Origin of the sequence: Spirabiliibacterium falconis, assembly GCF_014885015.1 — a bacterium.
Taxonomy (GTDB): Bacteria; Pseudomonadota; Gammaproteobacteria; order Enterobacterales; family Pasteurellaceae; genus Spirabiliibacterium; species Spirabiliibacterium falconis.
Window position 1 is genome coordinate 115343 of sequence record NZ_JABMIJ010000006.1, and the last position, 57671, is coordinate 173013.

The following is a 57671-nucleotide window of genomic DNA, read 5'->3' on the forward strand; positions in this document are numbered from 1 at the left end:
AGCTGTTGGAACAGTCCATTTAGTTAAAGGAATTTTAAATAATTTAAAAATAAAATAACATATGCTGGCATAAATAATAATAATTAACAGTTCCATTAGATTTGACCTTTTGGTTGTACTGAATGTGTTTGTTCAAATTGCTTTATTTGGGCGGATAATTGTTCTACTTTTTGCTCAAGTTCTGCAATTTTGCTTTTATCTATTGCAATTTTTCGACTGTTTTCCTCACACTGTATGTGATTTTTTTTCAGATAATATTTGTCAGAATAGTTTCCCCAGCTTTCTTCTTTAGTCCACATCACCGCCCAAATCCAGAGAAATGGCCAAATAATATGGAGTGTAAATAAACTAACCCAGCCTGCGTAGTGAATAGCTTCTGCATGAGGGTGATTACGTTTTTTTGCAATATTATAGGGAATATCATGAATAGCAATGACACCATAGAAAATCATGACTACTGCGAAAATAAGGAAAAAAAGAGCTAGATAATCAAGAAACATAAATCACTCATTATTTATGAAGTTATAAAAGACTTTTATTTTAAATTAAAATTAATCTGTAACCTAGAATATATTTAAGACTCGTAGTAATTTTACAATACGAGTCTATTCAATTGAAAAAGAACTATAGATTATGTGGCCTTTTTCATAGATTTTACAAAATGGGCTAAATCAGTTAAGCATTGTTGATGTGAACTAAGATTATGTTCAATAATGTTGACAATAGCAGAACCTGAAATCGCACCTTGGCAACCGGCATGAATTGCATCTTTCACTTGGACTGGTGTGGCAATGCCAAAACCTTGCAAAATGGGCGGTGCATTATAACGTTTTAATTGCTCAATCAAGACGTGTAGATTACTGGCGTGTTGCTGATTTTCCGCACTGGTTACCCCTGCCCGCGAAACCAAATATGTGTAACCTTGGCTGTATTGTGCAACATCGGCAACGGTTTGCTCACTGGCATTAGGCGGGCAGATGAACACGGGTTGAATGCCAAATTTAACCGCACTTTGTATAAAAGGATCTGCTGCCATCAGTGGCACATCGGCGATCAGCACAGCATCTACGCCAGCTTCTTGGCAACGTTGATAGAAGTGATCAAGCCCTTGGGCATAAACCAAATTGGCACATAATAACAGGCTAATAGGCACGTTAGGGTAGCGGCTTCGCACCCGTGCGAGCAACTCAAAGCAGGCATCGGTGCTAAAACCTGCTGCCAATGCGCGGTTATTTGCCGCTTGAATAACTGGCCCGTCAAGTAGAGGATCAGAAAACGGAAAGCCCAACTCCAGCGCATCGGCACCGTTTTCCACCAGTGTGCAGATGATCTCAAACGAGCGTTCAAGGGTTGGATCACAGAGTGTAACAAACGGGACAAATGCACTTTGTTTTGCATTTTGAAGTTGGCTGAAAAGAGTATCGAAACGGCTCATAGAATAACTCCACGTTCAGTTAAAATGTTATGCACAGTGAAAATATCTTTATCGCCACGCCCCGAGAGATTAACAACTAAAATTTGTTCTTTATCAGGGGATTGCTTTATCATTTTTAATGCATACGCCAGTGCGTGGGCGGACTCGAGAGCAGGAATAATGCCTTCATGCTGTGTCAATTGTTGGAACGCATCGAGGGCTTCATCATCTGTAATGGCATAATATTCTGCCCGTTTGATCGCGTGTAGATGTGCATGTTGTGGTCCAACAGAGGGAAAATCTAGCCCCGCGGAAATAGAATAGGACTCATGCACTTGCCCATCAATACTTTGCATTAAAGGGGATTTCATCCCAAAATAAATGCCGACCGCACTTTTGTTTAGCGGTGCACCGTGCTTGCCACTTTCAAGTCCTTCGCCTGCAGGTTCAATGCCAATTAAGCGAACCGCACTTTCATCAATAAAATCGGCAAACATCCCAATGGCGTTCGAGCCACCACCCACGCAGGCGATCACACCATCAGGTAAGCGATGCTCACGCTCACGCAATTGTTGTTTGGTTTCTTCCCCGATCATTTTTTGAAATTCACGCACAATGGTTGGGAAAGGGTGGGGACCTGCCGCAGTACCAAGCAAATAGTGCGCTTTGTCATAATTGGCAGACCAATCACGCATTGCCTCACAACACGCATCTTTCAATGAGCACGAGCCTTTTTCAACAGGGATAACGGTCGCCCCCATCAAGCGCATGCGAAAAACATTGGGCGATTGGCGTTCAACATCTTTTGCGCCCATATAAATGCGGCATTTTAGCCCTAATAATGCACAGGCAATCGCTGTTGCCACGCCATGTTGCCCAGCACCCGTTTCGGCGATGATTTCTGTTTTTCCCATTCGTTTTGCCAACAAGGCCTGCCCTAATACTTGGTTTGTTTTATGAGCACCGCCATGTAATAGATCCTCACGTTTGAGATACAGTTTCGTTTTGGTGCCTTTCGTGAGATTGCGGCACAAGGTCAAGGGGGTAGGCCTTCCCGCGTAGTTATGTAATAAATCGGCAAACGCGTGTTGGAATTGTGGATCGTGTTTTGCGTCAATGAAGGCTTGTTCTAGTTCAAGCAGTACAGGCACCAAAATTTCAGGCACATACATACCACCAAATTCACCAAAATATGGGTTAAGTTTTGTCTGTTGCATAGCGTTCTCTTATCGAATGCACTGTAAAAGTGCGGTTACTTTTTTACAATCTTTCACGCCAGGGGATGTTTCGACCCCAGAATTAATATCTAAGCCAAGGCAGCCTATGTCGGCAGCACGCTGACCATTTTCAAGATTAATGCCGCCTGCGAGCATAATGCGCTGTTTTCCCTTTTCTGGCAGTAATGACCAGTCAAACGTGTGCCCTGTGCCACCTTGTTGCGTGCTGATTTGGCTATCGCACACAATGCGATCAATGTGGGGGGAATGATCGAGACAAAGTTGCGTGTCATCGGGCGAAATGGATACCGCTTTCCAGATTTGAATCGCATCAGGCAATTGGGCGCGTAGCTCAGCAATAAAAGTGCGGTCTTCATTGCCATGTAATTGTACCGCATAAAGTCCTAATTGGCTTGCTAGACGCACAATAAATTCAATGGATTGATTTTGGAACACACCAACATAACGCAGTGGCGCAGCAGTGGCAACCTCTTGTGCTTGGCGCAGGCTCAACGCACGGGGCGATTTTTCAGCAAAAATTAAGCCGCCATAAAGTGCGCCAGCGTCGAATGCACAGCGTGCGTCTTGTGGACGCGTTAAGCCGCACACTTTATTTTCGCCGAATATCACACTGCGAACCGCACTTTGGAGATCTTCGCTGCCCATCAGACTTGACCCGATTAAAAAGGCGTTCACATCACGTTGTAATTGGCGCACTTGTTGATGCGTGTAGATCCCTGATTCGCTCACAATGGTGCGGTCATCTGGAATTCTTGCTGCCAGTGGTGGTGTGCGAGTGAGATCGACGCTTAAATCATGCAAATCACGGTTGTTTATGCCAATCACTTTCGCATTCAACGCTAATGCACGTTCAAGCTCAGGTGCATTGGCTACTTCCGTTAACACACCCATGCCTAAGCGGTGTGCAAGGGTTGAAAGTGCGGTATAGCCTTCATCGCTGAGCACGGAGAGCATTAATAAAATGGCGTCCGCCTGAGAAAAACGGGCGAGATAGACTTGATACTCGCTGATCATAAAATCCTTACACAAAATCGGTTGTGGTGCGACAGACCGCACTTGTGCAATAAACGCAAAATCCCCTTGGAAGAAGTGCTCATCGGTCAACACAGAAATGGCATTGGCATAGTCTTTATACACGCGGGCAATTTCTGTGGGGTCAAAGTCTGCACGAATCAAGCCCTTAGATGGCGAAGCCTTTTTGCATTCTAAAATAAAGTGCGGTTGGGGTTTTGGCGTGAGTGCGGCATAAAAATCCCGATCGCTTGGCGTGAGCTGTGATTGAAATTCGCTCAACGGCTGACGTGCTTCGCGTGTAGTAATCCAGCGTTGTTTATCCGCCACAATTTTTTGCAAAATGGTAGCTTGCTGATGAAGGGCTGGGTTTAAATAGGTATTTGTCATTGTTTCGCTCCCTACGCAATGTTTCGCAGTTGCTGCAATGTGGCATACGCACTGCCACGAGCAAGGGTTTCAAGCACGGTTGCGGTTGTGGACTTGAGATCGTGATGCCCGAATAAACGCAGTAAAAGTGCGGTATTTGCCGCCACCGCATTGGCGTGATATGGCGAGCCAGTGCCTTGTAAAAGTGCGGTCAGCATGCGTGCATTTTCATCAGGCAAGCCACCTTTGAGGTGCTCTAACGGCTGAGGCGCAAGCCCAAAATCGGCAGGGGTGAGTGTGAAGTAGTCGATATGGCCGTTTTTCACTTCGGCTACTTGGGTTTCACCATGCAATGCGACTTCATCTAGCCCCGCACCATGCACGATGATGGTGTGTTCATGCTCCATTAAAAGTGCGGTTTGGGCATAGCGTTCTATCAACTCTGGCGTATAGACCCCGAGCAGTTGCCGCGCGGGTTTGGCAGGATTGATTAGTGGGCCTAAGATATTAAAAATCGTGCGGGTTTTCAGCGCGTTGCGTACAGGCATAGCGTGCTTGAAGCCTGTGTGATATTGCTGAGCGAATAAAAAGCACAGCCCAATCTCATCAAGTGCACTGCGGGCTTGATCGGGCGTCATATGGATATTTATGCCCAACGCACTTAATACATCGCTTGAGCCGCTTTTACTTGAAACACTGCGGTTGCCATGTTTCGCAATTTTCGCACCTAAATGTGCGCCAACAATAGCACTGGCGGTGGAGATATTAATGGTATCTGCACCGTCGCCACCTGTGCCCACAATATCAGCAAAAGGGTAGTCAGGGCGAGGGAAATCAAGTGCCGCATTTTGCAGGGCTTTTACCGCACCAGCAATTTCGTCATGACTTTCACCCCGCACGCGCATCGCAATGAGCACGCCAGCAAGTTGTTCGGGAGTGAGTTCACCATTGACTATGGCATTAAATAGCTGCTCGCTTTGTGTTCGGGTTAAGTGTTTTCCCGAGTAGAGCTGTTCTAACAGTGTGTACATAAATTCTCTCTAAAAATGATAATAAATACGCAAGTGCGTTTTGCTTATGGTGCTTATGGTTTGTTGTATCCAGATTGTAGCAACCAGTCGATACTTTGTTTTAACAACTGCCCACCTTGCACGGTTAAAATGGATTCAGGGTGGAACTGAAAGGCGCAAATAGGTAAAGTGCGGTGTCGAATGGCCATCGGCAAGCCCTCAAAATGGGCGTTGACCACAAAATCGGGGTGAATCTGTTTCCCAATCAGTGAGTGGTAGCGTGCCACGGGCATAGGCGACGGCAGATTGGCAAACATCGCTTGCCCATCGTGTTCGATATGTGACACTTTTCCATGCAAAATTTCTCCCGCACTCACTACTTGCCCGCCGAAGGCTTCAATTAACGCTTGGTGTCCTAAACAGATGCCTAAAATCGGTACACGCCCTGCCATAGCCTGAATCAGATCTAGCATAATGCCCGCCTCACGTGGCGCACCAGGGCCAGGTGAGAGTGCGATAAGGGTGTCTGGCTGAGAAAGTGCGGTCTGCTCAAGTAATTCCAACGAACAATCGTTACGATAAATTTTCACCTGATGCCCAAGGCTGCGAAATTGATCAACCAAATTATAGGTAAATGAATCAAAATTATCTAAAAAAACAATGGTTGCCATATTAATGTCCTTGTTCGTTGGTTTGTGCAATGGCCAGCAGTACTGCTTTGGCTTTGTGGCGCGTTTCGTCCGCTTCCATTTGTGGATCGGAATCTAATACTTCACCACAGCCCGCTTGTACATAAGCGATGTTGTTTTGCACAAAGGCACTTCGGATCACAATGCAGGTGTCAAAGTCGCCTTTCGAGGTGAGATAACCTACCGCACCACCATAACTGTGGCGACGCTGCTTTTCGACTTGATAGAGTAGTTGCATGGCTTTAATTTTCGGTGCGCCAGTCAGCGTTCCCATGTTCATACAGGCTTGATAGGCGTGCAGCGCATCAAATTCATCACGCAATGTGCCGACCACACGTGAGACAAGGTGCATAATGTGAGAATAACGATCCACCTGCATAAGCTCTGCCACACGGCGTGATCCACTATTACACACCCGTGCAATATCATTTCGGGCTAAATCCACGAGCATTAAATGTTCTGATAATTCTTTTTTATCTAGCCGTAGCTCCAGCTCTAAGCGTGCGTCTAATTCATGATCAATCTCGCCTTGTTCATTAAAGCCACGTGGGCGAGAGCCAGCAATAGGGTAAATTTCTAACTGACGTGTTGCTGGTGTAAATTTAAGCGCACTTTCAGGAGACGCACCGAATAGTGTAAAATCCGTATCTTGCAGATAAAACATATACGGGCTTGGGTTATTTTTTTTCAATTGGCGGTAACTGGCCAGTGCATTTGGGCAAGCAATGGAAAAACGTCGCGACGGGACAATTTGAAACACATCGCCAGCATAAATGTGGTCTTTGAGTTGACGAATAATCCCTTTAAATGCGAGATCTTCAATATTAACGTTCACCTCAGCTGATGCAGGTGTTATATTTAAATGTAACGTGATGTGTTGAAGTTTCGTTGCTATCTCGCTTCCTTGACGTTGTAAGGCTTCTTTTTGTGTTAGATTAAAGCAAAAACTTTGCAACGTGGTTGTTTGGTGTTGGTGATCAAAAATCAGTAATTGATCAGCAAGATAAAAGCAGTAATCAGGGCAGTGGATGCCATCATCTTCCAGCGTAATGCCGTCCATTGGCATAAATTGTGTGACCAGATCATAGGAAAATAGCCCGCCAAGATAAATAGCCTGTTCGGTTCCAGCGTAGCATTCTGTAATAAAGCGCAACGCAGAGAAAATAGAGGGGGCTTGTAATTTAGCATCTTCATCAAGATTAGTATCAGGCTTAGCAATGCGAATGGTCAGTTTGTCAGCAGCTTGTGTTAATATATGCACTGCACATTGAGAGGATATTTTGCCGGCTAAATGGGCTAAAACGGATTCGCCATTGGCATTTAATGCGGTGTAGCTAACGGTATCGTCAACACAGGTAATTTTAACCGCACTTTGCACAAATAATAAGCTGGTTAAGCTATTTTTGCTTTGAATTTCTGCAGATTCTAATAACAGTGTTGAACCTTGGTTTTGACACAATGCAGCAAATACTGCAGTGGGATCAGCACAATACGGCACGAGTTGTGTTTGTATCGAAAGTGTTGGCGTACTCATGAGTTACCTTTATCATTTCTTTTTTAGATTGAACTATTAAACTAGTACAAGAGTGCAAAGTCAAGTTTTTTCTATTCTAACCTTGAAATTGAGGTGATTGTCGCAAATATTAGAGATAAAAGCATTGGCTAGCATGAGGAATGCGGTATGATTAGCCAAACAAATTAAGGAGAGCCTATGTGGTCTGAGATTTTATTGAATTATGGCATTTTTATTTTAGAAGTCATTACACTGTTATTAATTGTGGTCGGCATTTTTGCCTTGATTGTGGCACTACGCCATAAAAATAACAATAGTCATGCTACATTGAAAATCACGAATTTAGCCGAGCAACAGCAGGAACACCAAGATAAATTGAGTGATTTTCGTCTAAGTGAGATCGCATTAAAACAAAAAGAAAAAGCACGCAAAGCCAAAGAAAAGGCAGAACAAAAAGCCCAAAAAGCGAAATATAAACACGATAATACCGCACTTCAGCCTAGCAAGCCATGCTTGTATGTGCTTAATTTTAAAGGCGATTTAGCCGCAAGTCAGGCTGAGGCATTAGCACAAAGTATTAACGCCGTGATTGCTTGCGCCAACACTGATGACGAAGTCTTATTGCGACTTGAAAGCCCTGGTGGTTTGGTGCACGCTTACGGCTACGCCAGTTCACAACTGAATCGCCTGAAACAACATGGCATTAAACTGACGGTCGCGGTAGATAAAGTGGCTGCCAGCGGTGGTTATATGATGGCGTGTGTGGCCGATAAAATTGTTGCTGCACCTTTTGCCGTGATTGGCTCTGTGGGTGTGGTGGCTCAGATTCCCAATATACATCGCTTGTTGAAAAAACATGATGTGGATGTAGAGGTCATGACGGCAGGTGAGTATAAACGCACGATGACAGTGCTTGGAGAAAATACCGACAAAGATCGTGAGAAATTCCAACAAGAACTGAATGAAACACATCAATTATTTAAGGATTTTGTGGTACAACACAGACCGCACTTAGCGATCGATAACGTTGCCACGGGAGAGCATTGGTTTGGTCAACAAGCCCTGACACTGGGCTTGGTGGATGAATTGGCTACCAGTGATGACATTATTTTAAATGCAATGAAAGAAAAAGATGTGCTTGAAGTGCGTTTTAACGAGAAGAAATCTTTACTACAAAAAATAGGTAAGCAGGCAGAAATGGGAACTGAAAGTGTGCTACACCGCTTATTAAACCGCACTTTGTCATAATTAATCTAAAATAAAGGCTGTGTGATACAGCCTTTTTTTATAACTAAAGTGCGGTTTTGTAACCGCACTGTGCTTATTCAAATAATTCACTATGCAATTTCACAACGATCTCGTTAGCGTGTTCGCTTGGCACGAGTAGACAGACGTTGTTAGTACTGGCACCGTAACCAATCATGCGAACGTTGTAAGGTTCAAGAGTGGTGAATAACCGTTTGGCAACACCAGAGGTTAAATGTAAGTCGTTACCGATGAGGGCGACCAAATCTAATCCTGAATCTACTTTGACGTGGCAGACTTCAGTCAACGCATCCATTAGCTCGCTGGAGAGCATAGACGCACCAGATGAAGCGGAACCTGTTTTATCTAATGTGACGGCAACACTGACTTCAGACGTGGTCACGGTATCCACAGAAATTTTATATTTCGCTAAAATAGCAAAAACATTCGCCAAAAAGCCTTGAGCGTGCAGCATACTTAAGCTCGTTAACGTTAATAAGGTCTGATCACGACGCAGTGCAATGGCACGGAATGTTGGGCGTGGTTGTGGATCACGTGTAACCCATGTGCCGCCTGCCTCAGGGGTTTTGCTTGAGCCAACATAAACAGGGATATTACTGCGCACAGCAGGCAAGAGGGTGGCAGGGTGAAGCACTTTGGCACCAAAAGTTGCCATTTCAGCCGCTTCGGCAAAACTCATGGTGTCGATTTTTTGTGCTTGTGGCACAATGCGTGGATCCGTTGTGTAGATGCCAGGAACATCCGTCCAGATTAATACATCTTTAGCATTTAGCATTTCGGCTAAAAGTGCGGCGGAATAATCACTACCTCCCCGTCCCAGCGTTGTGGTTTTCCCTAATTCATCGCGCCCAATAAACCCTTGTGTGATCACCAGTTCACCTTGATCGATCAACGGTTTTAGAATATTGTCGCAATTTTTTTGTGTTTTGACATCATCAGGAGCCGCTTTACCATAGTGGCTATTGGTGGCAACCAGTGTGCGGACATCAACCCAAGTGGCACGGGTATTTAGTTCCCGCAAAATTTCCACAAAGATTTTGGTTGACATCATCTCACCGTGGCTGATGAGTTCATCGGTTAATGCTGGAGAGGTGGCAAGACTGGCGGCTTCTGCAAGGTTTTTGACATTGGCTAAAAGGCGGTCAATTTCCACACAAATGGCACTGTTGTCGTTAATTTCATTTAAAATGGCATACTGAATTTGGTGTAATTGCTCAAATAAGGCTTCACGGCGTGGGTTATCACAGCCGTTGGCAAGTTCCACTAAAATATTGGTCACGCCAGCTGAGGCTGATAAGACCACCACACGGGTATTCGGGTCGTTAATCACAATGCGAGCACAGGCTTGCATTGCAGGGTAGTTGGCAACGCTGGTGCCGCCAAATTTTGCAACAGAGAGATGTGACATAAGTTTTCCTGTAAAGTTAAACGATAAAAAAGAGTAATAGATTGCGTAAACAGAAAGGAAAGTGCGGTTGGTCGACTTGAAGCACTCCATCACAGGGTGATGACAGCCCTAGGGATTCAGCCCTAGCAGCCGATAAATTGCAGTATCGGATACAATTTATCTCGGCAACGTTCCCCTGATTATTTCCGCCCGATGCGTTAAAAAATAACTGCCTGAACGCTGCGCCTCTTCTGTTCACTGGCAAATCGTGAACGCATATAGAAATAACGGTTTATGTGTTTTTTGTCAAGCAGAAAAGTGCGGTTATAAATAAAAACCGCACTTTTATAAGACAAAAAAGCCACTGCGAACAGTGGCTTTGAGGTTGTGTTTTGGTTGATTAGTTCAACTCTTTTCGTAATTGTTTGGTGACGTTTACCATCACTTCTAACGCTGCGTGGGTTTCTGGCCATGCACGTGTTTTCAAACCGCAGTCTGGATTCACCCATAAACGCTCGGCAGGGATAACATCAAGGGCTTTACGTAGCAGATGCTCGATTTCGCTGGCTTCTGGCACACGAGGGCTGTGAATGTCATACACACCTGGGCCGATGTCATTTGGATATTTAAAATCACCAAATGCGGTTAATAATTCCATATCTGAACGTGAGGTTTCAATCGTAATCACATCAGCATCCATTGACGCAATGGCTGGCAGAATATCGTTGAACTCAGAATAACACATATGTGTGTGAATTTGAGTTGAATCTTCAGCACCAAATGAGGTCAAGCGGAATGCTTCAGTTGCCCAGTTGAGATATTCATCCCAATCAGCACGCTTGAGTGGCAAGCCTTCGCGAATGGCTGGTTCGTCGATTTGAATCACTTTAATACCGGCTTTTTCGAGATCTAACACCTCATCATTGAGTGCTAAGCCAATTTGTTTACACACTTGTGAGCGTGGAATATCGTTACGCACAAACGACCATTGCAGCATGGTAACTGGGCCTGTGAGCATACCTTTCATAGGCTTTTTGGTTAAGCTTTGGGCATAAGTTGACCATGACACTGTCATCGGTTCAGGGCGTACCACATCACCGAAGATGATTGGTGGCTTAACGCAACGGCTGCCGTAGCTTTGCACCCAACCAAATTTGGTAAACGCATAGCCGTCTAGCAATTCACCGAAATATTCCACCATGTCATTACGTTCCGCTTCACCGTGCACCAACACGTCGAGATCTAATTTTTCTTGTTGTTCGACCACATAGGCGATCTCTTTTTTCATTGCTGTTTCGTAATCTTCAGCTGACAATGTGCCTTTTTTGAAGGCTGCCCGTGCTTGTCGAATTTCCGTGGTCTGTGGGAACGAACCAATGTTGGTGGTTGGCAATAATGGCAGGTTTAGCCACGCTTGTTGTAATTTAATACGCTGTGCAAATGGTGATTTGCGTTGATCCGCATTAGCTGGCAAATCTTTCAAGCGAGCTGCTACTTCAGGGCGGTGAATCGCTTTTGAGCTTGCACGCGCATCGGCGGCAGCTTGGCTGGCATCAAGATCTGCTTGTACGGAGCTGCGGCCTTCATTAAGTGCGGTTTTCAGCACACGCAACTCGTCCACTTTTTGCAAACAGAAAGCAAGCCATGAGTAGAGATCTTGGTCTAATTTGGTTTCAACGGACAAGTCATACGGCACATGCAACAATGAGCAGCTTGGCGCAATCCATAAACGATCACCCAATTGCGCTTTTAGCGGCTCAAGCACATCAAGCACCGCATTTAAGTTGGCACGCCAAATGTTACGTCCATCAATTACACCTGCTGAAAGCACTTTATCGTAATCTTTGAATGCGTCAATTTGCTCAGGTGCACGAACAAGATCAAGGTGCAAGCCATCCACGGGTAGGCTTTTCAGTAATGGCGCGTGTTCAGCAACGGAGCCGAAATAGGTCGCCAATAGGAGTTTAGCATCCACTTTGCTCAATTGGGCATAAGTGTCTTTGAACGCATCCAGCCAAGCTTGTGGCAAGTCAACGGCTAAAATTGGCTCATCGATTTGAATCCACTCACAGCCCGCGTTGGCAACCGCACTTAGGATTTCGGCATAAACAGGTAGGAGTTTTGGTAACAGAGACAAACGGTCAAAGGCCTCTTTGCCTTTCTCTTTACCTAAGAATAAAAACGAAATTGGGCCAACTAAAGTCGCTTTCGGCGTTAATCCTAAGGCTTTGGCTTCTTGCACTTGTTGCACATAGTGCGCAGGATTAGCTTTGAACTCGGTGTCTTTGTGGAATTCTGGCACGAGATAGTGATAGTTAGTATCAAACCATTTCGTCATTTCGATGGCAGGTTGTGCTTTGTTGCCGCGCGCCAATTGGAAAAATTGCTCTAATGTTAATGTTTGGCTATCAAAACCAAAACGTGCTGGAATGGCACCTGTTGCCACTTGTAGGTCTAAAATATGATCATAGAACGTAAAATCTGCGACAGCAACGTAATCTGCATTTGCTTGTGCTTGATGTTTCCAGTTTTTTTCACGTAAGGCTTTGGCAAGATCAAGTAAGTCTTGCTCACTTAATTCTTTACGCCAGTAACGCTCTTGTGCAAATTTTAATTCACGTTTTGCCCCCACACGCGGAAAGCCGCTTAAATGAAATGTTGTCATAGTGTTCTCCTATTTTTATTTTTTAATCTCAAATAGACGTCTAAATGTCTATCTGTGGTGCAGAATGCAAGATTTTAAGGTATTATGCAACATCATAATTTTCACATAACTATGAATTTAATTAATGAAGCCGATATTTTTAGAATTACGCCATTTGAAAACCTTAGTTGCATTAAAAGAAGCGGGTAGCGTTTCGCTTGCAGCGCAACGCGTTTATCTCACCCAATCTGCACTCTCTCATCAAATTAAGCAGTTGGAAGATCAATATGGATTAACGCTATTTGAACGTAAAACACAGCCCCTCCATTTTACGGCGGCAGGAGAACGGTTGATTAAATTGGCATATGATATTTTGCCTAAAATTGCCGAAGCAGAATTGGATATTGTTCGTGTGAAAGAAGGTGATGCAGGCGAATTGCGCATAGCGGTGGAGTGCCACACCTGCTTTGATTGGCTCATGCCTGCAATGGATGCTTTTCGTCAACATTGGCCTTTAGTTGAATTAGATATTGTCTCGGGCTTTCACACGGATGCCATTGGGCTTTTGCTAACCCACCGTGCCGATCTTGCTATTGTTGCTGAAGTGGAAAAAACACCCGGTATTGTGCATAGACCGCTCTTTGCTTATGAAATGGTAGGACTTTGTAGTAAAGATCATCCATTAGCCAGCAAAAATACATGGCAGGCAGAAGATTTTAGCGATCAAACCTTGATCACTTACTCCGTACCTGATGATATGCTTGATTTGGTACGCAAAGTCTTAAGTCCGAAAGGCATCCGCCCTGAGCGGCGAACCAGTGAACTAACGATAGCGATAATTCAATTAGTGGCAAGCCGCCGAGGTGTGGCAGCCTTACCGTATTGGGCAGTGTTGCCGTATCTTGAGCGTGGTTATGTGGTGGCACGTAAAATCACCCGCAAGGGATTGTACAGTCAGCTTTATGTTGCCATGCGAGAAACGGATGCTGAGCGAGCGTTTATGCAAGATTTTTATCACACGGTAAAAGCGAAAAGTTTTGCCAGTCTACCTGGGCTTGCACCATTAGATTAACAAGCAAAGTGCGGTCTGACCGCACTTTTTGTTTTAGCTGATTAACTCAATATTCTCCATCGCACGTTCAATATACTCTCCGCCAAAACGGTGGCTAAAATTGAGTAAATAATAGAGTTGGTAAATGGTTTGACGATAAGCATAACCCTGATCGATAGGATAAATGTCGTTGTAGCCTTGATAAAATGCATTCAAATCAGGCTCAAATAGTGCATTGAGAGCAAGATCACATTCCCGATCACCCCAATAACAAGCGGGATCAAATAGCACAATATCATCACCACAAAGGCCGAGATTTTTGGCATAGAATGCACCATGTAAAAGAGCGGGTTGTGGCTGATGTTTAGCGAGGTGAAAGCTGACCGCAGAAATAATATTTTCAAAATTGCCGAAATGAATGCCTTTTTCTTTACAGAGCTGCAATTGCCAGCCAATCCGATTTTCGGCAAAAAAGGTACTCCAGTTTTTACGCCATGCGTTGGGTTGATAAACAGGCCCAAGCCAAGTGTCGTAGTCAAAGCCGTAGCTATCAGTGGTATTAACGCTGTGTAGGCGTGCAAGTCGCTGACCAAGTTCGTATTGTTTAGAAGACGCAATAGGGGAAAGGGGGAGGTATTCCATCACAATAAAGCTGTTATTTTCGGAGCAACCTACGCCATAAACACGCGGCACACGCACGGTTTTCGTGGCGGCGAGGGCATCAAGCTGGTCAGCCTCAGCACGAAAAGTAGAGCGAAAAGTGCGGTCATTGGCTTTCACAAATACAGGCAAGGTGCCGTCGTCGATAACCCAAGCTTGATGTTGCTCGCCATCTTGCACGGCTTCTTTGGATTTGATTGAATAATATGCCCCGAGTTGATCAGCTAGAAGCTGAGAAATGGCTTTCCACATAGTTCACCCCCTTTGCATTATTCTAACGCTATTTTATCGCATTTAAGGTACAAAATGATGAATAAAAGCCCGCTTTTGTGTAGCAAACCGCACTTTTGTGATCCAGCTCGCAATAAAAGTGCGGTAAATGAAAAAAAGTGCTATACTACCGCCCTTAAATTTGTAAGGTGTGCCTAGACATTGTAGGTGTAGGCTGCGTTACAAAAGTTTATTGATGATTAACCGCACGTTGCCTTACGTAGGGGCGACCACTGTAAAAGGACATTTTATGCCAGTTATTACCTTACCCGATGGCTCAAAACGTGAGTTTGAGCATGCTGTTTCTGTTCTTGATGTTGCTGCGAGTATTGGCAGCGGACTTGCGAAAGCCTGTATTGCTGGGCGTGTGAATGGCGAGCGTAAAGATGCTTGCGATTTGATTACAGATGATAGCACATTGGAAATTATTACCGCCAAAGACGAAGATGGTTTAGAAATCATCCGCCACTCGTGCGCGCATTTGTTGGGTCATGCGATCAAGCAGCTTTTCCCTGATGTGAAAATGGCGATTGGGCCGACGATTGATAACGGCTTTTATTATGATGTGGATCTCGATCGCTCTTTGACGGCTGAAGACATCGACGCACTTGAAAAACGCATGCTGGAGCTGGCAAAAACCGACTACGATGTGGTGAAAGAAGTGGTTGACTGGCAAACAGCCTATGATACCTTCAAGGCACGTGGTGAGGAGTACAAATTGGCGATTTTAGATGAAAATATCTCAAAAGATGCCACGCCTGCGCTTTATCATCATCAAGAATACATTGATATGTGTCGCGGTCCACATGTACCGAACATGAAATTCTGCCACCATTTCAAACTGCAAAAAGTGGCAGGAGCCTATTGGCGGGGTAATTCTGACAACAAAATGTTGCAACGCATTTACGGCACCGCATGGGCGGATAAAAAACAACTTGCCGCCTATTTGCAACGCCTTGAAGAGGCGGCTAAACGCGATCACCGTAAAATAGGTAAAGCACTCGATCTCTATCATATGCAAGAAGAAGCACCGGGTATGGTGTTTTGGCACAACAACGGCTGGACCATTTTCCGCGAGCTGGAAACGTTCGTGCGCACTAAATTAAAACAATACGACTATCAAGAAGTGAAGGGTCCATTTATGATGGACCGCGTATTGTGGGAGCGCACCGGCCACTGGCAAAACTACGGTGATTTAATGTTCACCACCTCATCGGAAAACCGTGAATATGCCATCAAGCCGATGAACTGCCCAGGGCACGTGCAAATTTTCAACCAAGGACTGAAATCGTATCGTGATTTGCCATTGCGCATGGCGGAATTTGGTTCATGCCACCGCAACGAGCCGTCGGGCTCTCTGCACGGCTTGATGCGTGTGCGCGGTTTCACCCAAGATGATGCGCACATTTTCTGTACCGAAGCGCAAGTGGAAGGCGAAGTAACTTCGTGCATCAAAATGGTGTATGACATTTACAGCACCTTTGGCTTTAAAGACATCGACGTCAAGCTCTCCACTCGCCCAGAATCACGCATCGGCAGTGATGAAATGTGGGACAAAGCGGAGGCTGACCTTGCCGCCGCCCTCGAACACAATGGCTTGCGGTTTGAAATTCAAGAAGGCGAAGGCGCGTTCTACGGCCCTAAAATTGAATTCACGCTGCACGACTGCCTCGATCGCGAATGGCAATGCGGCACCATCCAGCTCGACTTTGCGCTACCTGGTCGCTTGAATGCCTCTTATGTGGCAGAAGACAATGAGCGCAGAACGCCGGTGATGATCCACCGTGCGATCTTAGGCTCTCTTGAGCGCTTTATCGGGATCATCACCGAAGAATATGCGGGCTTCTATCCAGCGTGGCTGGCACCAACCCAAGCGGTGGTGATGAATATCACCGACAGCCAATCGGATTATGTGCACCAAGTGGCGAAAAAATTATCTGACGCAGGTCTGCGGGTGAAAACGGATTTACGCAATGAAAAAATTGGCTTCAAAATCCGCGAACACACCTTACAACGTGTGCCATATATGCTCGTGTGCGGTGACAAAGAGATGGCAGAAGGCAAAATTGCCGTACGCACCCGCAAAGGTAAAGACCTCGGTGCTATCGCCGTGGACGATTTTGTGGAACAACTCAAACAACAAGTCCATAACCGCGAGCTTAAGCTCACTGGCGAAGAGTAATAAGAAAAAGCAAGCCGTGGGCTTGCTTTTTTATGTGATGGTGAAGGCTCGTTAATGTCGCTATGAGCCACTTAAAGTGCGGTCAGCGCTTGCAAATCACTTGAAGAGTGCGTATAATCAGCACGTTATGCTTTTTCTAAAAGCGGATCGCTGTTGTCTTGTGAAGGCAACAAGTATTTTACCAGTAAAGGAATGAGATTATTAAGACTGTGAAAAGAGTTCAAGCAAATCGCCCGAATCGTATTAATGAAGAAATCAAAGTGAAAGAAGTTCGTTTGATTGACGCCGAAGGCGAGCAAGTTGGGATTGTCGATATTCAAGAAGCGTTGGAAAAAGCGGAAGCAGCCGCGCTTGATTTAGTGGAAATCAGCCCGAATGCGGAGCCACCTGTGTGCCGCATTATGAACTACGGTAAGTTCCTCTACGAAAAAAGTAAAATTGCCAAAGAGCAAAAGAAAAAGCAAAAAGTTGTTCAGGTTAAGGAAATCAAATTCCGACCTGGTACAGACGAGGGTGACTATCAGGTAAAACTACGCAGCCTGACACGTTTCCTCGAAGATGGGGACAAAACCAAGATCACAATCCGCTTTCGCGGACGTGAAATGGCCCATCAACAAATCGGGGTCGATTTGCTTGAGCGTGTGAAAAACGATCTGGCAGATATCGCCGTGGTGGAGTCCGCTCCATCAAAATTGGAAGGCCGTCAAATGGTGATGGTGCTTGCCCCTAAGAAAAAGTAATGAGGCTTGCAAGTTAAGGGTGCGACCGCACTTTTACGCCTGATTATTTTGTTTGATTAACAATACAATGCGGAGTTATCCAAATTATGCCAAAAATTAAAACAGTACGCGGTGCTGCGAAGCGTTTCAAAAAAACAGCTTCTGGCGGTTTTAAGCGTAAACAATCTCACTTGCGTCATATTTTGACCAAGAAGTCAACTAAACGTAAACGTCATTTGCGCCATAAATCAATGGTTGCTAAATCCGATCAAGTATTAGTCGTTGCTTGTTTGCCGTACGTCTAGTTCATCTTAGTTAAAAATATTCAAGGAGATTCCCTATGGCCCGTGTAAAACGTGGTGTTATCGCCAGAGCTCGTCATAAGAAAGTTCTTAAGGCTGCTAAAGGTTATTATGGTGCGCGCTCACGCGTGTATCGCGTTGCTTTCCAAGCGGTTATCAAAGCAGGTCAATATGCTTATCGTGACCGTCGTCAACGCAAACGTCAATTCCGTCAATTGTGGATCGCGCGTATCAACGCAGCGGCTCGTCAAAACGGATTGTCTTACAGCCGTTTCATCAATGGTTTGAAAAAAGCCTCTGTTGAAATCGACCGTAAAATTTTGGCAGACATTGCTGTATTCGACAAAGTAGCATTTGCCGCTTTAGTTGAAAAAGCAAAATCTGCACTGTAACTTGATTTTCAAGTGATAAAAAGGAACGTTTGTCGTTCCTTTTTTTATGCCTCAAACCGCACTTTGCATCGTGGTGTTGTAATTGCAATTTTGTGCAAAGTTGCGCACAATAGAGTTTTGATTGAACCGCACTTTAAGTGCTTTTTATTTTAAGGAAATATCATGAAAAAATGGTTGATTATTGTTGTCATCGCGGTGATTGCTGGTTTCACATTGATGTCGAGCTACAACGGCTTGGTGCGCGCGGAAGAGCAAATTAACTCGGTGTGGGCGAATGTAGAAACTGAATATCAACGCCGCGCTGAATTAATTCCTAATATCGTTAAAACCGTTCAAGCCCAAGCGAATTTTGAACGCGAAACCCTCACCGCCGTGGTGGATGCCCGCTCAAAAGTCTCACAAACCAAAATTGACCTAGCTAACATGACCCAAGAGCAGTTAAACCAATTCCAACAAAATCAAGGCGAGGTTAGCTCTGCGTTGTCACGTTTGTTGGTCACTGTTGAGCGTTACCCAGAATTGCGCGCCAACGACGGCTTTTTAAACCTGCAAGCCCAGCTTGAAGGCACTGAAAACCGTATTAAGAAAGCGCGCAACGACTTCAACGCCGTAGCGAAAGAATATAATCAAAAAGTGCGCCAATTTCCAACCAAACTGGTGGCGATGCTGTTTGGCTTTAAAGATAAACCGTATTTCAAAGCGCAAGCGGGCTCTGAAAACGCACCTGTCGTCAACTTTAACTAAAAGTGCGGTTATATGCCTTTATTTGCAAAATCAGCCATTGATAGCCATGCGGTGGAAGCGGCAATCGCTGCGTTAGAAAAACGTTCATCGGCAGAGCTTAGGGTGTTTATCGAAAAAAATGCTAAGTTTAGTGATATGCTTGAACGTACCACACCTGTGGTGGCACGGGCCGAACAGATTTTCCAAGAGCTTGGTATGCAACAAACTGCTGCTCATAATGGCGTTTTGATTTATGTCGCACTCAACCAACGGCAATGTGCGGTGATTGGTGATCGCGGTATTGATTGTTATGTGCAAGCTGATTTTTGGCAGCAGTGTTGTGATGCCATTTCAATGCACGCCAGTATTGATCAATTAAGCCACGGCATTATTCATGCTATTGGTTTAATTGGTGATAAATTAGCAGTCCATTTTCCGTATCAAGATGATGACGTGAATGAGCTACCAAATGAGGTAATTATTCGATGAAATTATGGCACCGCACTTTGTTTATTTTCTTCACATTTGTTGCTTGTGTTGCGCACGCAGCATACGATTTTCCCAGTGTGCCAAAACCGTTTCGTTATGTGAATGATTACACGCATACGCTAACATCTACGCAAATGCAAACCTTAGAAAGTTATTTGCAAGATTACAGTCACAAAACTAGCTCGCAAATTACGGTGGTGATGCTCCCAAGTGTGGGAAACAATGACATTTCGGAATATGCCTTTGCATTAGGCGATTACTGGGGTGTGGGGCGTAAAAATTTGGACAATGGCGTGTTGATGCTGATTGCCAAAAATGATCGCAAAATCTTTATTGCGACAGGGCGTGGGTTAGAAGGTGCATTGCCTGATGCCTTGCTTTCGCAACTGATTCGCCATGAGATTACACCGCAGTTTAAGCAGGGTAATTATTTTCAAGGCATTGCTAACGGTTTACAAGCGATCATGAATGCCAGTGTAGGCGAATATGCGCCACAGCAAGCACAAGAGGATGACAATACGGTTGGTTGGATTATCGGTTTAGCCGTCCAACTCTTTATCTTTTTTGTGTTTATCCAGATCTTGCGTGGACACCGTAGCGTGTACGTTAGCCCGAGTAATGTGGAGAATGCTTTACGGCGTTCTCGCTCTCGTCATGACCGAGGCGGTTTTGGTGGCGGCTTCGGTGGCTTTGGCGGAGGTGGTGCTGGCGGCAGTTGGTAAAATAAAAAGTGCGGTTAAAACCGCACTTTTGTTTTTTTAAGGGAACTTGTTAGTTAGCTTTGCTGGTTTCTAACCGCTCAAAGCGTAGCACATAATTTTCAAGATAACGCAACAGCGCGGTGGCAATGGCGGTGATAATAAGATAAATCACGCCTGCGAGACCGTAGATCAATAAGGCATCGTATTGCGTACCGTAAAGTTGGCAGGCATAACCCATGATATCCATGATGGTGATCGTAGATGCTAGGGAAGTGCCTTTGAATACTAAAATAATTTCATTAGTATAAGACGGCAAGGCACGTTTAAGGGCAAACGGTACGAGAATACGTAAGGTTTGCCAGCGACTTAAGCCTAATGCGGCAGTACCTTCCCATTGGCTTTTCGGAATAGCTTTCACTGCACCATAAAAAAGTTGTGCAGAGTAGGCTGCTGAGTTGAGAGCCAAAGCAAGCATAGCACAGAACCACGCATCAGATAGTAAATGCCAAAATGGGCTATTAATCACCCACTGAAATTGCCCAGGACCAGCGTAAATTAGGAAAATCTGTACTAATAGCGGTGTACCAGTAAAAAGAGTGATGTAACCATTGACCAGCATTTTGAGCCAACGCAGATTAGAGCTCAAGATAAAGGTAAATATAATGGCAAGCAAAAAAGCAACGACCAGTGATACGAATGTAAGCAGTAAGCTGGTTGGAATGCCTTGTGCGATAGTGGTGAAATAGTCGCTGATCATACGCCCTCCCGCTCAAAACGTGTGAAACGCTGTTCAAGATGGCGAATGCCAATTTTGCTAACAATGGTAATGACTAAATATAAAATCGCTGCGAGTCCATACCATGTAAATGGCTGATGTGTATTCGCGTTATTGAGTTCTGCTTGGCGCATGATGTCACTAACGCCAATAAGAGAGACAAGTGCGGTATCTTTTAATAATACTAGCCATTGATTGCTCAGTCCTGGCAGTGCGTGTCGCCAAACTTGAGGCATAATAATATGGATAAATGCTTGTGCACGAGTCAGTCCCAGTGCGGCGGCAGATTCCCATTGCCCTAGTGCAATCGCCTGAATTGCGCCACGTAAGGATTGTGAAGCATAGGCAGCAAAAATAATGGCAAGGGCTATTACGCCACAGCCAAATGCACCAAATTCGACATAATCGCCTGTTATCATAAACAGCACTTGAGTTGAGCCGTAATAGATAAGAAATACCACTAAAATTTCAGGCAGACCACGAAAAAGGGTTAGCATCACTGAAGTGGCTATGCGTAGCCATTTGAATTTTGCTGTTTCTAGCACTACGAATAGAATAGAAAAAATTAAGCCGACTAATAGGGCACACAACGCCAACCCTATGGTCATTAGGGTGGCGTCTAGCATCAGCGAAAGGATGTTATCAAACATAATGCGAGATTATTTTCCAGTCATCCATTTATCGTAAATTTTTTGGTATTCACCATTGGCTTTGATTGCAGCCAAGCCTTTATTTAGTTCCTCTAAAAGTGCGGTATTGCTTTTATTTACTGCGATACCCATACCTGTACCGAAGAATTTCGGATCAGTAACTTTTTCACCAATGAACGCTAAATTGTCATCACTTTTCATCCAATCAGCAAGAACAGCGGTATCTCCAAAAATTAAGTCGATACGACCATTTTTTAAATCCAAAACCGCACTTTGCAGGGTAGTATAGGCGTTAGCTTTATATTGTTTATCATTTTCAGCGATATATTGCTGAAAGGTTGTCCCATTTTGTACGCCGACGGTTTTGGCACTTTCACGGGTAACTTTATCTTTTACACCAATAAAACTTGCTGAACTGTCGTAGTAAGGTTGTGAAAAACTGACTTGTTTAGCGCGATCATCTGTGATATCGATAGCCGAAATAGCTGCATCAAAACGTTTGAATTTTAACCCTGGAATTAAGCTGTCAAATGCTTGGTTTTGGAAAGAACAGTTGGCTTTGATTTCTGCACAAACAGCATTGGCAATATCAATATCAAAACCGACGATTTTGCCATTCGAATCAGTGGTTTCAAATGGTGGGTAGGTCGGTTCGGTTGCAAATGTAATATCAAGTGCGCTTGCGCTCATTGCGCTAGTAGCGAAAAGTGCGGTTACAAGAATATTTTTCATTGTTATCTCCTAAGTTGAATGTTGTGTTTAGTGGGATAAATAGTGTGCAAAAGCATCAGTTTTGGGGTTGGTAAAGCAGCTTGCATCGCCCATTTCAACGATATGCCCTTGTTCCATGTAAATGACTTTGGTTGCCACTTTCCGTGCCACAGCAACCTCATGAGTTACAATCACTTGCGTAATCCCCATGCCTTGCAATTCTTGAATAATTGATACAACTTGTGCAGTAATTGCAGGGTCGAGCGCAGCGGTAGGCTCATCGAATAGTAGAACTTGTGGTTTCATCATTAAAGCGCGAGCGATTGCCACACGCTGTTGCTGCCCGCCAGATAAATGTAAAGGGTAGCGATCAGCATGATCGTCAACACGCAAGCGTTTGAGTAAGCGTTGTGCACGTTCAACGGCATCAGCTTTACTCATTCCTAACACTTTCATTGGGGCTTCAATTAAATTTTGCATCACGGTGTAATGAGGCCAGAGATTATATTGCTGAAATACCATTCCCACATCAGTACGTAATTTACGGATTTTTTTCGGGTCAGTTTTAGCTAAACTTAAATCAAATTCATTGCCTGCAATGATAAGCCGTCCTGATGTTGGGATTTCAAGTAAATTGAGTGTACGGATCAAGGTGCTTTTTCCAGCACCGCTTGAGCCTAACAGCACAACAATATCACTACTTTTAGCGTCAAAATTAATATCAAAGAGGGCTTGCTTTTTGCCGTAGAAAAAATTGAGATTTTCGATGCGAATACTCATCGCGAATGCCTTTACTAATAAATGATGCTAAATAGTAATCACAAAAGTCATTTTATGCAAATAAATTTTCATAAAAAGGGTTAAAAATGGAATAAAAATTCATTTTATGGTATTTTAACTGAATGAATAGGCATTTGCTGTCTTTCTAGGTATAGGGCGTAATTCGCCCTATGTTTATTTTTCCATTTCAAATTCAATAAGCATCATTAAAATGTGAATAACTTTAATGTGAATTTCTTGAATGCGATCGGCATAACCAAAGTGCGGTACACGGATTTCCACATCAGCAAGCCCTGCCATTTTGCCCCCATCTTTGCCTGTTAAAGTGATCACTTTCATTCCTTTGGCTTTGGCGGCTTGAATGGCATTGAAAATATTGGTTGAATTGCCTGAGGTCGAAAGTCCAAACAGTACATCGCCTTTTTGACCAACAGCCTCAACATAGCGAGAGAATACATAATCATAGCCAAAATCATTGCTTACACAGCTTAAATGGCTGGGATCGGAAATCGCAATCGCTGGGTAGCCAGGGCGATTTTCACGGTAACGCCCAGTGAGCTCTTCAGCAAAATGCATAGCATCACAGTGCGATCCGCCGTTTCCACACGAAAGCACTTTTCCACCGTGTTTGAAACTGTCTGCCAGCAATTTGGCTGCACGTTCTATCTGTTCAATGTGTTTGTCGTCGTTTAAAAATGCGTTTAAAACATCGGCAGCTTGGGTTAATTCGGCTTTAATCTGATCAAAATACATATAATTCTCCTTTTGGAAAAACGTAATATGGTGCAGTGATACAATAACTTATTGCTTGAGTTTGTCCAGCAATTCTGTCACAAACTCAAGCCGCTCTTGTGCATTTTCCAGCGATAAAGTAAATCGGAATTTATGTGGACCATCAAAGCGATAGATGCCTTTATGTTGCCCAATTAACGCTAAAAATGGTTCTGGATCAAGTTCAACAGAGGGTTTAAATTCAATGTGTCCGCCTTGGGCGTAGGCTTCAATTTTTTGAATCCCCATAGGTTTAGCGTGCTGTCTAAGTTGTGCAATTTGCATGAGATTTTGGGCAGGTTGTGGCAGTGAACCAAAGCGATCGATCAATTCCACTTTCAATTCATTTAACGCTTGTGGCGAGTTTGCACTCGCAATGCGTTTGTAGAAGGAAAGGCGCATATTAACATCACCTAAATAATCATCAGGCAATAACGCTGGAATGCGTAAGTCAATTTCTACTTGCTGTGAAGTGAGTTCATCAAGGGTTGGCTCACGTCCATTTTTCAGTGCATCAACCGCACTTTCCAATAACTCCATATAAAGAGAAAAACCAATCGACTCAATTTGCCCACTTTGCTCAGCCCCTAAGAGTTCACCTGCGCCACGAATTTCTAAATCGTGTGTTGCAAGCACAAAACCTGCACCAAGGTTATCTAAATTTTCGAGTGCATCAAGTCGTTTGCGTGCATCGCTGGTCATGCGTTTAGGATGCGGAGTAAGCAAATAAGCATAGGCTTGGTGGTGAGAACGTCCAACACGCCCACGCAGTTGATGTAATTGTGCCAATCCAAATTTATCTGCACGCTCAATGATAATGGTGTTAGCTGTTGGTACGTCAATACCTGTTTCGATAATGGTAGAGCAGACAAGTAAGTTATACCGTTGATGGTAAAAATCACTCATCACACGTTCAAGATCACGCTCTCGCATTTGTCCATGCCCAATAACGATACGCGCTTCAGGAATTAACTCTGCAAGGGATTTTGCACAATTTTCAATGGTAGAAACATCGTTATGTAGATAATACACTTGTCCACCACGCAAAATTTCACGCAATACTGCCTCTCGAATGGTGAGCGGATCGCTTTGACGCACAAAGGTTTTAATGGTTAGCCGTCTTGCAGGTGGTGTTGAGATAATGGAGAGATCACGCATACCGCTCATCGCCATATTTAAAGTGCGGGGAATTGGTGTTGCTGTGAGCGTGAGAATGTCGACGTTAGCACGCAGTTGTTTGATTTTTTCTTTTTGACGCACGCCGAAACGGTGTTCTTCATCAACTACCAATAAGCCGAGTTGCTTAAATGTTACATCGGATTGCAATAATTTATGCGTGCCAATGAGAATATCAATTTTGCCTTCGGCTAAATCGGTTAAGATAGCTTTTTGCTCTTTAGCGGTTTTAAAGCGTGAAAGCACTTCTACATTTACGGGCAAATTCGCAAAGCGGTCATTAAAATTATCATAGTGCTGCTGTGCCAATAGGGTGGTTGGCACTAAAACAGCGACTTGGCGATTATTATTGACCGCCAAAAATGCAGCACGCATAGCCACTTCGGTTTTACCAAATCCGACATCCCCGCAGACTAAACGATCCATTGCTTTAGGTTGGCACATATCGCTGATTACGGCATTAATCGCCATGGCTTGATCGGCGGTTTCCTCAAAGGGGAATGTATCGCAAAATTGTTTAAATTCATCAGGGTTATACTCAAATGCGAAGCCCGTTTGTGTTTCTCGTTTGGCATATACATCTAATAGTTCTGCGGCAACATCACGGATTTTCTCTGCCGCACGATTTCGTGCTTTTACCCACGCATCACTACCCAGTTTATGCAGCGGAGCGTTTTCTTCATTGCCACCAACATAACGACTGAGTAAATGTAATGATGACACAGGCACATATAATTTTGCATCGTTGGCATATTCTAATAAGAGGTATTCCGCTAAAATGCCACCCGCTTTTAGCGTAGTTAATCCGCCGTAACGCCCAACACCGTGCTCTAAATGCACCACAGGCTGCCCAATTTTTAGCTCGGCTAAATGGCGAATCAGGGTATCAGGATTGATACTTTTTCGACTATCACGTTTGCGTTGTTGCACGCATTCGCCGAGTAAGTTGGTTTCGGTAATTAGGGCATAATAACCCGTGGCAATAAAACCGTTGTCCAGTTGCCCTATCACCAAATTGACCGCACTTTGGCATTCATTCACAGTGGCATAAAAGTGCGGTTTGAGTTTTAACGGTTTAAGTAAATCAAGCAACGTTTCACGTCGCCCTTCAGATTCCACAGAGAAAATAAGCTTGCCGTTAAATTGTTCGTGAAATTGGCGTAAGGCTTGTAGCGGTTCTTTATGTTGAGCTTGAATGGCAAGATTGGGCAATGGCTCTACGGCAAGGTTGTCTTGTTTGACTGATTTGCGCAGTTTGTCGTGGTGAAACGTGAGCAATGGATAGTGTTTTAAATGGCGGTTTACTTCATCAGGACGTAGCCATAATGCACTAGGTGCAAGAAGAGGGCGCATAGGGTCAATTTTACGGCTTTCAAAGCGTTGCTGTGCATCGCTGAAAAAACGCTCACTTTTTTCGCCACAGTTATGGTAATTGATAAATAATGTATTATCAGGTAGATAATCAAATAGTGTTGCCATCTGCTCGAAAAAGAGCGGTTGCCAATATTCAATCCCCGCAGCAAGAGTGCCTTTACTAATTTGTTGGTAAATATGTTCACTGTCGCGGCGAATGTCAAAATGTTCCCGAAATTGTGTGCGGAAAAGTTCAATCGCTTTGTCGTCTGTTGGAAACTCGTGCGCAGGTAGCAGATTAATTTGCTCAATTTTCTCAAGGCTGCGTTGTGAATCGACGTCAAATGTACGAATGGTGTCGATTTCATCATCAAAAAAGTCTAGCCGAAATGGCACCGCACTTCCCATTGGGAACAGATCTAACAGTGAGCCTCGAATGGCAAATTCCCCATGTTCTAGCACTTGTTCTACGGCACGGTACCCCGCACTTTCCAGTTTACGACGAAATTGTTCAATGTTGATTTTATCGTTTGGTTGAATTAAGAGAACATTATTTTGCAAAAAGTGCGGTGGGCATAGCCGTTGCATTAACGTATTGATTGGCAAAATAAAAATGCCATCATGGGCGTTTTGCAGAAAAAAGAGCGCACTTAAGCGTGCGGAAATAATGTCTTGGTGCGGTGAAAAACTGTCATAGGGTAAGGTTTCCCAGTCAGGGAAAAAGCACAGCGGTTTTGCGCTCAATGTGCGTAATTTTTTTTCGAGATTTAGGGCTGAACGCGTATCGGGTGTAACCACGACACACAAACCCGCATGTTGCTCTGCGATTTGTGTAATAGCAAGTATATCTGCATCACCAATATGGTTGCCTAAGCGTTTATGATCACCTGCTTGATTTGGCAGGGCAAGGGAAAATAATGCGTGCATAACGTTTGGATTAAAAAATAAAAACATAGTTTACCCAAGCACTTTAAGAAAAGCAAAGTACGGTTGTATTTATTCCGTTAAATCCAGCAACGCTGTGTTAGCGTGGCGAATAATTTGGTAAGAGGAATGCCAAGAAAGACAGCTATATTCTACACAATAAGTCTTGTGGGCTTTAATCGCAAGGCACGATTTTTATGGCTAAGCCGCCAGTTGCTGTTTCACGGTATTTGGCATTCATATCTTTGCCGGTTTCAAACATGGTTTCGATCACTTTATCTAGCGTTACCGAAGGACGGGTAGTGCGACGAAGTGCCATACGGCTGGCGTTGATTGCTTTGACCGCAGCAATGGCATTGCGTTCTATGCAAGGGACTTGCACTTGCCCGTTAACGGGATCACAGGTTAGCCCTAAATTGTGTTCCATGGCAATTTCCGCGGCAATACACACTTGCTCAGGACTGCCGCCTAAAATTTCAGTCAGTCCTGCGGCTGCCATAGAACAGGCCACGCCTACCTCACCTTGACACCCCACTTCTGCACCAGAGATTGAGGCATTCATTTTGTAGAGTGATCCGATAATACCACAGGTGAGTAAATAGCGTTCAATCAGTTCATCATTTACTGGGGATATAAATTGTTGGTAATAAGCAAATACCGCAGGCACAATGCCACATGCGCCATTGGTGGGTGCTGTAACCACGCGTCCGCCTGCTGCATTTTCTTCATTTACTGCAAGGGCAAACATATTGACCCAGTCAATAATCTTCATGGGATCATTGGAAAGCGTATTATTCGATTCTAGTAAGCGGCGAAGTGCGGTTGCACGTCGTGGTAGCTTTAATTTACCTGGTAAAATGCCTTCAGCGTGCATACCACGCTGCATACAGTCCCACATGGTTTGCCAAATATAGTGTAAATATTGTTTAACGTCTGATAGTGGGCGTAGCGCAGCCTCATTTTTGAGCATTAAGGTTGAGATCGCAAAGCCTTGCGTTTGGCAATGGGTGAGGATATCGTCAGCACTGTGGTAAGGATAGGGCACATCTTGAGGCGTATTATCAGCTTGATTGAAATGAGCCTCATCAACAATAAAACCACCGCCAATTGAATAATATGTTTGTGCATAGCATAACGTATCTTGCCGAAATGCTCGAAAGCGCATACCATTTTCGTGCAACGGTAAAAAAGTGGCGTGAAAGCGTAAATCTTGCTCAATGTTAAATGTAATGGTTTTGTGATGGGCAATCGGTAAGCGATGATCGCGTTTTAACGCTGCCATAAAGTGCGGTATTGCCTCAATATCAACGGTATCGGGCAAAGCCCCCGTCAGCCCCATAATAATGGCAATATCCGTGCTATGCCCAATGCCAGTAAAAGCCAATGAGCCGTAAACATCAACACAAATGCGGTCTATTTCAGATAGAAGATTTTGTGATAGTAATTCATCAAGAAATTGCTTGCCTGCTTTCATTGGGCCAACAGTGTGGGAGCTAGACGGTCCGATGCCGACCTTAAACATATCGAAAATACTGATCATAGTGTATCCAACTTAATTAGGTATTATTGTCTCCATCTCTGGATTTTTAGTCAGTTTGATGTGAGAAAAGTGCGGTATTGAGCCAGCAATTCAAGCAGATCATCGACACCGCAATATGCGATACTTTCGGCATGATAAAAGGCGAGATCGTCTGCTAACGTTGACGTGTGATCCTCACGTTCATCTTGCCAACAGTGATTAGCTTGAATACAGACATCACCTTGTTGCAGGGTCATTGTATATTCTGCACCAATAAGACGTGTTTCTTGCAATGACGTACGGTTTTGTTCTAATACATTAATGGTTGATTCGATCGCTGAGAGAGATTGCCCAAGTTCTGTATTCATCCAATGGGCAACCGCTTCGTGCTCAGTTGAACATTCTACAACGACAGTTTGGTTTTGATCACAATAAAATTGATAATCCATAACCTTGTTATGAGCTTAAATGCTAAATGATGAACCGCAACCACATGTTGTTGTCGCATTTGGATTATTCACAATAAAACGTGATCCTTCCAGACCTTCAGTATAATCTACAGTGCCGCCGATGAGATATTGCAAACTCATCGGGTCAACTACAAGCCCAACCCCATTTTTTTCGATAGTTAAATCGCCATCGTTGACTTTCTCATCAAATGTGAAGCCGTATTGAAAGCCACTGCAACCACCTCCGGTGATGTAAACACGCAGTTTTAGATTAGGATTTTCTTCATCGGCGATTAATGATTTAACCTTATTTGCCGCAGCGTCAGTAAATGTTAATGGAATTGCGTCGTTCATAGTCATTACTTCATTAAAAAAGGAATTTGCGGATTATACCACACTTTACCATAATCTGTTCAAGTGCATTTAATTTTGCGTTATACTTTTAAACGTGATTTATAAGCAAGGATCAGTATGGCTATTCCAATTCGTACAGAACAAGAACTCGAAAAAATTCGCATTGCGTGCCAACTGGCACAAGACGTATTGGTGATGATTGAACCGCATGTAAAAGCGGGCGTGAGCACAGGCGAGCTTGATAAACTTTGTCATGATTACATTTGTGATAAACAACAAGCAATCCCCGCGTGCTTAAACTATCATGGTTTCCCAAAATCGGTGTGTATTTCCATTAATGAAGTTGTGTGTCATGGCATTCCAAGTGAAGAACGCATCTTAAAAGATGGCGACATCGTCAATATTGACGTTACGGTGATTAAAGATGGCTATTTTGGCGATAATTCTAAAATGTATTTTGTTGGCGAGCCAACCATTAAAGGCAAACGCCTCTGTGAGGTTACCCAAGAGGCACTTTATAAAGCATTACACACCGTGCGAGCAGGTATTCGCTTAAATCAAATTGGCAAAGTTATTCAGCAATTTGTGGAAAGTAAAGGATATAGTGTAGTGCGTGAATATTGTGGCCATGGTGTCGGGAGTGAATTTCATTGCGAGCCGCAAGTCTTACATTATTACGCCGATGATGGTGGCGTGATTTTACAACCTGGTATGGTATTGACGATTGAGCCAATGGTGAATGCTGGACGCAAAGAAGTGCGGTTAATGGGCGATGGTTGGACAGTAAAAACGAAAGATCGCAGTCCATCTGCGCAATATGAGCACCAAATCGCTATTACCGACGACGGTTGTGAGATTTTGACCATTCGCGATGAAGAAATTGCCTCAGGGCGCATCGCTCGCATTATGCACAACGTATAATATGGTTACGGTTGGAGGCGTTAAAGCCGCGTTATCTACGCTGAAAGCGCAGGAAACGGAGCAATTAAAATATGCGCCGATAACCGCACTTTTGCATACTCGAACAGCATTTTTTGATCAGCTCATTGGTGATCTTTGGCAGCATTTGGGCTTTTCTGATCAGAGATTATGTGTAATGGCTGTGGGGGGATTTGGGCGGAAAGAAATGTTCCCCCATTCTGATTTGGATCTCTTATTACTCACGCAAACCGCACTTTGTGAGCAAGATCGTGCACGTTGGCAGCAGTTGGTGCAATTTCTATGGGATTGTGGCTTGAACGTTGGGCAGGCTGTGCGCACATTAAGGGAATGTGAGTGTGATGGCAAAGCCGACCTGAGCATTGCAACCACCTTTTTTGAAGCTCGCAGATTATGTGGCTCTCCACGCTTAGCGGAAGAACTTAACGCCTTGACACAACGCAGCGATTTCTGGACATTAGAGGCTTACTATAATGGGCGAATGGCAGAGCGTGAGCAGCGGTATCAGCGTTATCATAACACCAGTTATAATCTTGAGCCCGATGTAAAATACAGCCCAGGTGGCTTGCGGGATCTGCATTTATTAAGCTGGCTGACCCGTCGCCATAATGGCGATCAGAGTCTTGAGCAAATGTTGCAATCGGGCTTTATTTACCGCGAAGAATATGAATTATTACATCATGCACAACACTTTTTATTTAAAGTGCGGTTTGCGTTACATCTGTTATTAAAACGGGCTGATAATCGCTTATTATTTGCACATCAGTTGCGCGTATGTGAGCTTTTGGGTTTTGCACAGGCTGAAAATAATCGTGGGGTCGAAGCAATGATGCGTCACTATTTTCGCCATTCGCACGACGTTATGGTGCTTAGTCAAATGCTGTTGCAAGACTATTCTGAGCAATTTTTGCACCGCACTTTTACAGCAAACACGCAACGGCTTGATACGCATTTTCTTCTGCAAGATAACGCCATTAAGTTGCGTACGCCAACCTGTTTTGCTCAGTCACCTGACAGCATCATCACATTATTTCTGCATTTAACCACGCAGGAAAACCGATATATTCATGCCTCCACATTGCGCCAGTTACGTCGTACACTGTCACAACGCACGCAGTATTTAATCGAAAATCAAGCTGTTAGACAGGCCTTTGTTACGCTCCTCAACCAGCCGAATGCCATTGCAAGAGCATTGGTACCCATGCGTCAAGTTGGCGTGTTAAATGCCTATTTTAAGGCGTGGGATAACATTGAGGGATTGATGCAGTTTGATCTGTTTCATGCGTATACGGTGGATGAGCATACGCTGCGCGTTTTATTGAAACTGGAAGATTTTTTAACCCCAGAGGCTGAAGATAATCATCCACTTTGCGCAACGATTTTTCCCCATTTGCCTAATCGTGTGTTGCTCTATATTACCGCACTTTTTCACGATATTGCCAAAGGGCGAGGGGGCGATCATGCTGAGTTAGGTGCGATAGATGTCTATGATTTTGCCAAACAGCACTTTTTTAGTGAAAGCGATGCGGAAACGATGGCATGGCTGGTACAAAATCACTTGCTTATGTCAGTGACCGCACAACGACGTGATATTTACGATCCTGATGTCATCAATCAATTCGCACGCAAAGTTAAAACAAAAGTGCGGTTAGATTATCTGTTATGTTTGACGGTAGCCGATATTAGTGCGACGAATAATCAGCTGTGGAATAGCTGGAAACGCTCGCTTTTGCAAACCTTATATCAGTTCACGCTTAAGCAGTTAGCACAAGGGAGCGATGAGTTATTAGATGTATCAGAACAAGTGTTAAATCACCGTTTGCAGGCATTGGATTTATTATCTGATGCTATCCAAGCACAAACGTGCACACTGGCGCAAATTCATGCATTTTGGGCGCGTTGTCCGCAAGATTATTTTTTGCGGAATAATAGTGCGCAACTGGCGTGGCATATTCGTTTAATTACGCCTAAAAGCCAGCTTGTATGCAAAGTCAGCAACCGTTTCAGCAGCGGAGGCTCAGAGCTTTTTGTGTATTGCCCAGATCAGCCTTATGTGTTTAATAAAATTGCTCGCACGTTGGAAGCCAAAAAAGTTTCCATTCACGATGCCCAGATTATCACCAGTTCTGATGGGTATTGCTTAGACAGTTTTATTTTTACTGAGCATAATGGCGATCTTGCTCAATTTGAACGCAGGCGAGAGATTGAAAGTGCGGTCAAAGCAGCGTTAACAGGGGAGTATCAACCTTCTGTACCACGACAAAATCGGCAGCTTGAACACTTTTCTATTGCCACTCAAGTGCGGTTTTTACATCGTGATAAGGCTGATCAAACAGAAATTGAAATTTTCACATTAGATAAACCTGGGCTATTGGCACAGATTAGTGCCATTTTTAGCCAGCAGAATTTGAGCCTGATCAATGCGAAAATTATGACCATCGGTGAAAAAGCTGAAGACTTCTTTATTTTGCAAAACGCACAAGGCGTAGCACTAACACCAGAACAGTGTGAATGGCTTGAAACCGCACTTTATCACGCCTTAGACTAAAAACTACCAACGCTTAAATGGCTGGTGTCGTTACAACGTAACATTTTGAATGTGCCGTTAGCCTCAGGTGTAAGCTGCGTATAACGTACATGATTAATTGCGGTGTTTAATACCGAAAAACTTTGCGTAGGATCACGGTGCGTTTGCCAGCTTCCGCCTTGTAAACTATGGAGCAGCAAGCGTAAAGTATGCCCATGGGATACCAGCAAAATTGCACCATGTTGATGCTGATGAATAATCGTGTGCATGCAGCGTGTTACACGATGATAGAGTTGTTCAAAGGTTTCGCCACCATTAGTCGTGGCATGATAATGCATTGGATCCGTGCGCATTGCGTGAAATTCACTCAAGGCACTAAGCTGCGTGATGTGCTGCCCTTCCCAAGTGCCGAATGCCTGCTCATTTAATCCTGCCAATGTGATAATCGGCAAAGTGCGGTCGCCTATGATCAATTTTGCGGTATTGAAGGCTCGAGGCAATTCACTGCTGTATGCTGCAGTAAAGTCAATATCAGATAAGGCATCAGCGGTGGCTTTAGCACCTGCGATACCTGCCTTTGTTAATGGGGAATCGCCATGACCTTGCAGTAAGCCACGTTCATTCCATTCCGTTCGCCCGTGGCGAATAATATAAAAATCAAGCTGTTTGTACATCATTAAAGTAATGGGCTAAATAAAAAACAGATACGTTCGAGTAAGCGTTGATAAAGCGGGCGTTTTGCCCACTGTTGTTGTGCAAGAATGTGTGATTGGCTGATATAGTGCTGTTGTAAAGCATTAATCTCTTCTCCAAAGCGGAGGTCATCAACAATCATGGTCACTTCAAAATTCAGCATAAAACTGCGAGCATCCATATTAACGGTACCCACCAGTGCAAGGCGACGATCGATTAAAATGCTTTTCGTGTGTAACAATCCGCCATCAAATTGGTAAATATTCACGCCTGCACTTAATAATTCATCAAAAAAGGTACGACTTGCCCAATGCACCAAGAGCGAATTATTTTTTTTAGGCACAATTAAATTTACGCTAACACCGCGAATAGCGGCTGTGGCAAGACTGCTGGCAATAGTATGGCTGGGCACAAAATAAGGGGAGGTGATGGTAATGGATTCACGTGCAGAGCTGATTGCTAATAGCAATGATTGACTCATCATACTCTCTGAAAAGCCAGGACCTGACGGTAAAATTTGCACGCCATATGTGTCGCTTGGTTGTGTCGGCTTAAGTGGGCATTGTGGTAAAAGGGCAATCGCATTGCCTGTTTCCATTTGCCAATCAAGATTATGCACGCCTTGCAAAATTAACGCTACAGGTCCTTGCATGCGTACCATCATGTCCACCCATTGTCCTACATTGCTGTCAGTTTTAAAATAAAGGGGATCAACCATATTCATGCTCCCTGTATAAGCAATGTAATCGTCAATAACCACGATTTTACGGTGTTGACGCAAGTCTGCACGACGGAAAAACATGCGGATAAGATTGGCGTGTAACGCTTCTTCAATTTGAACTCCAGCACGACGCATTTGTCGGCAACGTTGGCTGTGCAAAAAAGCGTTACTTCCCACTGAATCAAGCAGTAATTGCACTTTCACGCCACGGGCAACCGCACTTTCAAGGGCTCGATTAATTTCTTCGACCCATCCTTGTTTTGCCCAGATGTAAAATGTCATTGAAATGCTATGCTGCGCCTGCTGAATATCGTTTAAGAGATGTTCAAAAATCGTCGGTGGTGTGCTGAGAATATGCAGTTCATTGCCCAACACGCAAGGAATACCTAACGCTTTTCGGCTTAACGCAAAGAGCGGTTTGAACCGTAAATGCTCGTGGCGTAATGTGAGATTAGAGCACTCATCAAAGCTATGAAACCATTCTTGATAACGTGGGGTAAGCCTTTTAAAGGCTTCCGCGCGTCGTCGCCCTAATTTAATTTCGCCTAAAATTAAATAGGCAATAATGCCAAAAATAGGAATGATAAAAATGATCAAAAACCAGGCTAATGTCACAGAAACAGCTTGCTTTTTAAAGGCTAAGCGTGCAGTAATGCCGATACCTAAAACCCAAATTAAGGCAGGAATAAAAAGGCTTAAAATTTGCGAAATAGAGCTATTCATACTATATTTTATCTTTTCAATTACGCACTGTGCGACAACGTATGACAACATCTTTTCATATTGTCTATCAACACCACGATTTCCTTGTATTGAACAAGCCTTCGGCATTGTCAGTACACAAAGACAACCAAGAATATGGGTTACTTGAGCAACTTGCTCAAGCCACCGGATATAAAAAATTGTGGCTCGTGCATCGCCTTGATAAAGCCACATCGGGCTTGCTGATTTTGGCAAAATCGGCACAAAGTGCGGCGACATTTCAGCAACTATTTGCCCAAAAAGCAATAACGAAGCATTATATCGCACTTGCACAGGGTAAACCAAAGAAAAAACAAGGCTTAATTGTGGGCGATATGCAAAAAGCACGCAATGGCAGTTGGCGGTTAAGTCTGGAGCGTAACAATCCCGCCATTACACGCTTTTATAGTGTTTCTGTTGCACCGCACTTGAGGCTCTATCATCTTTTGCCAAAAACAGGAAAAACGCACCAATTACGGGTGGCGATGAAAAGTTTAGGTGTGCCGATTTTAGGAGACGAACGTTACGGCGGCGAGTGTGCAGACCGCACTTATCTACATGCCTATTGTTTGCAATTTGAGTATAATGGGCAAAAAATTGAAGTGCGTTGCAATCCAACCTGCGGGCAATGGTTTAGCAATACACAAGTGCAGCAAGCCATTGCTGATTTGGCGATAACATAAACGAGGGAACTATGCGTTGGCGAGGAAGACGAGAAAGTCGCAATATTGATGACAGACGTGGACAAGGTGGTGGCTTTATCGGTGGGGGTAAAGGCGGCATTGTTGGGCTGATTATTGTATTGGTGGGGGCGTATTATGGTGTGGATCTTTCAGGGCTAGTAAGCGGTTTTGATAGTGAACAGCCACCGTCAGCCCAGTACACACCAACAGCACAAGAGCAAGAACTGGCACAGTTTTCAAAAGTTGTGCTGGCGGACACCGAAGATGTATGGGGTGGCTATTTTCGCCAATTAGGGCAACGTTATAGCCCGCCAACGATGGTGCTTTACACGCGCGCCACATCGACGGCATGCGGTACTGGGCAGGCAGCAATGGGGCCGTTTTATTGTCCAGAAGATCATCGTGTTTATCTGGATTTGTCATTTTATCAAGATATGCAACACAAATTGAAAGCGTCTGGCGATGCCGCATTTGCCTATGTGATTGCACACGAGGTCGGGCATCACGTACAAAATTTGCTTGGTATTTTACCTAAAGCGCATCAAGCGATGCAACGCAGTGCTAGCCAAGCGGCAGCAAATCAGATCTCGGTTAAACTGGAGTTACAAGCGGATTGCTTTGCAGGGGTATGGGGGCATTATGCCAACCAACAAGGCATTATGGAGCCTGGCGATTTAGAAGAGGCTATGAATGCTGCCCAAGCCGTAGGTGATGATCGCTTGCAAAAACAACATCAAGGTTATGTTGTGCCAGACAGTTTCACCCATGGCAGTGCTAAGCAGCGTATGTATTGGTTAAAACGCGGACTGGAACATGGCGATATTCGCCAATGTAATACATTTGATGAGTAAAAGTAAAAGTAAAAGTGCGGTTCAACCGCACTTTTTAATGATCTTCCGCCAAAAAGCCACCACTTTGATGTGCCCAAAGTTTGGCGTAAACACCATTTCTGGCGAGCAGTTCACTGTGCGTACCTTGCTCAATAATCTGACCTTGATCCATCACGATAAGCCTGTCCATTGCAGCAATGGTAGAAAGGCGATGGGCGATGGCAATAACCGTTTTACCTTGCATGAGTTTTTCCAGATTTTCTTGAATGGCAATTTCCACTTCGCTATCAAGTGCACTGGTTGCCTCATCCAGTAAGAGAATCGGCGCATCTTTCAGCATCACGCGTGCAATTGCAATGCGTTGGCGTTGCCCGCCTGAAAGTTTCACACCACGTTCACCGACATGGGCATCATAACCTGTACGCCCTTGCGCATCACTTAAATGTGGAATAAAACTGTCTGCAGCGGCTTTTTGGGCGGCTAGATACATCTCTTCGTCACTGGCTTCTGGGCGGCCATAGACAATATTTTCCCTCACAGAGCGGTGCAACAGTGAGGTATCTTGGGTGACTAAGCCAATTTGTGCGCGTAAACTTTCTTGAGTAACGGCGTTGATATTTTGCCCATCAATGAGAATTTCACCGCCATTGACATCATAAAAACGCAATAATAAATTGGTTAACGTTGATTTTCCTGCCCCTGAACGCCCCACTAACCCGACTTTTTCGCCAGGTTTGATGTGTAAATTGAAATGTGAAAGCAAGGTACGATGCGTGTCATAATGAAACGATACATCGTTGAACTGAATATCACCACCTGTTACCACGAGTGGTTGGGCATTAGGCGCATCCAGTACCGTGTGAGGCTTGCTTAAGGTCGAGATACCATCTTTGACTGTACCAAGATTTTCAAAGAGTCTTGCTGCTTCCCACATCATCCAATGTGAAAGCCCGCTGACGCGTAACGCCATCGCTGTTGCAGCAGCCACTACACCAACATTGACCGCACTTTGATACCATAACCAGATACCAATTGCAGCGGTGCTGGCTGCCAGCGATGTGTTTAAAATATGATTGCACACTTCAAGGCGACTGACTAAACGCATCTGAGCATGTACTGTGAGCATAAATGATTGCATTGAGGCTTTGGCATATTGCGATTCACGTCGGCCATGGGAAAAGAGTTTTACCGTAGCAATATTCGCATAAGCATCCGTTACACGCCCTGTCATCAACGAACGTGCGTCTGCTTGCTCGCTTGCCGTTTTGGCAAGGCGAGGGACAAAATAGATCATCATTATACCAAAGAGCACTAACCAGCTTATAAAAGGCACAATCAACCAGCCATCGAATTGCAGTAAAATGACCCCACTGGAAATAAAATATACGGCAACGTAAACCACCATATCTGCACAGACCATAACGGTATCACGCACGGCAAGTGCGGTTTGCATCACTTTAGCGGATACACGTCCTGCAAATTCATCTTGGTAAAAGGCTAAACTTTGCCCCAACATTAAACGGTGAAAATTCCAGCGTAAACGCATCGGAAACACGCCTTGCAATGTTTGAAAATGGATCATGCTGAGTAAACTTAACCAAATTGGGCTTAAAAGTAGCATAATGCCAATTGCCCAGAGGCTTGTGCTATGTTCACTTAAGAAAGTTGCTGGCGTTGATTGCCCCAACCAATCCACAAGTAGTCCCATAATTTTAAAGAGCATTGCCTCAAATATTCCCATCCCAATATTGAGGATAACTAATGCCAATAGCCACCAACGTAATCCGTTTAAGCCAGACCAAATAAAGGAAAATACGCCACTTTTGGGTGTTTGAGGCGCACTGTCAGGATAGGGATCAATACGATTTTCAAAAAAAGTAAAAATGCGATTAAACATTATTCAACTGCCTTAATGTGAATTTGATTTTGTGTTGTGTAATCTTCTTGCGCTTCTTCATCGATAAAAGGGGTAAAGTGCGGTTTATCAAAGGCAATGTCGCCTTCGCCTTCAAATTGAGTATCTTGTGTTAGTGTGGAGAACGGAAACACTGTGGTATCACACAGATGTGACAATGTCACATTTTGCATGGCTCTAAACATACTTTCAAGTCGCCTAGGGTGCGATTTGTCCCAACGTTGCAGCATTTCTTTCACAACTTGGCGTTGCAAATTAGGCTGTGAACCGCATAGATTGCACGGAATAATTGGAAATTGTTTAATCTCGGCATAGCGAATAATATCTTTTTCTTTGCAATATGCCAGCGGGCGAATAACGATATGCTTGCCATCATCACTTAATAATTTTGGCGGCATGCTTTCCATTTTTCCACCATAAAACATATTTAAAAAAAGTGTTTCTAGCATATCATCACGGTGATGCCCCAGTGCAATTTTCGTTGCCCCTAACTCTGTGGCTGTACGATACAAAATACCACGTCGCAGACGTGAACAAAGCGAACATGTGGTTTTACCCTCGGGGATTTTCTCTTTGACAATCCCGTAGGTATTTTCTTCTACGATGCGATATTCAACCCCAATGTCTTCTAGATAGCGTGGCAATACCTCTTCAGGAAATCCAGGTTGTTTTTGATCAAGATTCACGGCAATAATATCAAAATGAATCGGGGCATTAAGACGCAAATTCAGTAAAATATCAAGCAGGGTATAGCTGTCTTTACCACCAGAAAGGCAAACCATCACTTTGTCGCCATTTTCAATCATATTGAAATCAGCAATTGCATTGCCTACATTGCGACGCAGGCGTTTATGGAGTTTATTGGCATTGTAAGTTTGTTTTTGTTGTTGCTTGGAAGGCATAGTATTTTGCATAAAATAGCCCAAAAGATAAAAATTGCGCATAGGATACTGACTAATCCGCTTTTTGGCTAGTCTTTCCCTTGTTTTTGTCTAGTTTTTACCGCCAAAAGCTCTTATAATTTGAGGTTTAAATGATGTTTACTCCGACGATGAGATGATGGCTTTTGTTAACCGCACTTTGGTTTTTTGTGGCGTATTTTTTTGTCTTCCCCCTGTTTATGCCCAGTATTGTCCAATCTATGCCTCTATTTCAGGCAAGCAGGAGTATGTTGGTGAAATTAAGCAGGGGCAGTCGCTTTTGAATAAAGGGGAAAGTGCGGATAAGCAGATAATTGCTTTTGGTAATGGGGTGGCATTTACCCCAAAACACTGCGTGGGAAGTGAGCAAAAAGTTAATCATGTGCAAAACGTGACGGATTATGTCATTACGCATAAAGTCACAACGGTTTATCAAATGCCTGATCTTGCATCGCCTCAACTTGCGTTGCTCAATGCAGGCTTGCGTTATCCCATTGTGGGAAAGGCACAAGGTGCGTTTTACCCGATCCAATTTGCAGGCAAGCGTGCATTTTTACATAAAAGTGCGGTTGAGCTGGATAACGGCATTCCCGTATTGACTTATCATCATTTGCTGAAAGAGCAAGAAAATACCCGCTTTCAGCATACATCTACAACAACATCGGTTAGGGCTTTTCGCCACCAGATGCACTTGCTCAAAGCATTAGGTTATCACACGATTTCTTTGTATGATTTGGAAGGCTATTTACATGCTACGAAAAACCTACCTGCAAAAGCAGTTGTCTTGACATTTGATGATGGTTTGGAGTCGGTACATCGTTATGCGTATCCGATTTTGCAACAATTACATATAAAGGCAACTATTTTTATCATTACTTCACGTTTGAAATATACGCCACAAAAATGGAATCCTGACCAGTTGCAATTTATTAATCGTCATGATTTGCGCAAAATGCAGTCAGTATTTGATGTGCAAAGCCATACTCATTTTTTACATCGCTACGCTAAATTACGTCCTGTTATTTTTCAGCGTAATTACCATAATATCTTTATGGATTTAAAGCGAGCACGCCAAATTTTGCACGGCTTTAATCCGCATGCAGATTTTTTAGCATATCCTTTTGGGGCTCATAATGAAACCGCTCGCCGTGCTGCGAAAGCAGCTGGAATTCGTATGGCGTTTACCACTAAAATAGGCAAAGTGCGGTTTGGTGATGACCCATACCAACTGAAACGGTTGTATCTTTTAAAAAATGATAGCGATGATTATATTATCGAAAAATTGGCACACTAATTTGGCGATTTTTGGCTGTTGTTGTGTGAAAATTAAGTTATAATCAAGAACTTTAAAGCATTTTAATTACTATTAATGCGAGTTAATTTTATGACAGAAACAGCGCAAACCATTCCTGAACTGGTTAACTGGGCAAAACAGCGTGAGTTCTCCCTGCAACTTTCCACCGAGCGTTTAGCATTTTTGCTCGCCATTGCGATTTATAATAATGAACGAATTGATGGTGAAATGATCGAACACGATTTAGTTGACCTATTTCGCTTGGTATCGCAACAGTTTGGACAAGCGGAAGAAAGTGTAATTCAACGTGCGAATAATGCCATTAATGATCTGGTTAAACAACGTTTTTTAAATCGGTTTAGTAGTGAGTTTACGGAAGGATTGTCCATTTATCGCTTAACGCCATTGGGGGTGGGGATATCGGATTATTATATTCGCCAGCGTGAGTTTTCAACATTACGTTTATCGGTGCAACTTTCCATTGTGGCCGATGAAATTCAACGTGCATCTAGCGCGGCGGAAGAGAATGGTGATGAATTGCACTGGCGACGGAATGTATATGCGCCATTGAAATACTCCGTGGCAGAGATTTTCGACAGTATTGATCTTTCACAGCGTATAATGGATGAAAATCAACATGGTATTAAAGAGCAAATTGCGCAGCTTTTAACGCAGGATTGGCAAACCGCACTTTCGAGTTGTGAGCAGTTGCTTGATGAAACATCGGGTAATTTACGCGAATTACAAGATACCTTAAGTGCGGCAGGTGATAAACTGCAAGCGCAATTATTACGCATTCAAGATTGTATCATTGGGCGTGAGGAGCTTGATTTTGTCGCTCAACTTGTCATTAATTTGCAGGCGAAATTAGATCGTATTATCAGTTGGGGGCAACAAGCGATTGATTTATGGATTGGTTATGATCGCCATGTGCATAAATTTATTCGTACCGCAATTGATATGGATAAAAATCGTGTATTTTCACGTCGTTTGCGTCAGTCCATTCACAATTATTTTGATGCGCCATGGTATTTATGGGTTACGCAGGCACAACGTTTGATCGATTTGCGTGACGAAGAGGTGGCATTAAGTGAGGAAGATGCACTTGGTGAATTGCCAACTGAGCTGGAATTTGAGTCGTTAAGTGATCTACATGAGCATATTGTGGAGCAGATGCAAACACTGTTAATTAGCTATCGAGAGAACGAAAAACCTATTGATTTGGGACAAATTCTGCGTGATCAGCTTGCCAAACAACCACTGTCTCGTCATTTTGATGTGGCGCGTATTATTGTTGATCAAGCGATCAAATTGGGTATGGCAAGTGATGACTTAAGTGCGGTTAAAACGCCGCAGTGGCAAAATATCAATAATTATGGTGCACAAGTGCAAGCACATGTGATCGACAAATATAAATAAGAAGGTTTGTAATGATGAATAGTGAAAACACCCAACAAGATGTAATGCCAGTGAAATTATCACAGGCAATTGCAAATCCTCTTTTTCCTGCAGTTGATAGCCAATTGCGCTCTGGTAAGCATATTAGCGTTGATGATTTAGATAATCACGCATTTTTAATGGATTTTCAATTTGAACTGGAACAATTTTACCGTCGATATAATGTTGAGCTGATTCGTGCACCAGAAGGCTTTTTTTATCTACGGCCTAAAGCTACAACACTTATTTCGCGCAGCGTTTTAACTGAGCTTGAGATGCTGGTTGGAAAAGTATTGTGTTATTTATATTTAAGCCCAGAACGTTTAGCGCAGCAAGGCATTTTTAGTCATGATGATGTATTTGATGAACTCGTAAATTTGGCTGATGAAACAAAATTATTAAAAGCCGTTAACCAGCGTTCGTCTGGCTCAGATTTAGACAAACAAAAATTGGCCGAACGCATGCGAGCTGCTTTAAATCGCTTAAAACGTCTTGGCATGATCACAACCGTTGGCGATCAATATAGCGGTAAATTTGTGATTTCAGAAGCGGTATTTCGTTTCGGAGCAGAAGTGCGGTCAGGTGATGATCCGTTTGAAGCGCAAGCCCGTTTACTGCGTGATGGTGAGATTGCAACACCAGCATCGCTTGAGCAATTAAAACAAAGTGAAAATGGCAGCGAGCTTGAAACGTCTGCAAGCAATGATGATCAGGTTGAGGACGAAGAATAATGGAACAGTTTGAGCAAAAAAGTGACAACGTAACCGATGAAATGGATCACATTCCATTTGCTGTTGAGCGTGATCTAAAACGGGGTAAATTCCGAGCCTTAACGTTGATTAATTGGAATGGTTTTTTTGCCCGCACTTTCGATCTTGACGCGCTGGTCACCACTTTATCAGGCGGCAATGGTGCGGGGAAATCGACAACAATGGCAGGTTTTGTTACCGCCTTAATTCCTGATTTAACCTTATTGCATTTTCGTAATACGACCGAAGCGGGAGCAAGTGGCGGATCGCGTGATAAAGGCTTGCATGGAAAGCTACGCCCTGGGGTGTGCTATGCCACTATTGATGCCCTTAATTCTCGTCAGCAACGCGTACTGGTCGGTGTGCGTCTGCAACAAATTGCAGGACGTGATAAAAAAGTGGATATCAAGCCATTTTCAGTGCAAGGGCTAAGTTTAGATGTGGATTTGACCGCACTTTTCACTCAGGCCGTGAATGATAAGCAAGCACGGGTGCTCAATTTACAAGAATTAAAAGCGCGTTGTGATGAGCAAGGTGTGCAATTTAAGCAATACAATTCCGTCACTGACTATCATTCCATGATGTTTGAATTCGGTTTACTGCCAAAACGTCTGCGCTCAGCGTCTGATCGGAGTAAGTTTTATAAACTGATCGAAGCTTCTCTTTATGGTGGGATTTCCAGTGCGATAACACGCTCATTACGTGATTATTTATTGCCCGAAAATTTAGGGGTTCGTAAGGCGTTTCAGGATATGGAAGCCGCACTGCGTGAAAATCGAATGACGCTAGAGGCGATTAAAGTTACCCAGTCTGATCGTGATTTGTTTAAACATTTAATCAATGAATCTACCGCATATGTGGCATCAGATTATATGCGAAATGCGAATGAACGCCGCACGAATATTGATATCGCTTTGAACTTCCGTCAAGGTCTCTTTAACGCAAAACGCGATCAACTTGCCGCTCAGCAGCGTGTGGTGGAGTATGCCCGCGAAGCACAAGAATTGGCACAGGCTCAAGAGCGATTAGAAATCGATCATCAAAGTGCGGTTGATCAACTTAATTTGGTGCAAAATGCGGTGCGGCATCAGGAAAAAATTAACCGCTATCAAGAAGAAGTGCAAAGTCTGCGAGAAAAACTAGAAGAGCAGCAAATGGTTGTGGAAACAGCGGCTGAAGCCGTAGAAGAAGCGCAATTACAACTTGAGCAAAGTGATAATGATGTAGAATCCGTGCGTAATCAATTAGCGGATTATCAAGAAGCACTCAATGCTCAACAAACAAAGGCCGTTCAATATCAGCAAGCGCAAAAAGCCATGGAACGGGCGCAAACGGTATGTGGTTTGCCAGAGTTATCCTTAAAAAATCTTGATCAATATATTGATGAATTTGATGCGCAAGTAGAGCAACTTACCGAAAATGTGTTAGCTCTAGAACAGCGTGTCTCGGTAGCCAGTGCAGGGCATAACCAATTTGAAAAAGCCTATGGCATTTTAACAGAAATTATTGGTGAGGTGACACGCCAAAATGCTTACGCACAGGCCAAAGCTTTGCTTGATGCCTATCCGCAACAAAGAGCCATGGCACAAAGTGCGGTTTCTATTCGTGGGCGTTTAAATGAATTAGAAAATAAATTAATGGCGCAGCAAAGTGCACAGCAAATGCTTGCACAATTTAATCAGCGTAGCCAAATGGATTTGCAAGATGCACAAGCGTTGGATAATTATTTATTAGAACAGCAAGATTTGGTTGATGAACTGACGAATCATCTGGCGGAAACGGGGGAAACTCGCTCAAGCTTGAAAGAGAAACGTGAGCAACTTACCGCACTTTATGCAGAGCAAGAGCGTAAAGCACCAGCATGGCTGACAGCACAGTCTGCACTTGAGCGGGTGAGAGAACAAAGTGGTGAAGCATTTGCAGATAGTCAAGATGTCATGAACTTTATGCAGTTGCAGCTCGAAAAAGAGCGGGAACTCACCTTTGAACGCGATCAATTACAAGCACATAAAACACAACTTGAGCAACAAATTAGCCGTCTCAGCCAGCCAGATGGTTCGGAAGATGCACGCTTAAACGCACTTGCTCAGCGTTTTGATGGCGTATTGCTATCTGAACTTTATGACGATGTAGCCCTAGAAGATGCACCGTATTTTTCTGCCCTTTATGGACCTGCACGCCATGCGATTGTGGTGCGCGATCTGGACGCGGTGAAAAAACAATTATCACATATTGACGACTGTCCAGATGATCTTTATTTGATTGAAGGTGACCCAGCGGCATTTGATGATAATGTTTTCAGTGCACAAGAGCTTGATGCTGGGGTTGTAGTGCAAGTTTCTGAACGTGAAGTGCGCTATTCGAAATTCCCTGAGGTTCCGCTCTTTGGACGTGCAGCAAGAGAAAAACGCCTAGAAGAATTGCAAGAAGAGTTGGTGGATATCAATGAACGTCATGCGCAATTAGCGTTTGATGTGCAAAAATGTCAGCGATTATATCAACATTTAAGCCAATTTGTGGGGTTACATCTCGCCTTGGCATTTATGCCTGATCCTGAAGCGCAAATGAAAACACTGAGTTCACAACGCGTTGAAATTGACCGTGAAATTGCGCAATTAAGCACACAAGAACAGCAAATTCGATCACAATTAAATGATGCCAAAGAGCAAGTGCGGTTACTCAATAAGCTGGCACCGCACTTTGCGTTATTGGATGATGATGAACTACGTGATCAGGTTGAAGAATACCGTGCCCAATTAATGGAAGCGGAAGATGACGTGCAATATGTACGGCAATATGGCGCATTATTAGCGCAATTACAACCGATTGCAAACAGCCTGCAAAGCGATCCACAACAGTTTGAACGTTTACAACACGATTATGAAACCACATTAGCACAACAAAAGCGGGCACAGCAGTGTTTATATGCGTTATCAGATGTGTTGCAGCGTAAAGCACATTTTGCCTATGCCGATCAATTAGACAGTGAAGGCTCCACACTCAATCAACAGTTGCGTGAACGCCTCGAGCAGCTACAAGCTCAACGCCAACAATGGCGTGAAAGTTTGCAGCAAAAACAAAAAACATATAGTGAATACAATCAAGTCAGTATTGCACTAAAAAGTTCTCTTGATGCACGCCAGCATATGTTACAAGAGTTGCTATCCGAAATGGATAAAATTGGCGGACATGCCGATGCACAAACTGAACAGCGTGCATTAAAGCGGCGTGATGAATTACATCAGCAATTGGCGCAACATCGTCAGCGACATAGCTATCTTGAAAAGCAGATCGCGTTATTAGAAGCAGAGGGCGAAAATCTCAACCGCACTATACGCAAATTTGAGCGTGATTATCGCACACAACGTGCATTGGTTGTTGGGGCAAAAATGAGCTGGTGCACAGTCTTGCGACTATCGCGTAATAGTGATGTGGAAAAACGCTTAAATAAACGTGAGTTAGCGTATATGAGTGCCGATGAACTGCGCTCAATGTCTGATAAAGCATTAGGTGCGTTGCGTACGGCAGTGGCTGATAATGAGTATCTACGTGATAGCCTACGTCAATCGGAAGATCCGCGTAAGCCAGAAAATAAAGTGCGGTTTTTCATTGATGTTTATCAACATCTACGGGAACGTATTCGCCAAGATATTATCAAAACTGACGATCCTATTGATGCTATTGAGCAGATGGAAGTTGAGCTATCGCGCCTAACGGAAGAATTAACAAATCGTGAGCGTAAACTGGCGATCAGTAGTGAAAGTGTTGCTAATATTATGCGCAAGACGATTCAACGTGAGCAAAATCGTATTCGTATGCTCAACCAAGGATTGCAGAATATCGCCTTTGGGCAAGTGAAAAGTGTACGTTTGGTTGTGAATATTCGCGATACACACGCCATTTTACTCAATGCGCTTTCAGGTGAGCAGGAGGAGTATCAAGACCTGTTTAATAACCAACAAATGACCTTCTCAGAGGCGTTGGCAAAACTCTACCAGCGAGTGAATCCGCACATTGATATGGGGCAGCGTAGCGCACAAACAGTTGGCGAAGAGCTATTAGATTATCGTAATTATCTTGAGCTTGAAGTAGAAGTATTCCGTGGTGCAGACGGCTGGTTGCGTGCAGAAAGTGGTGCGCTTTCAACAGGGGAAGCGATTGGTACAGGTATGTCGATTTTACTGATGGTGGTGCAAAGTTGGGAAGAAGAATCACGCCGTATTCGTGCCAAAGATATTTTGCCGTGTCGCTTACTATTCCTTGATGAGGCAGCACGTTTGGATGCTCGTTCGATTTCTACCTTATTCGAATTGTGTGAACGGCTAGATATGCAATTATTAATTGCTGCACCAGAAAATATCAGTCCAGAGAAGGGCACTACATACAAACTCACCCGTAAAGTGGCGAATAATCACGAATACGTACATGTTGTCGGCTTAAAAGGGTTTGGGGCTCGAGAAGAATAGTCTTATGTTGTTTTTATTAATTGCGATTGCGTGTAGTGTGGCAGTATCGGTTTTTTTAAAACTGGCGCGAGGCAAGGGCATTGACATTCGTCAAGCGATTGCCTTTAACTATTTAACCGCACTTTTACTCACATTTGTGTTGCTTAAGCCTGATTTATCTGCCGATCACGTGCAAGCAGTGATGAACCAAGGCGTAGGCTGGCTATTTTTAGCATTAGGTTTTTTACTGCCAAGTATTTTTTTAGTGCTATTTCGTGCGGTGGAACGCACTGGTATTGTGCGCACGGATGCTGCACAACGTCTGTCGCTTTTTTTGCCTATCGTTGCCGCCTTCACCTTGTTTGGCGAATCGATTTCAAGCACCCGTATTGTGAGTATTGTGCTTGCCTTTACCGCACTTTTTTGCCTTTTGTGGAAGCCTGACCAGCAATCCGATACCATAAAAAGCAAAAGTGCGGTCATGCTACTCATGGTTTGGCTTGGTTTTGGAAGTATTGATATTCTGCTAAAACAGGTATCCAAACTCGGCAGTGCCTTACCCTTGACCTTATTTATCATATTTGCGATTGCTGGATGCGTGATGTTTGCTTATCTACAAGCCCGTCAGTTATTAACAGGGCTACGTTGGCAAGGGAAAAGTATGCTCTCGGGCGTATTGCTTGGCGGACTAAACTTTATGAACATCTATTTCTACTTGCTTGCACACCGCGCATTTAGTCAAAATCCCACATTCGTGTTTGCGGGAATGAATGTGGGCGTGATTTGCTTAGGTTCACTGATCGGCTTGTGGTTGTTTAAAGAAAAGATGAGCCGCATAAATTTAGCAGGTGTTGGACTTGGCATCGTAGCAATTCTATGCTTGTTTTATCTTGATATGTGGTTGGCATAATGACAGAACATACTTTTTTCTTTTACGATTATGAAAGTTTTGGTGTCGATCCTGCACGTGATCGCCCTGCACAATTTGCGGGTATTCGCACAGACAGTGAACTCAATATCATTGGTGAGCCAGTCATGTTGTATTGCAAGCAAACCAATGATTATTTACCTCAGCCTGAAGCGGTTTTAATCACGGGCATTACGCCACAAAAATGCAATCAAGAGGGGCTAGATGAACCGCACTTTGCTGAACGAATCTTAGCTGAATTTAGCCAGTCAAATACTTGCGTGGTAGGCTATAATAATATTCGCTTTGATGATGAGATGACCCGCTATACTTTCTTTCGTAATTTTATTGATCCGTATGAATACAGTTGGAAAAATGGCAATTCCCGTTGGGATTTACTGGATTTAGTGCGTGCATGCTACGCATTACGACCAGAGGGCATTAATTGGGTATTTGATGATAACGGTTTACCTAGCTTTCGCCTTGAATTGCTCACCAAAGCTAACGGCATCGCCCATGAAAATGCGCATGATGCGATGTCTGACGTTTATGCCACCATTGCGATAGCAAAATTAATCAAAACAAAACAACCACGCTTTTTTGATTACTTTTTTAACTTAAGACATAAAAGTGCGGTGCGTGAACTGCTTGAGTTAAAAAACATGACCCCGCTGGTGCATGTATCAGGTATGTTTGGTGCTGCACGCAGTAACACCAGTATCATCGCACCACTGGCGGAAAGTCCACTTAATCCGAATATGATTATCTGTTGTGATCTTAGCGCAGACATCAGCGATTTACTCACATGTGATGCGGATACGTTACGCGAACGTCTTTATAGCAAAAAAGAGCAACTCAGCGAGCGGGGTATTTTAAGCGTGCCGCTTAAAGGGGTGCATATCAACAAATGTCCCATTATTGCGCCATTAAATACGCTATTACCTGAAACCGCAGAACGACTTGGATTAAATCGCACAGCGTGTTTGGAGAACTGGCAACGGCTCCGACAAGATACACAAATTCGTGACAAAGTGGCGGATATTTTTAATCTTGAACGTCATATTGAACCAGATATTAATGTAGAGACCGCACTTTATGCTGGTTTCTTCTCCCATGCAGATAAAAATAACCTCACTATTTTGCGAACGCTACAACCAGAACAACTGGCAACACACAACCTTGCTTTTATCGATGCACGCATTCCTGAGCTTCTATTTCATTATCGCGCTCGCCACCACTATGCAACATTAAATCGTGGTGAACAAATTAAATGGCAAAAATACCGCCAACAAAAACTCGCACAAGGCATTGATGACTACGCCCAACGCCTTGACGCGTTGTTGGAAGAATATGCGGATAACCGTGAAAAACTGCAATTATTACGCCACGTTTACGATTACGCTCAACGTATAACGCGGGATATTTAATTTTATCCAAAAGAAAGTGCGGTATAACCGCACTTTTTTATAACCCTTAGAAGCTCGCGTTGCGAGGGTAGCGAGGGAATGGGATAACATCGCGGATATTTTGTACGCCAGTGACATAGGCAATAAGGCGTTCAAATCCTAGACCGAAACCTGAGTGTGGCACGCTGCCGTAGCGGCGTAAATCGCGATACCACCAGTAATCTTCTGGATTTAAGCCCATTTCCAGCATCCGTTTGTCAAGCACGTCTAAGCGTTCTTCACGTTGTGAGCCGCCAATAATTTCACCAATACCAGGTGCGAGCACGTCCATAGCTGCAACGGTTTTGCCATCATCATTCAAACGCATATAAAATGCTTTAATGTCTTTCGGGTAGTTTTTCACCACCACAGGGGAGTTGAAATGTTCTTCTGCTAGATAGCGTTCATGCTCAGAGGATAAATCAATACCCCATTCCACGGGGAATTCAAATTTTTTACCTGATTTGAGTAACACATCGATGGCGTCGGTGTAGTCAATTTGAGCAAAATCGGAATTGATAAACGCCTGCAAGCGGTTGATGGCGTCTTTGTCCACACGTTGTTCAAAGAATTTTAAGTCGTCCATGCGCTCTTCTAACACAGCCTTAAATACATATTTGAGCATGTCTTCTGCTAATTTTGCGTTGTCGTTGAGATCCGCAAAGGCAACTTCAGGCTCAACCATCCAAAATTCGGCTAAGTGTCGGCTCGTATTCGAGTTTTCTGCACGGAAAGTTGGACCGAAGGTATAGATTTTGCTCAGTGCGCAAGCGTAAGTTTCGCCATTTAATTGCCCTGATACTGTTAAAAAGGCTTCTTTACCAAAAAAGTCTTGTTTGAAATCTACTAATCCATTATCCCCACGAGGGAGGTTTTCTAGATCGAGAGTGGAGACACGGAACATTTCGCCTGCGCCTTCGGTGTCGGAGGCGGTGATCAATGGCGTAGCAACCCAATAAAATCCCCGTTCGTGGAAAAAGCGGTGAATGGCTTGTGCAAGGCAGTGACGAACGCGAGCCACTGCGCCAATGAGGTTAGTGCGAGGGCGTAGATGTGCGACTTCGCGTAAGTATTCAACGCTGTGGCGTTTGGCGGCCATTGGATAAGTTTCAGGATCGTCCACAAAACCTGTTACAACAACATCCGTTGCTTTAATTTCAACAGCTTGCCCTTTGCCTTGTGATTCTACGATGTGGCCTGTGATAATTACAGCACAGCCTGTGGTAAGGTTAAGCACATCGTGTTCATAATTTGAAAGTGTGTTTTCGACCACGACTTGGATGGGATCAAAACATGAGCCGTCATACACTGCCACAAATGAAAATCCTGCTTTAGAGTCACGGCGTGTTCTTACCCAGCCACGAATCGTCACGGTTTCGCCCACGCCAACCGCACTTTGTAATATATCTTTAACTGATGCTATTTTAGCCATTGTTTCCTCAAAAAATCAGTGAAATTAATGGGTGTTAGTTTACTTATTCCCGCTGAAATTACAAATAAAATCTAGTCTAAGTGCGGTTTTTTCTTGCATAATTGCTGAACAGTTAACGTGCGGTTTCGTGAGTTCAGTAGCATTATTTAAAATGCTTTATTGTAATCCTAGACATTTGTCGGTATAACAATACAATTCAAGTTATGTTATGCAGGATAGGTTGTATGCCAAAGTCAAAAAATGAGTGTTATATTAGCCGCATTAATTTGCGCCATTTAGGAACGGTGTATCGTTTAATAGAACAATTTGAATTAATCTCTCGTATTGATTTATCTAAAATTTCAGGCTTTGCTCCTGCTAGCATTACAAATTTAACCAGAGAGCTGATCAAAGCCCATTTTATTGAAGAAAAAACCGTACAGAACACTATTGTGCGAGGGCGGCCTGCGGTTGGTATTTGCCTGTCACCGCACTATTGGCAATATTTAGCGATCACCTTAGCTGAAACGACGCTGGATATTAGCTTGTGTGAGCTTGACGGTACTGTAGTATGCCATCAACAGCAACACTATCAAGCAGAGCAAGACATTGAGCATGTTATTATTGAGGTAATTTCGTCATTTATCACACAGAATACTGAACGTGTTACCACGATATTGGCGTGTGCATTGTGTATTTTAGGGCGCGTAGATAAAGTGAAACAGGATGTTTATCTTGGCAATACCGTGCTGAATACAGATCTTCAAGAGCATTTACAAGCGAATTTTGATTTCCCTATTTTGGTTGCAGAACATTTTGCAATGTGGACGTTTGCTGAAAGCCACTTAGGCAATGCTATTCATTCAAATAATGTGATTTTTTTACAATTTGATGATGCGATTAATATCAGTGTACTCAGTGAAGGGAAGATGATTCGTAATGAAAAACAAAAACGCATGAATATTGATAAAGTGGCACTACCTAAAATCAGTGATTTAAGTGATAAAATCGCTCAAGATGTTCCCGAAATTGAACGGCATTATCTGTATAACCAAGTGAGCAATAAAGCCATTTATCAGTTGGTCGATCTTTTGTTGCCAAATGCGTTACCCAATGATGAAAGTAAAATTGCGTATCTATGTGAACAGGCACAACAGAATAACTCGCAAGCCATTCGTATTATTCATCATTTGGCAGACAGCGTATCTTACTTATTGATGTATTTAACCAATATTTTTGCCTCTGAAAAAATTATGATCAACACGCGACTTTTGGCCGTGAAAGAACTCTTTTTACAGCGTTTGGCATTAAAGTTACAAGATGCGTTACTTTCTGATGAGCAGCAAGTTGAAATTATCACCTCTAAATTTAGTTGGAATGATCCTGCAATTGCGTCATCTGCAGTGAAACAAGAACTGTATAGTGGTGATCTTTTCGAGCAAATTATCAAATAAAACGATTTTTTAGCAAAAACTTGTTTTGCCTCAAGAAATCGCGTTTCATTTTTGCCTAAAATCTTCCCTATACCATTGTATAGGGAAATATCATGAGTTGTTTTTTTGTAACAGGCACAGACAGTGGAGTTGGCAAAACCGTTGTTAGCCGTGCGATTATTCAAGCAATGCAACAAAAGCAATGTCAAATTGTTGGCTTTAAACCGATTGCTTGCAATAGTCACTCATTTAGTTATTTCAACCAAGCTCCTCAGCCAAGCGAACAAAACGCTGATGTGTTGATATTATTAGACAGTACGAAACAAAAGGTGTCTTATCAAGATATCAATAGTTATACTTTAAATGCAGGACAAGAGCCTGGTATCGTTGATTTGCTTAGCCAATGCCAATCTATTGATATAAATAAAATTAATCACGATCTTGATATATTGATGGAACGGTTTGAGTCCGTGTTAGTGGAGGGCAGTTTTGGTTGGAAAACCCCGATTACACAGCAACTGTTTTTTTCAGATTGGATCGTACAGCGTAAAATGCCTGTGGTGTTGGTTGTAGGCATCAAAGAAGGGTGTATTAATCACGCATTACTCACAGCAGAGGCCATCGCTAACAGTGGCGTAAATTTGCTGGGTTGGGTTGCAAATCGCATTAATCCAGGCATTAGCAATTATCCTGCCATTATTGAGCTTTTATTACAACATCTCAATGCACCATTACTGGGGCAGATTCCTTATTTACATCATCCAGAAAGCAAAGAACTTGCCCATTTTATGACCAATATTGACAGACTGATGTACTGCCGAACCGTACGTTAAAACGTAAAGTGCGGTCTAACCGCACTTTGAATATGATTTCATCATTTAATAATAAATCATCGTTATTATTGTGTCTTTTTTGATCAAGTGATATTGATAACTATTCCTATCTTTTGAAAGGATCGTTATAATCCGCCTCCCTTTAACAATAAAAATAATAAGGATATTTTAATAATGAAAAAAATGACAATTATATTACCATTGCTTGCCATGTCTGCAAGTGTTATGGCCAGTCCTTGGGAGTATACATTAGGCGGAGAGATTTACCGTGAAACCTATCGTGAGTATGTCAATGGAAGCGAACGGTTTATGCAACAGCGTGCCCATATGTATGGGCTTAGTGGCGCGATTAAATATGAAGTTACACCACATAGTGCTGTTATTCTTGAAGGACGCTATGTGAAAGGAAAAAGCCATTATGCTGGTGGTGAAGGACCGAGTGATGAAAATCCACAGGGGACACCTTATGGCTCAGTAACCATCCATGGTACACCACGTAATAGTTATGATATTCGCGGATTATATCAATACACGCTGTCATTTTATCAACGTGATTGGATGATTCAAACAGGGCTTGGGTATCGTATTTTAAATGATTTAAACAGCCGACTGGATAAAGAGGATTACGATCGCAAAAATCGTTTAATCTATGCCCATGTTGCGTTGAGTACGGACTTTGCGTTGCCACAGGGTATGATGCTAACCCCAAAAATTGGCTATAATCAACTTATTCGTGGGCGTCAATATTCGTATATTTCGCAAACAGCCGTGAATAAACAGCGCAATGGCAAAGGGCTTGAATTAGAGCTGGCATTAAGTAAATCCTTAGGTAAAGGAAAAATCTCGTTTGCACCGTTTTATCGTGGTTGGAAAGTATTTGATTCAAATAGTATTACGCAAGATACTGATGGTGAATTAGGCGTCATTGTCGAGCCGAAAAATATAACCCATGAAGTTGGGGTAAAACTTTCTTATATATTCTAATAAGTATCAAAGTGCGGTCTAACCGCACTTTTTATATCACCAGATGATATGAAAATCAGGATGCTCAGTTGATTTACTTACGAGCACTTTAGCAAATAAGGTCTCCATTTCGCCTTGATTATTTTCAAGCCCAATCCAGACTTCAGCAAAGGCATCAGGGTCAATTAATACACCAATTTCTTGTTCCCAATTCTCTGCTGTATCCATTATTTGTAAGCAACCCACCTTAGGAAATGCACGATTAAATTGTGCAATTTGTGCGTCAGATAAATTCTCTTCTGCCATTTCTAAAAAAATAGCGTAGGCACTGTCTAAAATCTCATCATCTGTTAGTGTCATTTTTACCTCAACATGCAAAGTGCGGTTCAACCGCACTTTTACTAGGTCAACCTGTATTGCGCATACCTGCGGCAATGCCCGTAATCGTAATCATCAATGCCTGATTAAGATTAGCATCTTGTTCGTCTTCAGGCACTTTACGAAGACGGTGGAGTAGCTCGACTTGGAGTAAATTCAACGGATCAGTATAAACATTTCGTAACGCAATGGATTGTGCAATCCAAGGTAAATCTGCCATTAATTGATCACGATGCGATAGGCTAAGTAGGGTTTGCACATCAGCTTGCAGTTGTAAGCGTAATTGCTCACCTAATTTCCACAATGATTTATCAACTAAACGTTGATCATAATATTCAGCCAGCCACAGATCAGATTTGCTGAACACCATTTCTAGCATACCGATACGGGTGGAGAAAAATGGCCATTTTTCGCACATTTCTTCAACTACCGCACTTTTACCTTGCGTTAATAATTGCTGAATCGATTGTGCCGCACCTAACCAAGCAGGTAACATCAAACGGTTTTGCATCCATGCAAAAATCCACGGAATTGCTCGTAGGCTTTCTACCCCGCCTTTCGGGTTACGTTTCGCTGGGCGAGAACCGAGTGGGAGGCGAGAGAGCTCTTGTTCTGGTGTGGCAGAACGGAAATAGGGGACGAAATCAGGTTGTTTACGCACCACATCACGATAGGCTTCACATGAAATGGCAGAAAGCTCATCCATGATATTGCGCCAGCTTTGTTGTGGTGATGGTGGAGGCAGAAGATTCGCTTCTAGGATTGCACTAGCATAGAGTTCTAGGCTATCAATTGCGACTTGTGGTAGTCCAAGTTTAAAGCGAATCATTTCACCTTGCTCAGTAACACGCAAGCCATTTTTCAGTGATTTTGGTGGTTGAGAGAGTAGAGCAGCATGTGCAGGTGCACCACCACGTCCGATTGTGCCGCCACGTCCGTGGAAAAGTGTTAGTTCAATGTGTAACCGTTCGCATAAATTGACTAGGGCTTCTTGGGCACGGTATTGTGCCCATGATGCTGCCATCATACCAGCATCTTTGGCTGAGTCAGAATAACCAATCATGACCATTTGTTGATTATTGATAAACCCACGATACCAGCCGACATTAAACAATTGTTCCATAACACTTTCTGCGTGATCGAGATCATCAAGTGTTTCAAATAATGGTGCGACAGGAATAGTTTTAGTGTTTCCTGCTTCTTTGAGTAATAAATGCACAGCCAGCACATCTGAGGCACTACGTGCCATTGAAATAACATAAGCAGAAATAACGCCGTCGTGCTGTTCTGCGACAACTTTGCATGTTTCTAGCACTTCACGAGTTTCTTCACTTGGCGTCCAATCAATCGGCACAAGTGGGCGACGCGAATTTAACTCACGAATTAAAAAGGCTTGTTTGTCTTCTTCAGACCATTGTGCATAATCGCCTAAGCCAATATAACGGGTAATTTCAGCAATGGCTTGTGTATGGCGAGTACTTTCTTGTCGAATATCCATTCGTGACAACGTCACGCCAAAACAACGTACACGTCGGAGCGTATCTAAAAGCAATCCGTTGGCAATAATCCTCATACCGCACTTATTAAGTGATCGATAAACATCATAAAGCGGCTCCCATAATTGCTCATTGCGCATGATAATATGTTCAGTCGTTGTACGAGGTTGTTTATCACTTAGAAGATCATTGAAATGGTTTTGAGTGAGCTTTAATTTGGTGCGTAACCCCTTGACGACATGACGATATGGTTCTTCATGCTCACCATATTTGGCGATAAACTCATCTGAGGCATCCACCATAGAAAGCTCATCACAGAGCAATTTAATGTCGTCGAGAAATAATTCAGCCGCTTTGGCACGTGCAAGGTTTAGCACTCGGCGGGTGATTTTACTTGTGACAAACGGATTGCCGTCGCGATCGCCGCCCATCCACGATGAAAAGCGTACAGGCGTAAAATCGACCGGCAAGCGATAGTCAAAAAATTCAACAGTGCTATCGTTTAGTTGGCGCAAGAAATTAGGTACGGCATACCATAGGCTATTTTCAATCACACTATAACCCCACTTGGCTTCTTCAAACGGGGTTGGGCGTTGGGTACGAATCTCATTAGTATGCCATGCTTCTGCAATTAAGCGTTTTAGGTGTCGTTCTATACTTTTTCTTTCTTTATCCGTGAGATCAGAATGCTCCAACTGGCTTAAACACTTATTAATTTCAACATGTTTGTGTGTTAATGAACGGCGAGTGACTTCTGTTGGATGTGCTGTTAATACTAATTCAATCAATAGGTTATCAATTGCGCTCAGGATATCTTCTTTTGCACGTTTTTGCTGTCTTAATTTTTCAAATAAACAGTTGATAGAGCGTTGGCTTGATTCTAAATCGTTATGATGGCGGGAAATGGATTGGTATTGTTCAGCGATATTGGTTAAGTTTAAAAAATGGCTAAATGCCCGCACCACAGGAATAAGTTGCTCGCTGGAAATATTGCCTAAAATCTCAAGTAATTGCTCACGTGCGTGGTTATTGCCTGCACGAGAATCTCGCGAAAGCACACGGATTTTCTCTATGAGCTCCAAAATTTCGCTGCCTTGTGCTTCGCTAATGGTGTCGCCGAGAAAACGTCCTAACATACTGATGTTGTTACGCATCTCACTGTACTGCTGCATAAAAAGTCCTTAGTTGTAAAGTAAAAAAGTTGTGTTTTGTGATAGATTTAACAAAAAACCAAGATTAAATCAATAATATTAATTAGATTTATATTATTTTTATCTCTATTTTGAAAATGTGATAATAAAAGTGCGGTTTTATTAGAGTATTTTTTAAAAAGAAATGCCCTTGTCAAAACAAGGGCAGGGTTATATTTAATCCACTTTGATAATCCAACCGTTAGGCGCAGGTTTATCACCAAACTGA

The 57671-nt window shown here is 43.3% G+C and carries 50 protein-coding genes and 1 riboswitch (2 of these 51 running past the window's edge); of the genes, 22 read left to right on the top strand and 28 right to left on the bottom strand.

The window, feature by feature from the left end; genetic code table 11:
* The 8 genes from HPC40_RS03155 to trpE all read right to left on the bottom strand — a co-directional run.
* Positions 1 to 96 carry the 5' portion of an HlyD family secretion protein gene (locus tag HPC40_RS03155; RefSeq protein ID WP_208118035.1) on the bottom strand. The gene continues 1038 nt to the left of window position 1, outside the view, so 96 of the gene's 1134 nt are visible here — the first part of the coding sequence; it begins with the start codon at positions 94 to 96; its stop codon lies beyond the left edge, outside the window.
* Positions 96 to 500, bottom strand: a complete 405-nt coding sequence (locus HPC40_RS09450) for a DUF3302 domain-containing protein (protein WP_208118036.1) — start codon at positions 498 to 500, stop codon at positions 96 to 98. Before HPC40_RS09450 ends, HPC40_RS03155 begins: the two co-directional genes overlap by 1 nt.
* Before the next feature lie 131 nt (positions 501 to 631).
* The gene (gene trpA / locus HPC40_RS03165) at positions 632 to 1435 is read right to left on the bottom strand and encodes a tryptophan synthase subunit alpha (RefSeq protein ID WP_208118037.1); all 804 of its coding nucleotides are present in this window, start codon (positions 1433 to 1435) and stop codon (positions 632 to 634) included.
* Complete coding sequence (gene trpB / locus HPC40_RS03170) at positions 1432 to 2631, bottom strand: tryptophan synthase subunit beta (RefSeq protein ID WP_208118038.1); 1200 nt, start codon at positions 2629 to 2631, stop codon at positions 1432 to 1434. The genes trpA and trpB overlap by 4 nt, the downstream gene beginning before the upstream one ends.
* Positions 2632 to 2640: 9 nt before the next feature.
* Positions 2641 to 4053: a bifunctional indole-3-glycerol-phosphate synthase TrpC/phosphoribosylanthranilate isomerase TrpF gene (trpCF, locus tag HPC40_RS03175; protein ID WP_208118039.1), complete on the bottom strand. Its 1413-nt coding sequence runs from the start codon at positions 4051 to 4053 to the stop codon at positions 2641 to 2643.
* Between the two features lie 11 nt (positions 4054 to 4064).
* Complete coding sequence (gene trpD, locus HPC40_RS03180) at positions 4065 to 5063, bottom strand: anthranilate phosphoribosyltransferase (RefSeq protein WP_208118040.1); 999 nt, start codon at positions 5061 to 5063, stop codon at positions 4065 to 4067.
* Between the two features lie 53 nt (positions 5064 to 5116).
* Positions 5117 to 5713 (bottom strand): aminodeoxychorismate/anthranilate synthase component II, encoded by a 597-nt coding sequence (locus tag HPC40_RS03185; RefSeq protein WP_208118041.1) that lies wholly within the window; start codon positions 5711 to 5713, stop codon positions 5117 to 5119.
* 1 nt (position 5714) lies between these two features.
* The gene (gene trpE / locus HPC40_RS03190) at positions 5715 to 7265 is read right to left on the bottom strand and encodes an anthranilate synthase component I (RefSeq protein ID WP_208118042.1); all 1551 of its coding nucleotides are present in this window, start codon (positions 7263 to 7265) and stop codon (positions 5715 to 5717) included.
* 177 nt (positions 7266 to 7442) lie between these two features.
* Between trpE and sohB the strand changes: the two genes are divergently transcribed.
* Positions 7443 to 8492: a protease SohB gene (gene sohB, locus HPC40_RS03195; RefSeq protein ID WP_208118043.1), complete on the top strand. Its 1050-nt coding sequence runs from the start codon at positions 7443 to 7445 to the stop codon at positions 8490 to 8492.
* Between the two features lie 73 nt (positions 8493 to 8565).
* Here sohB and lysC read toward each other — a convergent pair whose 3' ends face one another.
* Positions 8566 to 9918, bottom strand: coding sequence for a lysine-sensitive aspartokinase 3 (lysC, locus tag HPC40_RS03200; RefSeq protein ID WP_208118044.1), 1353 nt, complete (start codon positions 9916 to 9918; stop codon positions 8566 to 8568).
* Positions 9919 to 9989: 71 nt separating this feature from the next.
* A riboswitch (Lysine riboswitch) is annotated at positions 9990 to 10156 on the bottom strand.
* 141 nt (positions 10157 to 10297) lie between these two features.
* Positions 10298 to 12562, bottom strand: coding sequence for a 5-methyltetrahydropteroyltriglutamate--homocysteine S-methyltransferase (metE, locus tag HPC40_RS03205; protein ID WP_208118045.1), 2265 nt, complete (start codon positions 12560 to 12562; stop codon positions 10298 to 10300).
* A 124-nt stretch (positions 12563 to 12686) separates the two neighbouring features.
* On the opposite strand from metE, the gene HPC40_RS03210 reads away from it, so the two are divergent.
* The gene (locus HPC40_RS03210) at positions 12687 to 13613 is read left to right on the top strand and encodes a LysR family transcriptional regulator (protein ID WP_208118046.1); all 927 of its coding nucleotides are present in this window, start codon (positions 12687 to 12689) and stop codon (positions 13611 to 13613) included.
* Between the two features lie 33 nt (positions 13614 to 13646).
* On the opposite strand, the gene HPC40_RS03215 is transcribed toward HPC40_RS03210, so the two are convergent.
* On the bottom strand, positions 13647 to 14504 hold the full coding sequence (locus HPC40_RS03215; RefSeq protein ID WP_208118047.1) for a fructosamine kinase family protein: 858 nt from the start codon (positions 14502 to 14504) through the stop codon (positions 13647 to 13649).
* A gap of 268 nt (positions 14505 to 14772) precedes the next feature.
* On the opposite strand from HPC40_RS03215, the gene thrS reads away from it, so the two are divergent.
* From thrS to HPC40_RS03250, 7 genes are all read left to right on the top strand, one after another.
* On the top strand, positions 14773 to 16704 hold the full coding sequence (gene thrS, locus HPC40_RS03220; RefSeq protein WP_208118048.1) for a threonine--tRNA ligase: 1932 nt from the start codon (positions 14773 to 14775) through the stop codon (positions 16702 to 16704).
* A gap of 209 nt (positions 16705 to 16913) precedes the next feature.
* Positions 16914 to 17444, top strand: a complete 531-nt coding sequence (infC, locus tag HPC40_RS03225; protein ID WP_328805299.1) for a translation initiation factor IF-3 — start codon at positions 16914 to 16916, stop codon at positions 17442 to 17444.
* Positions 17445 to 17530: 86 nt separating this feature from the next.
* Positions 17531 to 17728, top strand: coding sequence for a 50S ribosomal protein L35 (rpmI, locus tag HPC40_RS03230; RefSeq protein WP_208118049.1), 198 nt, complete (start codon positions 17531 to 17533; stop codon positions 17726 to 17728).
* Between the two features lie 35 nt (positions 17729 to 17763).
* Positions 17764 to 18117, top strand: a complete 354-nt coding sequence (gene rplT / locus HPC40_RS03235) for a 50S ribosomal protein L20 (RefSeq protein ID WP_066108956.1) — start codon at positions 17764 to 17766, stop codon at positions 18115 to 18117.
* A gap of 162 nt (positions 18118 to 18279) precedes the next feature.
* On the top strand, positions 18280 to 18861 hold the full coding sequence (locus HPC40_RS03240) for a LemA family protein (protein ID WP_208118050.1): 582 nt from the start codon (positions 18280 to 18282) through the stop codon (positions 18859 to 18861).
* Positions 18862 to 18873: 12 nt separating this feature from the next.
* The gene (locus HPC40_RS03245; RefSeq protein WP_208118051.1) at positions 18874 to 19329 is read left to right on the top strand and encodes a TPM domain-containing protein; all 456 of its coding nucleotides are present in this window, start codon (positions 18874 to 18876) and stop codon (positions 19327 to 19329) included.
* A complete protein-coding gene (locus HPC40_RS03250; RefSeq protein WP_208118052.1) occupies positions 19326 to 20051 on the top strand; it encodes a TPM domain-containing protein in 726 nt (241 codons plus the stop codon). The genes HPC40_RS03245 and HPC40_RS03250 overlap by 4 nt, the downstream gene beginning before the upstream one ends.
* 49 nt (positions 20052 to 20100) lie before the next feature.
* On the opposite strand, the gene artM is transcribed toward HPC40_RS03250, so the two are convergent.
* The 9 genes from artM to erpA form a co-directional block, all read right to left on the bottom strand.
* Complete coding sequence (gene artM / locus HPC40_RS03255) at positions 20101 to 20787, bottom strand: arginine ABC transporter permease ArtM (protein WP_208118053.1); 687 nt, start codon at positions 20785 to 20787, stop codon at positions 20101 to 20103.
* Entirely contained in the window at positions 20784 to 21455 is a 672-nt protein-coding gene (artQ, locus tag HPC40_RS03260) for an arginine ABC transporter permease ArtQ (protein ID WP_208118054.1), read from the bottom strand. Before artQ ends, artM begins: the two co-directional genes overlap by 4 nt.
* 9 nt (positions 21456 to 21464) lie before the next feature.
* Entirely contained in the window at positions 21465 to 22187 is a 723-nt protein-coding gene (locus HPC40_RS03265) for an arginine ABC transporter substrate-binding protein (protein ID WP_208118055.1), read from the bottom strand.
* 27 nt (positions 22188 to 22214) lie between these two features.
* Positions 22215 to 22946 carry an arginine ABC transporter ATP-binding protein ArtP gene (gene artP, locus HPC40_RS03270; RefSeq protein WP_208118056.1) on the bottom strand — a complete coding sequence of 244 codons (732 nt, stop codon included), beginning with the start codon at positions 22944 to 22946 and terminating at the stop codon, positions 22215 to 22217.
* Between the two features lie 174 nt (positions 22947 to 23120).
* Positions 23121 to 23699, bottom strand: coding sequence for a D-sedoheptulose 7-phosphate isomerase (gene lpcA / locus HPC40_RS03275; RefSeq protein ID WP_208118057.1), 579 nt, complete (start codon positions 23697 to 23699; stop codon positions 23121 to 23123).
* Positions 23700 to 23747: 48 nt separating this feature from the next.
* On the bottom strand, positions 23748 to 27200 hold the full coding sequence (gene mfd / locus HPC40_RS03280) for a transcription-repair coupling factor (RefSeq protein ID WP_235972292.1): 3453 nt from the start codon (positions 27198 to 27200) through the stop codon (positions 23748 to 23750).
* A gap of 145 nt (positions 27201 to 27345) precedes the next feature.
* Positions 27346 to 28710, bottom strand: coding sequence for an L-serine ammonia-lyase (locus HPC40_RS03285; protein ID WP_208118058.1), 1365 nt, complete (start codon positions 28708 to 28710; stop codon positions 27346 to 27348).
* A 50-nt stretch (positions 28711 to 28760) separates the two neighbouring features.
* A complete protein-coding gene (locus HPC40_RS03290; RefSeq protein ID WP_208118059.1) occupies positions 28761 to 29138 on the bottom strand; it encodes a YacL family protein in 378 nt (125 codons plus the stop codon).
* Between the two features lie 15 nt (positions 29139 to 29153).
* Positions 29154 to 29498, bottom strand: a complete 345-nt coding sequence (erpA, locus tag HPC40_RS03295) for an iron-sulfur cluster insertion protein ErpA (RefSeq protein WP_208118060.1) — start codon at positions 29496 to 29498, stop codon at positions 29154 to 29156.
* Between the two features lie 111 nt (positions 29499 to 29609).
* Between erpA and map the strand changes: the two genes are divergently transcribed.
* Both map and glnD read left to right on the top strand, forming a co-directional pair.
* Complete coding sequence (map, locus tag HPC40_RS03300) at positions 29610 to 30413, top strand: type I methionyl aminopeptidase (protein ID WP_208118061.1); 804 nt, start codon at positions 29610 to 29612, stop codon at positions 30411 to 30413.
* A complete protein-coding gene (glnD, locus tag HPC40_RS03305) occupies positions 30364 to 32979 on the top strand; it encodes a bifunctional uridylyltransferase/uridylyl-removing protein GlnD (protein ID WP_208118062.1) in 2616 nt (871 codons plus the stop codon). The genes map and glnD overlap by 50 nt, the downstream gene beginning before the upstream one ends.
* Here glnD and HPC40_RS03310 read toward each other — a convergent pair.
* Together HPC40_RS03310 and cls are read right to left on the bottom strand one after the other, a co-directional pair.
* Complete coding sequence (locus tag HPC40_RS03310) at positions 32976 to 33632, bottom strand: histidine phosphatase family protein (protein WP_208118303.1); 657 nt, start codon at positions 33630 to 33632, stop codon at positions 32976 to 32978. The genes glnD and HPC40_RS03310 overlap by 4 nt on opposite strands.
* Before the next feature lie 2 nt (positions 33633 to 33634).
* Positions 33635 to 35095 carry a cardiolipin synthase gene (cls, locus tag HPC40_RS03315; protein ID WP_208118063.1) on the bottom strand — a complete coding sequence of 487 codons (1461 nt, stop codon included), beginning with the start codon at positions 35093 to 35095 and terminating at the stop codon, positions 33635 to 33637.
* Positions 35096 to 35136: 41 nt separating this feature from the next.
* Here cls and HPC40_RS03320 point away from each other — a divergent pair, with 41 nt between their 5' ends.
* A complete protein-coding gene (locus HPC40_RS03320; protein ID WP_208118064.1) occupies positions 35137 to 35796 on the top strand; it encodes a TIGR01621 family pseudouridine synthase in 660 nt (219 codons plus the stop codon).
* An 11-nt stretch (positions 35797 to 35807) separates the two neighbouring features.
* A complete protein-coding gene (gene ypfJ, locus HPC40_RS03325) occupies positions 35808 to 36647 on the top strand; it encodes a KPN_02809 family neutral zinc metallopeptidase (RefSeq protein ID WP_208118065.1) in 840 nt (279 codons plus the stop codon).
* Positions 36648 to 36681: 34 nt separating this feature from the next.
* Here ypfJ and HPC40_RS03330 read toward each other — a convergent pair whose 3' ends face one another.
* Together HPC40_RS03330 and ttcA are read right to left on the bottom strand one after the other, a co-directional pair.
* Positions 36682 to 38523, bottom strand: coding sequence for an ABC transporter ATP-binding protein (locus tag HPC40_RS03330; RefSeq protein WP_208118066.1), 1842 nt, complete (start codon positions 38521 to 38523; stop codon positions 36682 to 36684).
* Positions 38523 to 39455, bottom strand: a complete 933-nt coding sequence (ttcA, locus tag HPC40_RS03335) for a tRNA 2-thiocytidine(32) synthetase TtcA (protein WP_208118067.1) — start codon at positions 39453 to 39455, stop codon at positions 38523 to 38525. The genes HPC40_RS03330 and ttcA overlap by 1 nt, the downstream gene beginning before the upstream one ends.
* A gap of 142 nt (positions 39456 to 39597) precedes the next feature.
* Here ttcA and HPC40_RS03340 point away from each other — a divergent pair, with 142 nt between their 5' ends.
* The 6 genes from HPC40_RS03340 (at position 39598) to sbcB (ending at position 49720) form a co-directional block, all read left to right on the top strand.
* Entirely contained in the window at positions 39598 to 40755 is a 1158-nt protein-coding gene (locus tag HPC40_RS03340; RefSeq protein WP_208118068.1) for a polysaccharide deacetylase family protein, read from the top strand.
* A gap of 90 nt (positions 40756 to 40845) precedes the next feature.
* Complete coding sequence (mukF, locus tag HPC40_RS03345) at positions 40846 to 42174, top strand: chromosome partition protein MukF (RefSeq protein WP_208118069.1); 1329 nt, start codon at positions 40846 to 40848, stop codon at positions 42172 to 42174.
* Between the two features lie 14 nt (positions 42175 to 42188).
* A complete protein-coding gene (gene mukE / locus HPC40_RS03350; RefSeq protein WP_208118304.1) occupies positions 42189 to 42923 on the top strand; it encodes a chromosome partition protein MukE in 735 nt (244 codons plus the stop codon).
* Positions 42923 to 47407, top strand: coding sequence for a chromosome partition protein MukB (gene mukB, locus HPC40_RS03355; protein WP_208118070.1), 4485 nt, complete (start codon positions 42923 to 42925; stop codon positions 47405 to 47407). The genes mukE and mukB overlap by 1 nt, the downstream gene beginning before the upstream one ends.
* 4 nt (positions 47408 to 47411) lie before the next feature.
* Entirely contained in the window at positions 47412 to 48296 is an 885-nt protein-coding gene (locus tag HPC40_RS03360) for a DMT family transporter (RefSeq protein ID WP_208118071.1), read from the top strand.
* Positions 48296 to 49720: an exodeoxyribonuclease I gene (gene sbcB / locus HPC40_RS03365; protein WP_208118072.1), complete on the top strand. Its 1425-nt coding sequence runs from the start codon at positions 48296 to 48298 to the stop codon at positions 49718 to 49720. Before HPC40_RS03360 ends, sbcB begins: the two co-directional genes overlap by 1 nt.
* A 46-nt stretch (positions 49721 to 49766) precedes the next feature.
* Here the strand turns inward: sbcB and asnS are convergent, their stop codons facing one another.
* Positions 49767 to 51170 carry an asparagine--tRNA ligase gene (gene asnS, locus HPC40_RS03370; RefSeq protein WP_208118073.1) on the bottom strand — a complete coding sequence of 468 codons (1404 nt, stop codon included), beginning with the start codon at positions 51168 to 51170 and terminating at the stop codon, positions 49767 to 49769.
* 224 nt (positions 51171 to 51394) lie between these two features.
* On the opposite strand from asnS, the gene HPC40_RS03375 reads away from it, so the two are divergent.
* The 3 genes from HPC40_RS03375 to HPC40_RS03385 all read left to right on the top strand — a co-directional run bounded on the left by HPC40_RS03375 (position 51395) and on the right by HPC40_RS03385 (position 54399).
* A complete protein-coding gene (locus HPC40_RS03375; RefSeq protein WP_208118074.1) occupies positions 51395 to 52603 on the top strand; it encodes an ROK family protein in 1209 nt (402 codons plus the stop codon).
* A 92-nt stretch (positions 52604 to 52695) separates the two neighbouring features.
* Complete coding sequence (bioD, locus tag HPC40_RS03380) at positions 52696 to 53415, top strand: dethiobiotin synthase (RefSeq protein ID WP_208118075.1); 720 nt, start codon at positions 52696 to 52698, stop codon at positions 53413 to 53415.
* 174 nt (positions 53416 to 53589) lie between these two features.
* Positions 53590 to 54399: a hypothetical protein gene (locus tag HPC40_RS03385; RefSeq protein ID WP_208118076.1), complete on the top strand. Its 810-nt coding sequence runs from the start codon at positions 53590 to 53592 to the stop codon at positions 54397 to 54399.
* 36 nt (positions 54400 to 54435) lie between these two features.
* Here HPC40_RS03385 and HPC40_RS03390 read toward each other — a convergent pair whose 3' ends face one another.
* The 3 genes from HPC40_RS03390 to HPC40_RS03400 all read right to left on the bottom strand — a co-directional run.
* Positions 54436 to 54738, bottom strand: a complete 303-nt coding sequence (locus HPC40_RS03390; protein ID WP_208118077.1) for an HI1450 family dsDNA-mimic protein — start codon at positions 54736 to 54738, stop codon at positions 54436 to 54438.
* Positions 54739 to 54784: 46 nt separating this feature from the next.
* Positions 54785 to 57424 (bottom strand): phosphoenolpyruvate carboxylase, encoded by a 2640-nt coding sequence (gene ppc, locus HPC40_RS03395; RefSeq protein WP_208118078.1) that lies wholly within the window; start codon positions 57422 to 57424, stop codon positions 54785 to 54787.
* A 195-nt stretch (positions 57425 to 57619) separates the two neighbouring features.
* A protein-coding gene (locus HPC40_RS03400; protein ID WP_208118079.1) for a branched-chain amino acid aminotransferase crosses the window boundary here: on the bottom strand, positions 57620 to 57671 show its final stretch. Its footprint extends 971 nt past the window's final position; 52 of the gene's 1023 nt are visible here — the last part of the coding sequence; the start codon falls outside the window, past its right edge; it ends in the stop codon at positions 57620 to 57622.

Coding starts and splice junctions, on each gene's coding strand:
- metE (WP_208118045.1), bottom strand. CDS start 12,562: ATGACAACATTTCATTTAAGCGGCTTTCCGCGTGTGGGGGCAAAACGT.
- HPC40_RS03290 (WP_208118059.1), bottom strand. CDS start 29,138: ATGGATTATCAATTTTATTGTGATCAAAACCAAACTGTCGTTGTAGAA.
- mukB (WP_208118070.1), top strand. CDS start 42,923: ATGGAACAGTTTGAGCAAAAAAGTGACAACGTAACCGATGAAATGGAT.
- HPC40_RS03330 (WP_208118066.1), bottom strand. CDS start 38,523: ATGTTTAATCGCATTTTTACTTTTTTTGAAAATCGTATTGATCCCTAT.
- HPC40_RS03185 (WP_208118041.1), bottom strand. CDS start 5,713: ATGGCAACCATTGTTTTTTTAGATAATTTTGATTCATTTACCTATAAT.
- artQ (WP_208118054.1), bottom strand. CDS start 21,455: ATGTTTGATAACATCCTTTCGCTGATGCTAGACGCCACCCTAATGACC.
- HPC40_RS03310 (WP_208118303.1), bottom strand. CDS start 33,632: ATGTACAAACAGCTTGATTTTTATATTATTCGCCACGGGCGAACGGAA.
- sbcB (WP_208118072.1), top strand. CDS start 48,296: ATGACAGAACATACTTTTTTCTTTTACGATTATGAAAGTTTTGGTGTC.
- ttcA (WP_208118067.1), bottom strand. CDS start 39,455: ATGCAAAATACTATGCCTTCCAAGCAACAACAAAAACAAACTTACAAT.
- HPC40_RS09450 (WP_208118036.1), bottom strand. CDS start 500: ATGTTTCTTGATTATCTAGCTCTTTTTTTCCTTATTTTCGCAGTAGTC.
- artP (WP_208118056.1), bottom strand. CDS start 22,946: ATGAGTATTCGCATCGAAAATCTCAATTTTTTCTACGGCAAAAAGCAA.
- mukE (WP_208118304.1), top strand. CDS start 42,189: ATGAATAGTGAAAACACCCAACAAGATGTAATGCCAGTGAAATTATCA.
- HPC40_RS03385 (WP_208118076.1), top strand. CDS start 53,590: ATGAAAAAAATGACAATTATATTACCATTGCTTGCCATGTCTGCAAGT.
- HPC40_RS03245 (WP_208118051.1), top strand. CDS start 18,874: ATGCCTTTATTTGCAAAATCAGCCATTGATAGCCATGCGGTGGAAGCG.
- trpE (WP_208118042.1), bottom strand. CDS start 7,265: ATGAGTACGCCAACACTTTCGATACAAACACAACTCGTGCCGTATTGT.
- HPC40_RS03390 (WP_208118077.1), bottom strand. CDS start 54,738: ATGACACTAACAGATGATGAGATTTTAGACAGTGCCTACGCTATTTTT.
- trpB (WP_208118038.1), bottom strand. CDS start 2,631: ATGCAACAGACAAAACTTAACCCATATTTTGGTGAATTTGGTGGTATG.
- asnS (WP_208118073.1), bottom strand. CDS start 51,170: ATGGCTAAAATAGCATCAGTTAAAGATATATTACAAAGTGCGGTTGGC.
- map (WP_208118061.1), top strand. CDS start 29,610: ATGGCTATTCCAATTCGTACAGAACAAGAACTCGAAAAAATTCGCATT.
- sohB (WP_208118043.1), top strand. CDS start 7,443: ATGTGGTCTGAGATTTTATTGAATTATGGCATTTTTATTTTAGAAGTC.
- rpmI (WP_208118049.1), top strand. CDS start 17,531: ATGCCAAAAATTAAAACAGTACGCGGTGCTGCGAAGCGTTTCAAAAAA.
- lpcA (WP_208118057.1), bottom strand. CDS start 23,699: ATGTATTTTGATCAGATTAAAGCCGAATTAACCCAAGCTGCCGATGTT.
- erpA (WP_208118060.1), bottom strand. CDS start 29,498: ATGACTATGAACGACGCAATTCCATTAACATTTACTGACGCTGCGGCA.
- mukF (WP_208118069.1), top strand. CDS start 40,846: ATGACAGAAACAGCGCAAACCATTCCTGAACTGGTTAACTGGGCAAAA.
- HPC40_RS03320 (WP_208118064.1), top strand. CDS start 35,137: ATGACAACATCTTTTCATATTGTCTATCAACACCACGATTTCCTTGTA.
- trpD (WP_208118040.1), bottom strand. CDS start 5,063: ATGTACACACTGTTAGAACAGCTCTACTCGGGAAAACACTTAACCCGA.
- glnD (WP_208118062.1), top strand. CDS start 30,364: ATGAAGAAATTGCCTCAGGGCGCATCGCTCGCATTATGCACAACGTAT.
- trpCF (WP_208118039.1), bottom strand. CDS start 4,053: ATGACAAATACCTATTTAAACCCAGCCCTTCATCAGCAAGCTACCATT.
- HPC40_RS03250 (WP_208118052.1), top strand. CDS start 19,326: ATGAAATTATGGCACCGCACTTTGTTTATTTTCTTCACATTTGTTGCT.
- lysC (WP_208118044.1), bottom strand. CDS start 9,918: ATGTCACATCTCTCTGTTGCAAAATTTGGCGGCACCAGCGTTGCCAAC.
- rplT (WP_066108956.1), top strand. CDS start 17,764: ATGGCCCGTGTAAAACGTGGTGTTATCGCCAGAGCTCGTCATAAGAAA.
- bioD (WP_208118075.1), top strand. CDS start 52,696: ATGAGTTGTTTTTTTGTAACAGGCACAGACAGTGGAGTTGGCAAAACC.
- ypfJ (WP_208118065.1), top strand. CDS start 35,808: ATGCGTTGGCGAGGAAGACGAGAAAGTCGCAATATTGATGACAGACGT.
- HPC40_RS03285 (WP_208118058.1), bottom strand. CDS start 28,710: ATGATCAGTATTTTCGATATGTTTAAGGTCGGCATCGGACCGTCTAGC.
- HPC40_RS03215 (WP_208118047.1), bottom strand. CDS start 14,504: ATGTGGAAAGCCATTTCTCAGCTTCTAGCTGATCAACTCGGGGCATAT.
- HPC40_RS03240 (WP_208118050.1), top strand. CDS start 18,280: ATGAAAAAATGGTTGATTATTGTTGTCATCGCGGTGATTGCTGGTTTC.
- trpA (WP_208118037.1), bottom strand. CDS start 1,435: ATGAGCCGTTTCGATACTCTTTTCAGCCAACTTCAAAATGCAAAACAA.
- artM (WP_208118053.1), bottom strand. CDS start 20,787: ATGATCAGCGACTATTTCACCACTATCGCACAAGGCATTCCAACCAGC.
- HPC40_RS03265 (WP_208118055.1), bottom strand. CDS start 22,187: ATGAAAAATATTCTTGTAACCGCACTTTTCGCTACTAGCGCAATGAGC.
- mfd (WP_235972292.1), bottom strand. CDS start 27,200: ATGTTTTTATTTTTTAATCCAAACGTTATGCACGCATTATTTTCCCTT.
- HPC40_RS03375 (WP_208118074.1), top strand. CDS start 51,395: ATGCCAAAGTCAAAAAATGAGTGTTATATTAGCCGCATTAATTTGCGC.
- cls (WP_208118063.1), bottom strand. CDS start 35,095: ATGAATAGCTCTATTTCGCAAATTTTAAGCCTTTTTATTCCTGCCTTA.
- HPC40_RS03360 (WP_208118071.1), top strand. CDS start 47,412: ATGTTGTTTTTATTAATTGCGATTGCGTGTAGTGTGGCAGTATCGGTT.
- thrS (WP_208118048.1), top strand. CDS start 14,773: ATGCCAGTTATTACCTTACCCGATGGCTCAAAACGTGAGTTTGAGCAT.
- ppc (WP_208118078.1), bottom strand. CDS start 57,424: ATGCAGCAGTACAGTGAGATGCGTAACAACATCAGTATGTTAGGACGT.
- HPC40_RS03210 (WP_208118046.1), top strand. CDS start 12,687: ATGAAGCCGATATTTTTAGAATTACGCCATTTGAAAACCTTAGTTGCA.
- HPC40_RS03340 (WP_208118068.1), top strand. CDS start 39,598: ATGATGGCTTTTGTTAACCGCACTTTGGTTTTTTGTGGCGTATTTTTT.